This is a genomic window from Paraglaciecola psychrophila 170, assembly GCF_000347635.1.
GTDB classification, from domain to species: Bacteria; Pseudomonadota; Gammaproteobacteria; order Enterobacterales; family Alteromonadaceae; genus Paraglaciecola; species Paraglaciecola psychrophila.
The window spans coordinates 1,787,816-1,845,486 of the sequence record NC_020514.1; the positions used below are offsets into that span (position 1 = coordinate 1,787,816).

A 57,671-nucleotide genomic window follows, 5' to 3' on the forward strand; every position below is an offset into this window, starting at 1 on the left:
TTAGACATATTCACTACTACCAGTTCCCCTGTATATTTGTTGGCAATCTTTCTCTTTTTCGCTGTTGTGACTCAATTTGCATTTTACGTTTTAACAAAAATGCAGGATCGTCTGGCACCCGATTAAGCAGGTTTTGCATACGTTGCATTTGCTCTCGTTGCTCATCGGTCAGCTCTTCTTCGCCTTGCTGCATGGCTTGAGCTTGTTGCTCTTGCTCTGATTTTCGTTTCTCAGCCTCAGCTTGGTCGGCTTGTTGTTGTTCTGCTTCTTGCTTTTCTTGTTCTGCTTGACTTTGTTGTTCAGACTCTTGTGACTCAGACTCACTTTGTTCTGAGTTATCGCCTTGCTGAGGATCTTGAGACTGTTCACCTTTTTGTTGCTGATCGCTTTTTTGTCCATCTTGTTGTTCGTCTTGTTTCTCACCGTCTTGCTGGCCATCTTCCTGATCTTCGGGCTGCTCACCAGACTGGTCTTGCTGTTGTTTCTGTTGTTCTTTAAGCTTTTCCAGCAATGTTTTATTTGCTAACGCTTCTTCATGTTGTGGTTGTTGTTCTAACACTTTGTCATATGCGGCAATCGCTTGATCTATTTCACCCAGTTGTGCCAATGCATTACCTGCATTGTATGTGGCATCGGCATAGTTTTTATCAGTGGGTTCAACATGGGAAAAAGACTCTAAGGCTGCTTGATAGTCTGCATTTTTATAGTGAGCAGTGCCTTGCCATAAATTATCGTTAAACGTGTTGGCAGCTTGCTCATACTGGTTTTTCTTATAAGCTTGCATAGCCTGCTGATCAGGTGTTTTCCACATATCCTGCCACCAATCAGCTCGGGCCTGTGGAGAATACGCGGGCATTAATACACCAATCAATACAAGCGTCACAATACCGCGTCTAAAGCTGTATGCTGCAAAGGGCAATATAAGTAACAACAAATAAGGTCCAATCTCTTGCCACTTATCGCCAAACTTTTCTTGTTTAGCTTCCTCATCTTTAGTTGGGTCTTGTTCAATCAGACTTTGTTCAATTAAATAATTGATATCGCTATCGTCAGATTGCATCGGTGCATAGCGACCACCGCTACTGCGACTAAGTGACTTTAAATTATTAACCGTAAGTTTTGGGACTACAATTGCGCCACGACTATCTTTTAATAACTCACCATTCACTAGCTGAATCGGGGCACCTTCTTCTGTACCCACGGCAAGCACAGATAAGCGGAACATTGAGTCATTGAATATTTCATTGATCTCTTTCATCTGTTGATTGGCAACACCGTCGGTTATCCAAAAAATTTCACCTTGCTGATACCCTGCATTGGTGAGTAATTCTATAGCTGCCTGCAAACCCAAAGCAGGATCACTGCCGACTACGGGCATTATTTCTGGAGTAAGACTTGGGATCAAGGTAGTGAGATTTTGCGCATCTGAACTTAACGGACTGATAGTGAACGCGTCGCCAGCATAAGCCACTAGACCGGTCTCTCCTTCGGTTATCGCATTGACTAAATCGATGGCTTTATACTTGGCACGAGTGAGTCGGTCAGGTTTCACATCAGTCGCGCGCATAGATAATGACATGTCAATCAATACCACTTTGCCTGTATTTAGCTGATAAACCGGTTGCGGTAATCTTTCCCAGGTTGGACCTGCTAGTGCAACAGTGGCTAGCACCCAGCAAAATCCCAATAAAAATAGAGGCGGGCGGACTTTTTTGATACCTGCTGTGGTGATCAAATGTTGATACAAGTGACTCGCAAGTACAGATTGCCATCCCGACCGTTGTTTGTGCACATAGCGTATTAGCGCGACAATTATCAACAGTGGAATTATCGCCCATAACCAATGAGGCCGGATAAAATGGAATGCATTTAAGGCAGAAAAAGACTCAATCATTTTGTTGCCTCCTTTCGCGTTTCTTGTGGTTTTATTTTTTGCTCTTCTTTTTGCACGTCTTTATGTTCTTTTCGTCGTCCACTTAACAAAAACTGTTTAATCAGAGGAAATAACCCCATCAAAATTGTGATCAATAAAGCTAAGCTTAGAGGGTAAAAGTACAGGGCTTGTAAAGGCCGCATTTGTTTACTTTCTCTGGCAATGGGTTCAAGTTCATCGAGTGTGGCATAGATTTGTTTAAGTGACTCAGCATCCCTTGCCCTAAAATATCGCCCGCCAGTTGACGTAGCAATTTCCGTTAACATACCTTCATCCAAGTCCTGCGAGGGATTAACTTGCCTATTACCAAAAAAGCTTTGAACCAACATTTTGTCAGCACCCACACCTATAGTGTAAACAGTCACACCATTGTTGATGGCTAATTCATTTGCCTGTTCAGGGGTGATATTTCCCGCTGTATTTTGACCGTCTGTTAATAACACCAATACTTTATTCGACTCTTTCCGTGCTTCAAAGCGTTTAATCGCTAGTCCAATGGCATCACCAATGGCCGTTTGCTCACCGACTAAACCTATTAAGGATTCGTTTAGTAGTTGTTCTACTGTTTCTCTATCGTAAGTCAACGGTGCTTGCAAATAGGCGGTATCAGCAAACAAGATTAAACCTAATCTGTCGCCCACTCTGCGTTTGATAAAATCACTGAGTACAAACTTAATCATTTTAAGTCGGTCTACTTGACGACCATTAACCTGCATGTCATCAATTTTCATACTGCCAGATAAATCAACCGCTATCATTAAGTCTCGCCCTTCGGCTGGAATACTCACTGGCTCGCCTAACCACTGTGGTCTAGCTGTAGCAGATACGAGGGCAACCCATGCCAAAGTTGCCAATAATAGACTCAGCTTTTTGGTACCTTTGCGTTGACTCTTTGCTTCTATGCCTGTGGTGAGACTTGGCACACGCAATGCTGCTTCTTGACCTTGTTTTTTGCTTGGTAGTAATAATGCCAATAGTGGCAAGGGTAATAGAAAAAATGCCCATATCCATTCAAATTCAAGCATTGTTTTGCTCCAATTGGGAAAAAATATTTTGCTTTGGGGGCAGGGCGTACTTAATCCATGTTTCGACAGATTTATAGTAACTTGAAAATTCAGGGTTTTTCTGAGGTGTGTGGTTGATATAACGCTTGTTGCATCAACTCAAACGTTTCAGAAACACCCTCAGCTTTTTTGCTAGGAAGTGTCTGGATTAAAAATATTGTCCATTGTGCACCGTGCATCTGTTGCACGTTCTGGTTGGGGAAATAGGTCATTGCCAAACGTTTCAATAATTGATTAAGTTGTGGTACCGAGTCTAGATGTGAGGCATCTATCTGTTGCAGTGCTTTCAAAGCTTGGCGTTTAGCCAAGCTTACTTTTCGCATCTTAACTAGCCAAATCGATAGTATGCAAATACCGACTAACAATAAGCATGCGAGTAACCACCATCCATAGGCAGGTGGCCAAATTTCTATTGAAGCAGGTGTGCGAATGTCCTTTAAGTTTTGTAGTGGATTCATCTGTTTTTACTCCCAGAAAAACGATCAAGCTGTAATTCTAGGGGGTGGCCAGCGTCAATTTGAATCACCTGTGCTTTACATTGTTTAAGTGTGTTTTCAATATTATCAAAACGAGCCTGATGTTGGTTGCTGTACTGTATTTCTGTGTCTTTTTCGCCTAACACTATTTGTTGTCTATTGTGTCCATCACTCAACGTTACCCTTTGACTCATTTTAACATGTGGCAACTGATGTTCAAAAGGATCGGTAATAGGGTAAGCAATCACTTCACAATGTTTACTTAGCTGAGCAATATGTTGTTTAGCCAGTTCGTCTAGTTGGCTAAAGTCGCTTAGTATAAAAATTAAACTTCCCGGGTGAGCAAGCCTACGCAACCTCGCACATGCATTTCCAAGCGTAATCTGCTCTTGGTTGTTTGTTTGTGCCTCTTGTTGCGCTCCTTGTTGAACTTTTATCATGCTGTTTAATAATGACAACACCGCTTTTTGACGGGTATAGGGTTTACATTCAAGGTGCTGATGTTGATTAAATACCAAACCACCAATACGATCACCGCGCTTTCTGGCTGACCATGCAATGAGGGCACTTAAGTGAGCCGCCTGCACTGACTTGAATAAAAATTGTGTGCCAAACTGCATACTTGAAGATAAGTCAGTGAGCACAAACACTGGGCGTTCTTTTTCTTCACGGTACAGCTTAGTATGAGTTTTACCGGTACGAGCGGTCACGCGCCAATCTATAGCCCGAATATCGTCACCAGCCTGATAATGGCGGGCTTCGTCAAACTCCATGCCACGGCCTTTGGTTTTTGCTAAATAAGCCCCAGCAAGTTTAGCTTGCACCGTTTTACGTGGTGACAAGTTTAATAACGCCGTTTTACCTTGGTAGTGGATAAGTTCTTTTATCCCCAGGTTCACTCCGTCGCTTTGGCATTTAGTTAACCATTTTGAAATGTCTTGCATACTGTTTCCTTAACCTAAGAAGTCTAAGGAACAGGCACTAGCTGCATAATTTTGTCCAACACTTGATTACTGTTGACCCCTTCTGCTTCTGCTTCATAACTGAGTAATAGCCTGTGGCGTAACACGTTATGAAACACAGCTTGTATGTTGTCAGGCCCAACAAAATCTCTGCCCATTAGCCATGCATGTGCACGAGCACATTTATCTAATGCGATAGTGGCGCGAGGACTGGCTCCAAATTCTATCCAATTTGCTAGGTTAGCGTCGTAGCGCTCTGGTTGGCGTGTGGCAATAATCAACTGAACGATGTATTGTTCTAAAGCCTCATCTAAGTGAATTTTCAGTACGTCCTGGCGAGCATTTAAAATATCGGATTGGCTTAAGCTAGGAGGGCTAACCGCCTTTGCATGCATTGCTTCGTTACGGGTTAAGCGCAATATCTCTAGTTCAGTTTCAGCGCCTGGATAATCAATTTCTAAATGCATTAAAAATCGGTCGAGCTGGGCTTCAGGTAATGGATACGTACCTTCTTGTTCAATAGGGTTTTGTGTGGCCATTACCAAAAATAGTTCTGGCAGAGCATAAGTCGTATTGCCCACGGTGATTTGTCTTTCTGCCATCGCTTCGAGTAAAGCAGACTGAACCTTAGCAGGGGCACGATTGATTTCATCGGCTAATACTAAATTATGAAAAAGAGGCCCTTTTTGAAATACGAAACTACCGTTTTCTGGACGATAAATGTCTGTTCCGGTTAAATCGGCGGGTAGTAAGTCAGGCGTAAACTGAACACGATGGAAATCGCCTTCTAAGCCATTGGCTAGTGCATTAACCGCACGCGTTTTTGCTAAACCAGGAGGGCCTTCCACCAACAGGTGTCCATCCGCTAAAAGCGCCACTAAAATATTTTGCGTCAGTGTTTGTTGACCCACCACTTGACTGTCTAGATATGCTTGTAACTGTTTAAATTGTGCGGCTGCCATAGTGGTAATTTCTTCCTTCTAATTTACGAATGTTCAAACTTTTAAATTAAGTCGAATCAATATTGGAGTGGGCTATGTAAAGAACAAAGTACCACAACCAGAATACTGACTATGTTACCCGATATAAGGTTCCCCTATGGAAAAACAATGTTACAAAGCTTTAATAAATGTTGTCTCGGGATATATTAATATTTTTGCCAACACTGAGCGCTCAATTGTTTACAATGTAATAAGTAAATTTGGGAAATCTAAATATGCCATCTAACCTTTAAGGCGCGCTGATTTCGACACTAAATACACAGAATCTTTAGTTGCATTAAACACAGGATTGAGGGGTGCCTTGAACTCATAATCGTAACTAGGTACAATCAATTAAATTTACAGGTCAGACCACTGGGTTTGAATATTTATAAGGGCATAATATGATAGCTAAGCAGATAGTCAAAACAAGAGAAGGCGATAGGATCGCTATTGTTGCCGGCCTAAGAACGCCGTTTGCCAAAATGGCCACTTACTTTCATGGCGTGCCAGCTGTTGATTTAGGCAAAATGGTGGTCAACGAAATGTTAGTGCGTAATAACGTTGACCCTATGATTATTGAGCAATTGGTCTATGGCCAAGTTGTGCAAATGCCCGAAGCACCCAATATTGCCCGTGAGATAGTATTAGGTACTGGCATGAATGTTCACACCGATGCCTATAGTGTATCTAGAGCCTGTGCTACCAGTTTTCAATCTACCGTGAATATTGCTGAGTCGATGATGGCCGGTAATATCAGTGTTGGTGTGGCAGGGGGGGCTGATTCAACATCTGTCTCACCGATAGGCGTTTCCAAAAAATTAGCCAGAGCCTTAACAGATTTAACAAAAACTAAAACCGTTGGGCAAAAATGGCAAGTGCTTAAAAAATTAGGCCTTAAAGACTTAATGCCTGTACCGCCAGCAGTAGCCGAATACTCCACAGGTTTATCTATGGGACAAACAGCCGAACAAATGGCTAAGTCTCATAATATTAGTCGTCAAGATCAAGATGCTTTGGCTCATCGCTCGCATACCCTAGCTGCAAAAAGCTGGAACGAGGGTAAGTTAGCCAATGAAGTCATGACCGCTTATGCAGAACCTTTTAAAGGTGCATTAGAAAAAGATAATAATATTCGTTTTGATTCTAAGATTGAAGGTTATACCAAACTGCGCCCTGTGTTTGATAAAAAGCATGGCACAGTAACCGCGGCCAATGCGACACCTCTTACCGATGGTGGCTCTGCGATATTGATGATGACAGAAAGTCGTGCTAAAGAATTAGGCTATACCCCGCTCGGATATATTAAAAGTTACGCTTGGGCAGCTATCGATGTGCGTCAAGACATGTTAATGGGACCTTCTTATGCCACACCTATGGCACTAGATAGAGCTGGCATGACCCTTAATGACCTTACATTGATTGAAATGCATGAGGCATTCGCAGCGCAAACCTTAGCCAACATAAAAATGTTCGCTAGCGATAAATTCGCTCAAGAAAAGCTAGGCCGTAGTAAAGCGACGGGTGAAATTGATATGAATAAATTTAATGTCATGGGCAGCTCTCTAGCCTACGGACATCCATTTGCCGCCACTGGCACGCGTATGATTACGCAAATGTTAAATGAATTGAATCGCCGAGGCGGTGGCGCTGGTTTGCTTACGGCTTGTGCTGCAGGTGGTTTAGCTGCAGCTATGATAGTTGAAACGGATTAAGGAGAAGAATGTGGAAAGTTTGGAAAGCGTGGAAAATATGACAACAGATAATCAAGCAACAGATTTAGAAAGTGAAATTAAAACTGCCTTTACTCTCGATGTGCGTGAAGACGGCGTCGCCATTTTAACGATGGATGTGCCCGGCGAAAGTATGAATACCCTCAAAGTGGAGTTCGCCGAACAAATAGAATCCGTGCTGCAGCAAATTAATGCAAACAGTAGCATTAAGGGTGTAGTGGTCATCAGCGGTAAAGACAATTCCTTTGTGGCGGGTGCCGATATCAGTATGTTAGCTGCCTGTGAAACTGCCGAAGACGCAACGAGCATCGCTAAAGGCGGTCAAGATATGTTTCAACGTATCGAAGATATGCCTGTGACTTTTGTTGCTGCTATTCATGGCCCTGCTTTAGGTGGTGGTTTAGAACTAGCGTTGGCCTGTCATTATCGTGTCTGTAGCGACGATGCAAAAACTCAGTTGGGTTTGCCTGAAGTACAGTTAGGACTATTGCCTGGCAGCGGTGGCACGCAACGCTTACCTAAACTGATCAGTGTGCAACAAGCTATGAAAATGATGCTGACAGGTGCTTCAATTCGAGCAAAGCAAGCTAAAAATTACGGCATTGTTGATCACATGGTACCCCAATCTATCCTACTAGATGTGGCCATTGAAATGGCGAAAAAGCCTAAACCTAAACGCAATGGTCCTAAGCTAGATCTAATGGGTAGATTTTTAGAGAATACCTCTGTGGGTCGAAATCTGATGTTTAAGCAAGCGCGCAAACAAACCGCTAGTAAAACACAAGGAAATTACCCTTCACCTGAGCTCATCATCGATTGTATCGAAACAGGATTGAGCAAAGGTTTTAAAAAGGGCTTAGAAGTTGAAGCCAAACATTTTGGCCACTTGGTCATGAGTCCTGAATCTGCTGCCCTTAGAAGCTTATTTTTTGCCACCACCGACATGAAAAAAGAAACCGGTGTTGAAGGTGTAAAACCAGCATCATTAAAGAAAGTGGGGGTATTAGGTGGTGGACTGATGGGCGGCGGCATTGCGTTTGTTACCGCGACTAAAGCGGGATTACCAGCACGTATTAAAGATATTCGCTCTGAAGGTATTGCCAACGCCATTAAGTACAGCTTTGATATTCTGAATAAAAAAGTAAAACGCGGTTTTATGCATAAATCAGACATGCAAAAACAAATGGCGTTATTAACAGGCTCTGTTGACTACGCTGGTTTTAGTGATGCTGATGTAGTGATTGAAGCGGTATTTGAAGACTTAACGTTGAAACAGAATATGGTTGCAGAGATTGAAGCAAACTGTGCCGAGCATACTATTTTCGCCTCCAACACGTCTTCAATCCCAATTACACAAATTGCAGCGAAAGCCAAAAGACCAGAACAAGTGATAGGTCTGCACTACTTCTCTCCAGTGGATAAAATGCCTCTAGCTGAGGTGATTGCTCACGACAAAACGTCTGATCTAACTATTTCAACCACTGTTGAGTTGGCCAAGAAGCAAGGTAAAACCCCGATCGTTGTGAAAGACGGTGCCGGTTTTTACGTAAACCGTATTTTAGCACCTTATATGAACGAGGCTGCAGAAGTGCTCCTCAGTGGAGAGCCTATTGCTCACATCGATAGATCTTTGGTGAAGTTTGGCTTTCCAGTAGGGCCGGTTAAATTGTTAGACGAAGTAGGCATTGATGTGGGTGCTAAGATTGGTCCTATTTTGGAGGCTCAGTTTGGCGACCGTTTTGCATCTAATCCTGGATTCGACAAGATTTTGGCGGATGATCGAAAAGGTAAGAAAAACAAACGTGGATTTTATGATTACTCCGGTAAGAAACTTGGCAAAGAAGTAGACTCGTCGATATATACATTATTAGGTATTACGCCAGCAAGCAAAATGAGTCATGAACAAATAGCTGAACGTTGTGTATTGTTGATGTTGAATGAAGCTGCTATGTGCTTGGATGAAGGCGTGGTGCGCAATGCACGTGATGGAGATATTGGTGCTATATTTGGTATCGGTTTTCCACCTTTCCTGGGTGGGCCTTTCCGTTATATGCATACCCTAGGCATTGCGAATGTAGTTGCTAGGTTAGAGCATTACCAAGGCTTACTTGGGAATAAATTTACGCCAGCAGATAGCTTGAAAAAGATGGCAGAGGAAGGGCGTTCTTTCTACTAATAAAGTCAATCTAAGCAGCAACCCTGTTATACCCAGCCCAACTTTCATATACCAAGGTTGGGCTTTTTTATATGCGTTGTATTTTGATAAAACAGAGTATTAAAATTATCTGGTTTTATTAATTCGTTGGCCAGTTGTATGGTTTTAAATGGTATTAACTTAATGCGGGAATGTCTAAGATGATATTGTTTTTTATAAGTTCGGTGCTTTTTAGTTTGATGTATTATGTGCAGTCTTTTAAAACAGGCCTAGCTGCTAGGAGGTGGGCTTTGGCAGGTTTGTTATTTGGTCCAACTATATATCCGTTATTCAGGTCTAGACAAAGAATAAAATTACTCAGAGCAAGAAGACTCGGTAACACTTTATTCAGGGCATAAACAAAAGAGATCCTTCTCTTTAGGTTTTTAAGTCAATTCAGTTACACATTTCTGAATTAGATGCTTTATCCTAAAGCTATGGCTAGTCATTATTGGCCGACAGCTGTCTTTAACACAAACATTTCCTATTGCCAGATAATGAATTGATATTATCTACTACTATCTACCAATTCTTGCCATTCTTCACACCGTTTTTACTCGTATCTGCAGTTGTTGTAGTGGCAGCCTGACTCTTGACAGGTGCTTGTACAGTTTCCTCTGATTTAAGGGCTACTGGAGTAGTGGTGGCTAATACTAGTGCTACTGCATAAGATTTTAACATCGTTCATTTCCTCGTTATTTTATTGACGTTTTTTGCCGACATTATTTTGTCGGTCACAATCTTATAAGCGAGAAGTGTGCCAAGATTCATAGGTAAAGTATATTTACCGCTAATGTATAGGGTAAGTGGGCGTTCCGAGTGGTTAAATAACCTGCATGCAATATATGGCGGGGTTAGCAAATAATGAATTAAATGAATAATTTGGTTTTAATTTAGTGTTTTTGGTTTTCTTAGATTCAACCTGCAAATTGACGGCAATTAATGGTTTGTTTCACAGGCCTCCCTGCAACATTATGCCTTTTAAGTGTCGATAATTTGACACTTAAAATAAACGAATCATATTAATTACGAATAAAAGGCTGTTCTCTAATGTGAGGTGAGTCAAAATAAATCTATATACTGGAGTTTTGAATGACTTTTTGCAGTTCATGATTTTCTTTGAGTAAACGTTCAAATCTGACAGCGTTTAAAGGTTTACTGTAAAGGTAGCCCTGCAACATTTCACATTTATAACGTCGCAAGATTGATAGTTGATTCTCATGTTCCACCCCTTCAGCCACTACTTTTAAGCCAAGATTATGGGCGATGGTAATAATGGCTTGTGCCATATGTCGGTCTTCGGCGCTAGTGGCTATGTCGTCGATAAAGGCTTTATCAATTTTTAAGGTGTTGATCGGAAAACGTTTCAAATATGCAAGTGATGAGTAGCCTGTGCCAAAGTCATCCAATGCTAAGTGTATGCCACGCTCACGCAGGCGCTGCATCATTCTTAGGGCATTTTCAGGACTTTGCATCAAGGTGCCTTCGGTTATTTCACATTCTAAATGTAGGGCAGACAAGCCCGATTTTTGTAAAATACTCATAATACGTTCATCTAAATCTGGGATTTCAAATTGCCTGGCTGCAATATTCACGGCAACACGTCCAGTAAACAGACCTGCATCAACCCAGCGTTTCGTGTCTTCACAAGCCTTTCTGAGAACTACTTCACCAATTTCAATGATTTGTCCAGTCTGCTCGGCTAAGGGGATAAATTGAGCCGGGCTGACTAAGCCTTTTTCAGGGTGTTCGTAACGTACTAGGGCTTCCATGCTAACTAATTTACCACTGGCGATGTCGACTTTAGGTTGATAAAAAACCGTAAATAAATCTTCTTTTAAGCCATGCCTTATGAGATTTTCTATTTGTAATTGGCGCACTGCATTTTGGTTCATCTCACCGCTGAAGAATTGGTACTTATTGCCCCCTGCATTTTTAGCAAAATACATGGCTGTGTCTGCATTTTTTAGGAGTTCTTGTGGGTTTCTGCCGTCTTCCGGATAGAAGGCAATACCTAAACTGGCGCCCAGTACAAATTCCTGTTTGTTAATAATAAAAGGTCTTGCCATATTATCTAATATGGTTTGCGCAAAGTGAGTGATATGGTGAATGTCTGTGGAATTATCAATCAATATACTGAACTCATCACCACCTAATCGGTAACACGTGGCTTTCGTTCCGGCCATTTTTTGGAGTCGCTTAGCGATTTGTTTAATCAGTACATCGCCTGTTTGGTGGCCCAACGAGTCGTTGATTTTTTTGAAATTGTCCATGTCCATACATATCAATGCATGTTGAGTATCCCTGCGCACAATGTTGCTATGGCTCGCTTGAAAGAATGACCGGTTAGGTAAATCGGTTAAGGGGTCGGTATTTGATAATTTGAGCAGCTCTTTTTCTGTGACTTTACGAGAAGTGATGTCTGAGAAAACCCCCACATAATGACTGATTTTGCCATCCTCATCAGTGATAGCATCAACATTTAAATCCATCTCATATTTTTCGCCGGCTCCACGGCGAGACTCTACTTCACCAGACCAATTGCCTTTTTGCTGCAATGATTTTTTGACTTCTTCGGTGAAAGCGCCGGGATACTGGTGAAAGGTTAAATAACTGGCTAAGGCTTGTTCACGGGTTTCGCCCGTGTATTTACAATAGGAATTATTCACTGAAATAAATTTGAACGAGGTGTCGGTGATAAATACACCATCTGATATGGTTTCGATAGAACGCTTAAATAATTTAAGCTGCTCCTCAGCCTCTTTTAAATGGCTGATATTTTTTAATGTGCCAGTCATCCTTTGTGGTTGATGATTGCTGTCTCGGGCTACTACCTTGCCTCGGTCAAGCACCCACAACCAGTCACCTTTGTATGTTTTAGCGCGATAAGTGATTTCGTAATGTTCCGTTTTTTCGCTGAGATGTTCATTTAAAGACTGTTGTACACGTTGAATATCGTTAGGATGGATATTGGCTTCGTAAGAGCTGTTGACTCTAATATCATCTTGGGGGAAGTCTAAGGTACCCCAAGTGTTAGAACGAAACACTTGTCCCTGATAAATATCCCAATCCCAGAGTTCGTCACCACTGCTCCAAAGCGTCAGCTTTAATCGCTCTTCATTTTCAAGTATGGAGCGGCGTATTGCATTTCTTGAGCGAACTTGTTTAAACCAATAAAGTAAAATCAGAACGCTCAGTATTGCATATAAAATTATGGCGTTTTGTTCTAGCCAGAATGGTGGAGCGATGTTGATTTGCAGCGATTTTGGCTCGGACCAAGGCGCTAATGGATCTTTACTCTGTACAACAAATTCATAACTGCCAAATTCTAAGTATGAAAACTGAGCACGTCGCAACGATTCGATATCAGTCTCTATCCATTGTTCTGACAATCCTAGCATCTTGTAGCGATATTTAACTGCCTCTGGGTTAACTGGGTTCAGTTGTGCAAACTTAATGCTTAACATCGACGATTCATTTGGCAAATCGATACTATTTGATAAATTGATCGGTTTTACAAGTGGTGAATTATCTGAGTGAACAGAGATCGGTAGGTTAAATAAGCGTAGTTGGGTAATAGTAGCCGCTTTACTTTTTTTGACTTGGTTGTCATTTAGTTTCTGTTTTTTAAGTTCAATAGACAATTTTTCTGCCGACAAATTCGATAGGCTTAGCATGACTGCAATAGATAGTTTGTCTGGATCGAACATTAACAAACCATCAGTACCGCCAAAAAATATCTTACCTTCTGTAGAAAGTAACCCCGAATCTTCGTTTAACTCGTTGAATCCCAGCCTTGAAGAAGCAATGTTTTGTAAGACCTCACCTGTTTCAAGTGAGATTTCATCTATTCCACCATATACGTGTGATATCCAAATACTATCTTTAATTTTAATGGACTTGAGGATCTGATTGCTTGCTAAGCCATTTTCGTTACTTAGTCTTTTGGCTACACTGTAGGATGATTTTTCAAGTTTAATGATGCCTTGAGTTAGAGATGACAACCAAAAGCCATTATCGACTTCTATTACAGAATTAAAGCCCCTAACAGATGTCTCCAGTTCTATGATTAGTTGCTTAACCATTGTACTGTCAAGGTTATATAACACCATGCCTAAATTGGTATTGAGCCAAAGATTTTTATCGAGGTCCACATAAAGGGGTTCAATGTAATTTATTTTACTGCCGGCTAAATCAATCTCATTGATTTGTAAGTTAATTGGATCAATCCAATTAACTATGCCATTTTCAGTTCGCAGCCACATACGGCCAAAAAAATAGTTTAACTTATCAATATTTATTTCAGGGAAAAGAATTTTAACTAAGGTTAATTCCGTTTCGCTTGATTGTTTATAAATAAAAAGTCCACCAGAGCTGGCAATCCAAATTTGATCTAATTCATCAACTTTTACAGCCCATATACTGTGTTCAAATTCGCTCAAAAATGTTCGAAAAACATAGTTCTTAGGGTTAAGTTGGCTTAGTCCGTTGGATTGAGTGCCTATCCATATTTTGCCCTTAGTATCTTCAGATATTCCCCAAATTATGTTTCCAGGCAGTCCAGACTGTCCAGACTGTCCAGACCTTCCAGACAGTGACAGTTCAGAAATTTGAGACACGTCAGGAATTTTAGTACGCTCTTCGTTAAAAAGCTTTATTTCTGAGCCATCAGCGTTATATCTATATAATCCCCCTGCAAAGGTGCCTAGCCAAATTGAATCATTTGAATCTTTATATAGACTTAAAATATAGGAGCTTTCTAACCCAAAATTCATACTGTTCTGGGCATCATATGCGATTAAAAGTTCATTTTTAGAGTTTAAAATGTTGATCCCTGTTTCGGTACCAAGCCAAATATTACCATTTTGATTTTGTAGTATACTTCTTATTACGTTACCAATGATGGATGGGGTGCTTTGAGTATTTAAAAGCTGAATGGAAGTAAGCTTAGCATCAACAATATAAGCCCCAATGTCAGTCCCAAGCCAATAGTTATCTTCAATTTTTTTAAAGTCCATTAAGTAGTTAGCATTTATATTAAGATTCCATGGATTCGCTTTTTTCAAACTAAATAATGTATTCGAGGAATGTTCAAGAATAAAAATACCGTTCGCTAAAGTGCCCAACCATGTTTTATCTTGCTCACTAAAGATTACTTTAATGTCTGCAGGCAGGCTTTCACCATTTACTGTGAAAGGCAAAAACGAATCAGCTAGACCATCATAAAGATAAAGATTTTCAGCAGTGGAAACTAATAATTTTCCATCTTGATTAAGGGCAATAGTAAAGATTTCATTGTTCTTTAACTCACTATTATCTTTATTATAATTTGTAAAATTATCTTTTAATGGATTGTATTTAGCCAGTCCATTTTTGGTGGCAACCCATAGATTTTGATTGGAGTCCAAGAGTAGTTTTTTAGTGAAGTTGTCTGGCAATGAATGGGGATCTTTTCTAGAGTGTCTATAATTTTTGAAGTCATAACCATCAAAACGGCTCAAGCCTTCAAAAGTAGAAAACCACATAAACCCGTCAGCATCTTCTAGGCTATTGGTTACGGTGTTTTGTACTAAGCCTTCAGATTTAGAATACTTAACAAATACATTGTTTGCTGCATGGGAATAAGGGACCAAAAAAAGCCCCAGTAACATAGACAATAAAAAACTGCGGAATGTTGATAAATAAAAAATATGCAATTCTCACCCAATGGTAGTGGTCTACCTTATTATATTTAGATTTAATCGTTGGAATTTCCATATCTCAGAGCTTTAAATATGCCTAATTTATAGGCCTGCTACAAGTATTAATCTTGTTAAAATAGGAGTCTTAATAATAAATGTGACTGTTTGCTGTTTTTTTAGCTAATTTACTCAATTATCAAAGATATTGGCTGCTGGATTTAAAACGTTGAATATCCGTTATCACTTCGGTTTTGTAAGAAATTGAGCCGTATTGCCCTGAGCTGTATAAAATGGCTTCTCCAAAACCTTGTCGCGATACGAGTGCAATTAGGTAGGCTTTGAGCTGCGAAAAATCAATATCTAAAATTGTTTGGGTCATTTGAGCGCTATATGTAAATGTCTTGTCTTGATTACCAATAGCCATCCATAATCTTTGACTTTTCATACTTAGGTTAGTGTCTTTCTCCATCAATTGTTTCATTACACCCTTTTTGAGTGAGTCCCATACATGCCTGAACTGGTTAATGTTTTCGATGATTTGCTGCAGAAACAGATGAATGGCTTCAATAAGGTACTCAGCAGGGTGATGCGGTGACTGAATATAAAAGCCTATTCCTGGATGCTGATTGTAGGGAATGTAGCCACTGCCTACTAAGTATCCTAGTTGTTGCTCGGTGCGCAGTTGATTAAAAAATGGGGTCGCAATTAATTGTTCTGCAAGTATGGTAAGTGCCACATTTTTGAGACTAGCGTCTGGGGCTTGAAAGTATATAACAACAGCAGGATCTTTATGTTGGCACTCTACTTGATAGGAAATAGCTTTGCTGTGTCTAATATCTGTTACACCTCTATAGACTTTGTCACATGTGTTATGCTTCATTCTGAATTTTTTGATATCAGCACTGAATTTGTATGCTTCTTCTGCGCTCCAATCACCATACATCAATCCTTCTAAATAAAATTGACTGAGTAACTTTTCTTTGGCAACTCCAATATCATCGGGCGTTAAGTTCTGCATGATGTGAGACATCTCTGATGGCGCGTGGTTCTGTTGCTGCATTAGCACTGAAAGTTTTGAAAAAAGACGGTTGATGGGTTTATTTAATAAAGCGCTAGAGAGCCTCTGATATTGTTTTGCTTTTACTTGTGAAAAGCTACTAGAAAAATCTTTATTGGCCACAATTTGGGTCAAAAGATTGGTGCAAAATTCTAACTGGTTTGCACTAAACCCATTAGTTTGTAGAGAAAAACCACCTTGATGAGGATAGAAGTGAAAATGCATGCCAGCCAGATTGGCCTGATAGTACTTTTGTTTGAGCTTTTCATTTAACAATGCAACCCATAACATTTTAGCTGTTGTGAGCTGAATACCTTCATTCACTGTTTGGCAATCAAAGGTTAAGAAACAATCACCCTTGGGCTGATGAAACTTATCATCTTGTCCATACCAAATGTCTAATCCATTCTCATTAATAATGTGTACGGGTAAAACAAATTCAACTGAAATGGGTTTAACTGGTTTGCAAGGGGGTAAAAACTGATTGGCTTGTGGTAATGCAAAGTTCGACTTCCAATTTCCACTCAGAAAAGAATTCAAGCGTGCTGGTTTAATGGGTTCAGCACTGTAAGGCGTATCATACCACTTGGCTTTATGAGTGGTTTTGACACATGGATTAACCGTTTTAATACGCATATTTTTGGGGTAGAAAAAACCTAACATTTCTAAAACAATATCCACTGCTGGCTTATCCAGTAGGTAGTCACCTGCAATTATGTGCTGTGGCGGGTATTCAAACATTGCCTGGCTATAGTGGCAAGCTTCATCAATCGGCTTGGCCTGATCAGGAAAATCCCACATGAGTTGATTAAGAGTGGCGGTTTCTTCGATTCTCCAAGTTTCAATACTGTTTTCTTTTATTAAATGGATATATGAGAAAAGCGCTGTAATTACTTGGTCGGCATATTGAATACCTTCGTCTGTTAGTTGAAGGTTTATGTTGAAATCTTTAAAAGTACTGCCTTCTATACCGCCACCTGCACTCAAACTTGTGGCCCAGTTTTTCGTTTTATAGAAATGTAATAAACCCCCTTCACCTTCATCACCTAAAATATGGCTTAAAACATTTAAAGGTTTACTTCTGTAATGAGTATGCTGCTGGGGAAGCGCAAAAGTTAAAATCATCCTTCGCGCTTTTTGCAAAGGTAAAATATTAATCTGCACACCTAAATTATGCTCAAGGTAAAGTGAAGGCAGCGGTTCGCTCGTAAACTTACCTTTTGATTGCCAATTGCTAAACTGTTGACGCACAGACTCTTCGATGACAGACAGTGGTTGCTGACTGATTAGGCATAAACAGGCATTTTGAGGTTGGTAAAAACGCTCAAATAGCCGTTGTAATTTTTGTTTGAGTTGCAAAGGTGTGAAAGGCTTGAATGTTTGATGATTACCCACCGAAAACTGGCTAAAAGGATGTGCTGGGTTGCATGTTTCTTTATGTACTTGATAAAGACGCCTCAAATCATCTTTTTGTTTTAATAAAAATTCTGCATCGATAGCATTGATTTCTTTTTCAATAAGCGCCTCACAGAAACTAGGCTTACTGAGCATGGCATATAGATGGGCTAAAGCTTGTTGCTCATATTCAGCTGCAATTTCATAAAAATAGCTGCTGTATTCGGTACCTGTTAACGCATTAATACTGCCTCCGTGGGTGGCAATGAAATCATTAAACGCGTTGACTTCAGCAAACTCTTCATTTCCCAAAAACAGCATGTGCTCCAATAAGTGACTTATGCCGTGGCAATCTTTGTCATCATTGAAATGGCCCACGTTGAAAGTCACAGAACAGGCACTTTTTGCACAATTTGGGTCTTGGATTAATAATATTCGCAGCCCATTAGCCAATTCAATGTGGTTAAATTGACGAATGTCGTAGGCACTTTTTAGCAAAATTCTCTTTCCCTAAGTTGAAAGACATTTTAAGCATAAACTTAATTTTTTAATGGTGCAGTATTTTTAATTATATTTTTGTTATATTAGACACAACAAGCATTAATGTTTTAAATATGAATTCCGCGAGAATTATGAAGTTAATTATCATGCGTCATGGCGAAGCTGAAAGGTTTCGAGTGCAGGACAGCACGCGAAGCTTAACCAGCATAGGTGAAAAACAGGCGAGAACTGCTGGTAAATGGTTAAATAATTACTTAGGCGTGGATAGTCCGGTCGATATTGCCTTAGTAAGTACATATGTTCGTGCACAACAAACGTATCAGCAACTCAGTAAGCAGGTTGTGGTGACAGAGAAACAAGTCTGTGAATACGTTATACCCGAAGGCGACACTAAAAATGCTCATGACTTCGTTAACGTTTTATTTAACGACGAATCACAACCTCGGGTTATTTTGATTGTCAGTCATATGCCATTTGTGAGTTACTTTCTAGAAGAAGTGCACATCGACAAACAGTCCATGCTATTTGATACATCCAGTATGGTGATCGTTGATTACGATCTCGCTGTTGGCGGGGGCAAAATAGAAAGGATTTATCACCCTGTTTAAATATAGATAAATACAAATGATGAGCCTTAAGAAGACTGAATAATTTACTGATATCTTAAATATGATCAGAAAAATTCTGCCCGCTGTTTTGAAATAGGCGTTGGAATACCATGTAAATGAACCGCAACTGATTCACGATGATGAGCTTCATGGTATATACTAGCGCCTGTCAATCTTTAACAATAAATAGAATTTTTAAAAAATAAAATTAAAAGTAACCGAGAAAAAAGCAAGGTTCGAACTAATCTGATGAGCTTTGATCTTCGCTTCGATAAAACTCAGGTATTACGCGCACCGTTTTAACCATATTGTCTTTCATCTCCAGTACTTCGATCGGATAACCTGCAAGACGTACACTGATATTGGCTTCTGGAATATCTTCTAAATACTCTAATATTAACCCGTTCAAGGTTTTAGGCCCTTCTGTAGGAAATTTCCAATCCAATTCCTTGTTGAGCTCACGTATATTGGCACTTCCATCAATTAACACGCTACCGTCTGGTTGAACATTGGCTTCTTTACTGTGATCAGGCAAAAAGCTGGTAGTAAAGTCACCGATAATTTCTTCCAATATATCTTCTAACGTGACTAAGCCTTGAATATCGCCGTATTCATCTACCACTAAACCAATACGTTCTTTTTCCTCTTGAAATTTATACATCAAAGTATGTAATGGAGTGGACTCAGGTGTGAAATAGATTTCGCGAACAGCTCTGAGTAATGTGGCTTTGGTGAACTGATCTTTAGATAACAACCTCAATGCGTCACGCACATGAACAAAACCTACAGCATCATCTATGCTATCTCGATACAACAAAACCCTGGTGTGCTGTGAGTTAACTAATTGTTTTTGGATATCTTTCCATTCGTCATTAATGTCAATAGAGACAATATCGCTGCGCGGCACCATGATATCTTCAGCCGTGACGTTTTCGAGATCGAGAATACCCATTAACATATCTTGGTGCTTCTTCGGGATCATCGCGCCTGCTTCATGCACCACCGTTCGCAGCTCTTCGCGGCTAAGACTATTACCATCGTCACCGTTATGTCGCACTCGAATAAGCGCTAATAAACCGTTACATATACCATTAACCAAATACACTAATGGGTAAAGCAGCGTCAGTAGCGGCAATAAAATAATCGAGCTAGGAAATGATATTCTTTCTGGATATAAAGCTGCGAGCGTTTTTGGCGTGACTTCTGCAAAAATCAAAATGACTAGGGTCAAAGAAAGTGTTGTTATGGCAGTCGCGACACCAAGACCTAGATGACCGAACAAACGCATACAAATAATGGTGGCGATAGATGAGGCAGCAATATTGACAAGATTGTTACCGATTAGAATTAATCCAATCAGCCTATCTGGGCGTTGTAACAGTTTTTGTACTCTGATTGCACCTTTATGACCTTCATTCTCAAGATGTTTGAGACGATATCGATTAATCGACATCATGCCAGTTTCTGAGCTTGAAAAGTATGCAGAGAGTAAAATCAAAACACCGAGAATTATGAATAAGCTGCTGGTGGCGATGTCTTCCAACTATGGAAATCCTATGGTAATAAAGAACTCGCACTTTAAGGGCTATTTAGATGCTATTCAAGCGTTAAGTATCACTTCCCTAACAAAGCGGCTGCCAAAATAGGCCAGAGTGAGTAATACCCCACCAATAATAGTTGACCATATCACCGGTTTACCACGCCATCCAAACAACAAATGGCCTATCACAACAACGCTGTACAGTCCCCATGCTAAAAGAGACAGAATGGTTTTATGGGCCTGTTCTTTGGCAAACATGTTATCCAAAAACATAAATCCACTGATTAATGATAATGTCAGTAAAACTGTGCCCACTAACAATAATTTAAATAGAATATTTTCTACCGCCATCAAAGGAGGTAAAGAGGAATGCAGCATCGATGCGTTCTTTTCCTTTAAGCGAAAATTTATATAAGACAATTGCACTGCATACAAAGAAGCGATGGCTAAGCATGCATAAGCAAACAGAGCTAAACTAATATGGATTAATAAATTAGGCTTCACATTAATTTGTATGAGATGAGCACTGGGAATCAAACCGCTCAAAAGTACGATCAGGCCAGTAAAACTGTACACCACGGGTAGCAAAATCGTATTAGGTAATCTAAACGACGCCACCAGCATAGTAACGCTAATTATCCAACCCACTAATGAGGCTACATTTAGCATACTCATGTTCTGTCCCATCTCAGGCGCAACAAGTATGCCGCTTCTTAAAATAGCGATGTGTAACCCCATAGCTATTAGAACACACATTATAGCGGCAAATTTGTTGGGCCCTTTTTCTTGAAACATACCGGTAACTATGACGCCTGACGCCAGCATATAAAAAACAAAACAAATGGCATCCATTAGCATGATAAATTTCTTGAAATAATATTGGCAAGGTTTGAGATAAACATTTTGTTTACTGAATTTTCCATACACAAAGTGACAACGTAGTAAGCATAAAAATAACACTAATTCTCAATACATTACATAGCTCAACTCAGTTTTAAGCATTAACTTACAAAATCTCTATGTTGATATGCCCTTGAGCATTCTTATCTGCTTGCATCTTCTATATAATAATCTCATAGAAATTTGTAGGTAACACAGTATATGTTTGAAAATCTTAGCGAACGCTTAGGCAAAACCCTTAAAAATCTTAGCGGAAAAGGGCGACTCACCGAAGATAATATCAAAGATACCTTACGTGAAGTGCGTATGGCATTACTTGAAGCTGATGTTGCCTTACCTGTCGTAAGAGATTTTATTGGCCAAGTAAAAGAGCGTGCAGTAGGCACCGAAGTCAGCAAAAGCCTAAATCCTGGTCAGGTTTTTATAAAAATTGTCCAATCCGAGCTAGAGTCGGTAATGGGGCAGGTCAACGAATCACTGAATTTAGCTGCACAACCTCCAGCAGTCGTATTAATGGCTGGTTTGCAAGGAGCGGGTAAAACTACCAGTGTGGGTAAGTTAGCTGCGCTATTGAAGCAGCGCGAAAAGAAAAAAGTACTGGTTGTCAGTGTTGATGTATATCGTCCTGCTGCAATCAAACAGCTAGAAACATTAGCGAAAGAAGTCGATGTTGAGTTTTTTCCTTCATCAGAGGATCAAAAACCGATTGATATTGCTAATGCTGCAATAGATTTTGCTCGTAAACATTTCTTTGACGTATTGCTAGTGGATACCGCTGGTCGCCTACACGTTGATGGTGAAATGATGGGAGAAATCCAAGCATTACACAAAGCTATTAACCCCATTGAAACGTTGTTTGTAGTTGACGCCATGACGGGGCAAGATGCAGCGAATACAGCCAAAGCATTTAACGATTCATTACCTTTAACCGGCGTAATTCTAACCAAAGCCGATGGTGATGCTCGTGGCGGAGCGGCGTTATCGGTCAGGCATATTACTGGAAAACCGATTAAATTTATCGGTATGGGCGAAAAACTTGATGCTCTCGAGGCATTTCATCCAGAGCGTATTGCCTCGCGTATTTTGGGGATGGGTGATGTTCTCACCTTGATTGAAGAAGTTGAGCGCAAAGTTGATAAAGATAAAGCGCAGAAACTAGCTCAAAAGGTACAGAAAGGTAAAGGCTTCGATTTACAGGACTTCAAAGAACAACTGGAGCAAATGCGTAACATGGGCGGCATGATGTCGATGATGGATAAAATGCCAGGTATGGGCAACATGACAGCGCAAATTAAAGAAAAAGCGAACGATAAATCTTTTGTGCAAATGGAATCGATCATCAATTCAATGACGCCTGGCGAACGCACCCGCCCTGACGTAATAAAAGGTGGGCGTAAACGCCGCATAGCAGCCGGATCAGGTACACAAATTCAAGACGTCAACAGATTGCTAAAACAATTTACTCAGATGCAAAAAATGATGAAAAAAATGTCGGGCGGCGGCATGAAAAAAATGATGAGTAATATGAAAGGCATGATGCCACCGGGTGGGCCTGGAGGAATGGGCGGCATGCCTCCTTCTCGTTAGAAACTTAACGTGGTTGTGGAGAACATATACATATCTTTTTGTTGTAATGTTGTCCTAGCAACCACCTTTATATAAATGATACCTAAATAGGTTTTTGAATTGTCGATTAACATTGTCAACCAGCTCTCTCACAGACTCATTAACGTTATTTTTGCCATTGTGCTAGTTTTAGGGATTGTGGTTAGTGGTGTGGTCTTTTATAAGGGCGATTATATCGCCAAAAAAACTGTTGAGCTTATTTCCCAACAAATTCCTGCTTATGATTTGCTGCGTAAATTAAATAATAGTTTGATAGAAAAAGAACGCTTTTTGTACGAATTCTACGCTACTGAGCAGCAGCAAAATTTTGAGCTTGGTTATTCTGAAGCTAATCAACAAGCTCAGCGCGTTTTCGAAGAGTTGGTGGTTAGATTTGGCGATATCCCACCTCTTCAAATCACACAGACAAGCTTGAAAGAGTTAAACCTACTCGCCGATGAGTTTGTGCTAAATATAACGGGGTCCGAAACTGATTGGGCTTTGGCCCGCCAACAATTGCGCATTATTAGTGATGTACGACGAGCAACAAGTCCGCAAATTCAGCAATTAATTAGCCTTACAGCAGATAAAGTAGAACAATCAGAACACGTTATTACAAATGGTCTTGAGTTAGTGCGACTATTTGTTACTTTATATGGTTTAGCCTCCTTAATATTGGCTTATATAGTCGCTAAAGCATTAAAAGCTTATCTTTCCACTGCGGTTAATAACCAAAGGCTTTCACTTTTTTCGACTCGAAATCCCAACCCAGTCATCAGTCTGGATAACCAAAATACCGTGACCTATTGTAATCCGGCCACTGATAACTTACTCAAAAGGTTGAATCTAGGTATAGGCAACGCTAAGTTGTTGTTGGCCAAAGATATTAAAGTGCATCAAAAAGAAATTCTAGTTGAGGGTAAAGCTGATTCTAAACAGTTTGAATATCAAATTGCACAGTTGTACTTTCAATGTGACTTGCATTGGTTGGAAGATCAACGGCAATGGGATATGCACCTAACTGATATTACCGAACGTAAAAAATTCGAACTAGAATTACAATATAGAGCAAGTCATCACTTACAAACGGGCCTTCTCAACCATTATGAGTTAGAAAAAACGGTTACTCAGTTGTGTAAAGCCGAGCAAAAATTCACACTTGGACTCATTGAGATCCGCTCATTTAGTCAGTTGATTTCTGGGCAAGGTGTAACGGTGGCATCGACAGTCGTTAGAGAAGTTGCTACCTCTTTAGAGAATATATTGTCGACCATAGACAACGCTGGTTGTCGAATTTTTTATGTAGGCGAAAAAAGTTTCGCCCTAATCTGCAGCGGTGATTTAAGCAACAAGCAGGTAGACAATTTTGTTGATCAAATAGATCAAAAAATAGCCTCAACGATTTTCCATTGCCAATACCAAGTGCAACTTGATTTCGGATTTGCCAACTACCCCGATCATGGCAGTAATTATTCACAACTACACAAAAATTCACTTGCAGCATTAGATAAATCGGCCAGTAGTGGAGATAAAACTCACGTGTTGTTTAATCTTCAATTAGGCGAAAAGTTATATTATGAACAACAATTAATTGAAGATATGCGTATAGCAATTGAAATGGCTCAGTTTGAGTTATATTTTCAGCCTCAGATGTCACTTTCTAGTGAAAAAATCATTGGGGCTGAGGTTCTTATTCGCTGGCAGAGAAACGGTCAATGGATCTCTCCTAGTGAATTTATCCCTTTGGCTGAACGTGCAGGACTTATTGATAAATTGGGCGATTGGATCTTGTACACTGCATGTCAAAAAGCTAAAAATCTAGTGAGTTTAGGCTGGAATGATTTAGTCATAGCCGTCAATATTTCACCGCTTCAATTTGGCCGCAAAGACTTCTTGAGTAAAGTTACCAAAGTTTTAAAAGATACTGGACTCAAAGCAAAAAATTTAGAATTAGAAGTGACCGAAGGTGTCATTATATATAATGAAAATGAGGCGATTGAAACCTTAGCACAACTCAAAAAACTGGGCGTGCACTTGGCCATTGATGATTTTGGTACAGGTTATTCGTCACTCAGTTATCTTCGTAAATTTAATATAGACAAACTCAAAATTGACCAATCTTTTATACAAGATATTGAACATCAAGCAGCAGACCAGTCGATTGTACGCACTATTATCGAATTAGGACGTAACCTAGAATTAAAGGTGATAGCAGAGGGTGTTGAAGGGCCTGAACAGCTGGAACTTCTCGCCTCAATGGGTTGTGATGAAATACAAGGTTTTTACTTTAGCCATCCACTGCCTGAACAAGATTTTATTGATTTTGTGAAACACCAAAGATCGCCTTAGTACTCCACATTTGAGAGTGCTTTAGAAACCTTATATTTGGGCACGCAAATTTTAGACTTGTCTGTCTTCCAATACTTTAGATGTCGAAAATTGATAAAGCATGTTGCGATAAACACAAATGTCGGTGATATCTTCAGGCGTGTTTTGTGGTATTGCTCTGTAATTGGTGGATAAACGATATTCACCTTTGACAGGTAAAACACGATGCCATGTATGGCCGTGTATCATGACCAAAGTGCCTTTTTGAGGAGCCAATATGACTTGCTCGGAAAAATCTTCATTGACTTCGCCTGCTGGCAATTTACCTAGTCGATGACTGCCCGGCATCACTAATAGCTCGCCACCTACATGAGCATTAATGTCCATGGTGTAAACAAGACGGTTAAGGTTAAATTGTTGAGGATCGTCCGGTAGACAGTCTTGGTGCCAAGCTTGTCCTTTGGTCCCTTTTTTTGAAAACATGGTCATGCAATATAGTGATTTCCAACCCTTTCCTAAGATAGCTTCCGTCAGTGTCTCCATTTGATTGCAATGCTCAATCTCATCAAAACCTTGTTTACCAGACAACTGTGGAAACCAAGGAATTACTTCAGTAGCTGATTTTGATAAGAACGCCGCTTCATGTTCATATTCGGGATTTAAACCATAGTGCCCTAGAATTATACTTTGTAGCTTATCCATGTTTTCTGCTGAAAATAAACCTTCTATAACAAGGTATCCCTGTTGCCAGAAAGTGTTGCTCAATTCTGTCATGTTCATGATGACTATCCCAGCTTACTGCTTGTAAGGTTCAAACGAATAAGAATACTGATAATCCAAATACGGAATAATATAGTCAGCTAATGGTTCAGCTCCCCAAGTATTAGTGCCACCTACACCACGTTGCATATAATCTATATTCACAAAGATCCTTTGTTTTTTTGGTAGTTCATGAGGGTGAATGTTTTTGGCTTTCACTTGTGCGGCTGTGGCGTGATAGTCGGCAGTATCATAATACTGGGCACCAAAACCAATTAGCGGAGCACCTTTAAAGGTAATGCCTTTACCATCTTGATTATGAAATGACACATTACGCACATCGCTGCGATAACCATTTTCTTGGGGGCGCACATACGGAACATACAAATCTGCCACGTTACTTTGATATTGACCGACATGTGCTGATGTTTTTCTGTCCATATAGTTTTCGTGTGGGCCACGACCATACCAGGTAACTTGCGAGTACTGTTTGTCTAACTCAAATAAAGTGCCCAAGCGCGGAATGTCAGATTGTTTTTTGTGTGGTGCGGCATAAAAGTACACCTCCACTTTTACTTTTCCATTTCCAAACACATGATAAGTGGTGAAGTAACGGCTCTCTATTGCACTAATGTAATGTTCAACTTCAACTTTTGCCTGATAATTAGACTCTTTTGTGAGCTTTATCGACACTAGCGCAGTGTCTTTGCCTGCTTTTTGCCATGGGGCAATTTTGTCTCCGTAATCCTTAATAGGTAAGTCATTATCAGTAGGAGCGCGCCAAAAGTCGGGTCTTGGTGACGCCTTTAATAATTCGTCGCCAAAATATTCCATTGAGCTTATTAACCCAGTTGTTTTATCGATACTTAAACTAAAATCTTGACCTTTAAAACGGTATGCCTGTTTTTTATCGCTGACTGCGAGTCTAACTTCGGGTTGTTTATCTGCAGGTATTGAGACTATCGGCAAAGCTAATTGTGACCAAGCGGTAATATGTCCCTGATGGATTACGCCATTAGTTTTATCACTTGTCACTTGCACATCAAGAAAATATTCAACGCCTGGTTGCCGTTGTATCCCATAATCTAATTGAAGTTGCTGGCTTTTCTGTGGCTTGGCACTTAATGGTAAACCTTGTCCTTGTGCAACTTGGTTACCCTCAGCTAAAAGCTGCCAGCTCAAACTTTGGCCCTGCAAATTAACAAAATAATTTTTGTTAATGACATTGAGCACACCTGTCTCAATATCATCGCTGCTAAAACCAATATTTTGCTGAACGTTCTTAACTTCCCAAAGATAAGGGTAGGGTGTGCGATCGGCAAATACTAAGCCGTTGGCTGAAAAACTCAAAGACGAAACGGTAGCATCAGGCTCTAAATCACCACCATAACCCCAATAAGGTGTTCCATCGAGGGTCTTCATAGCAAATGTTTGGTCTACCCAATCCCAAATAAAACCTCCCTGCAAAGAAGGATACTTTTCAAAGTTGTCCCAGTATTCTTTAAAGTTTCCAAGGGAGTTACCCATGGCATGCTCGTATTCAATTAAAATAACTGGACGAGTTGTATCAAACTTGCGCTTAGCATATCGCTCAATATCACTAATAGGGGCATACATTTGGCCATAAGCATCGGTGTGACGGCGCATTTGTGCTTGTTCAGAGATAACAGGGCTATTTGGCTCTTGTTGTTTTAACCAGTCATAGGTGGCTTCTAAATTTGGACCATCACCAGATTCATTGCCTAGTGAACGCATCACCACAGAAGGATTGTTTTTAGTGGCGTGATACATGTTACTTACCCTGTCAATATAGGCTGCGGCCCATTCTGGTTTGTTGACTAGGTGTGTATCAGGGTTGTATGGGCCTTGATTAGCCGCGCCCACTCCATGGGACTCAGTATTGGCCTCGTCCATTACATACAGACCATACAAGTCAGCTAAATAATACATATAGGGGTCGTTGGGATAATGGGCCATGCGCACAGCATTTATGTTGAACTGTTTCATCAACTGCACATCTTTGAGCATTAATTCGCGCGTCACCACGTGGGCGGTGACCGGATCATGCTCATGGCGATTAACCCCTTTAAACAACACGGGTTCACCATTAATCAATATATTGCCATTTTTAAGCTCAGTAGAACGAAAGCCGATGTTATGACCGATATGTTCGATGTCTTTGCCTTGGCTATCTAATAAAGTGAGCTTTAAGTCATATAAATAGGGGGCTTCAGCGCTCCATAGATTAGGTGTGTCGATGCTAGTGATGTATTTAATCACGGCAACTTTATTTTCTGAGAGCTTTTCAATATTTAGATTTTTTTCGAACAGTATTTTTTGCTGGTGGTCAAACAACTGTAGTTTTAACTGATACCCACTGACTGTTCGGTTTAGGTTATTGTCAATCAGAGCACTGAGCTGTAACTCTCCTTTGCTGTAATTGTCGGTGAGGGTAGTGTAAGCATGGAAGTCTTTTATATGTAACTTGGGAGTAGCAAACAAATATACATCACGCTCAATACCACTGACTCGCCACATATCCTGACATTCGAAATAAGAGCCGTCAGAATAACGATATACCTGTAAAGCCAATTGGTTTTCGCCTACTTGCAGGTAAGTACTGATATCAAACTCAGCAGCAGTTTTTGAATCTTGTGAATACCCTACTTTTTGACCATTCACCCATAAATAAAAGGCTGACTTTACTGCACCAAAGTGAACAAATACTTGCTTTTCATTCCAGTCGTCCGGCAGGTTAAATGTTTTTCGATAACTTCCTACAGGATTGTAATGAGCGGGCATTTCGGGTGGCACTACATTGGCTTTAAAACATTGGTGAGAATGATAAAAAGGCGTGCCGTAACCGTTCACTTCCCAGTTAGCAGGCACTGCAATTTGACCCCATTGACTATCGTCAAAATTGGTTTGGTAAAAATCATTGGGTTTTTTCTTAACAGAGTCCACCCAATTAAACTTCCACTGGCCATTGAGCAATATATGATTGGCCTGATCCCAAGGTGTTTTAGAAAACGCGGCTTGCGCATTGTCATAACTATAAAAAAAGCTCCGAGCGGGCTCTTTGTTTATTCTAAACACTTCAGGGTTTTGCCAATCTAAGGATTGTGCAGACACGGCTTGGGCAAACATACTCGTTGTGAAAGCCAACCAAACACTAAAATACTTTTTCATTTTTACCTTATCACTGCCATGTAAACCAATGGGAGTGCACCAAACGCACTATTTAATCAAATTATACGTTTAACTAAAGCACTCCCACTTTTATTATAGATAATTATCGACCGTGTTTTACCACCAAGTAGCGTACAACGCGGCTAGAATAACCACTACTCCTATGCCAAGAATGTTAAACGAGCCAGAAGTATCGAAGTTCACTTTATCCAGCGAAACGACACCTGTGCCTCCAGCCACATAATTTTTGCGGGTTGCCAGAGATGCAAATACTGCTAGAGCGATGCAGGCTAAAAATACTACACCGACTCTGTCCATAAAGGGTAAAGCGGGTAAGGTCACTTTAAATAATATGGATAACGCGGCTGAACCTACCGCCGCAGTAATAGCACCGACTGAATTCATGGTTTTCCAGAACATGCCTAATAAGAAAATAACCACTATACCAGGCGTAAAGAAACCTGTGAATTCTTGTATGTATTGAAACGCTTGTTCAAATTGTCCTAGCAAAGGTCTGGCGCATATCATCGCAATAATTAGCGCTACAATACTCACAATACGACCTACTTTCACATAGTGACTTTGGCTTTTATCCTTTTTGAAGTGGGAGTAAATATCCATAGTAAAAATAGTAGATATACTGTTGCACATAGAGGCTAATGAAGAAACTATTGCTGCGAACAATGCTGCAAACACTAAACCTTTTAATCCAACCGGCATCAGGTTCATTAAACTTGGATAAGCTTCATCAGCTCGGTCCAAATCAGTAAATAACACCGATGCTGCTATGCCTGGAACCACCACAAAGAATGGCACTAAGATTTTCAAGTAGGCTGCAAAAGCGATACCTTTCTGTGCTTCGGCCAAGTCTTTAGCGGCTAATGCACGCTGAATTATGTATTGATTAAAACCCCAATAAGAAATGTTCATCACCCACATGCCACCAATCAAAACAGACAAACCCGGAAGACTAATATAGTGGGGGCTATCAGCAGCAAATATCATGTCAAATTTTTCGGGTGCCAATTCTGTCAATATCGAGAACCCTGCTATTACACCATTACCATCTGAGACTAAATCTAAGCTGATATAAGTTAACACTAGCCCACCAAATACTAACAACACCACTTGGATGATATCGGTGTAGGCAACGGCTTTTAAGCCGCCGTAAGATGAATAAGCAATAGAAAATAAACCAAGAAATATCATACCGTAAGCTAAGTCAACGCCAGTAATGGTAGTAATGGCCAAGCCACCTAACCATAAAACCGCGGTCAAATTAACAAACACATACACCGCTAACCAGAAGACCGCCATAATGGTTTTGACTCGGCCATCAAAACGCTGCTGTAAATACTGGGGCATCGTATAAATTTCATTTTTGAGGAATATAGGCAAAAAGTATTTACCCACTATGATCAAAGTGATCGCCGCCATCCATTCATATGAGGCAATACCTAACCCCAGTATGTAGCCTGAACCGGACATACCAATGATTTGCTCAGCTGAGATGTTCGCTGCAATAAGTGATGCACCTATAGCCCACCAAGGCAGGGATTTACTGGCTAAAAAGTAATCCTTGGTATCTCTTTCGTGATTTTTTTCTGCTCTGGATATATATAAGGCAAGGGCCAAAAGCCCTATTACGTAAACCACAAAAATGGCGATGTCGAGGCTTGCTAAATTCATCTAAAGTCCTAATTTTTATTGTTAGTATTTTGTTATTAGCCTAACTGCTTTACAAAAAAAATGCAGCAAATAGAATGATAGGATCGTCATTTACATTAAGCTAAAAGCAAATTATGTCTATTCATACGAGTTATGCCCAGACTTTTTTATATAACTTAATGATATCGTTTAAAACGGGAGTCTTAGGATTGTTATTTGGAGAGCCCGATGCCAAAGCTTGTTCAGCCATATTTACCAATAAGCCCTCATATTCAGATTTCACAACGCCAAACTCAGCGAGTGTGGGCACCTCTAGGGTCTTATTTATGTGTTTGAGTGCGCTGATAAGTGTTTGATGGGCCAATGTTTCATCTTCAATATTAGCAATCAGTCCCATATGCATCGCACATTCGGCATACTTTAGTGGTGCACCAGGCAGAGAGTATTCAGTAATAGTAGGTAATAACATAGCATTACTCATGCCGTGTGGGACATGAAAATGCACGCCTATAGGTCGGCTCATACCATGAACTAAGCCTACTGAGGCATTCGAAAATGCAATGCCCGCTAACGTAGCACCCAACATCATCTCCTCTTTAGCTGCAAGATTATCAGGTTCTTGACACACCTTAATCAAATTGGGCGCAATCAGTTTCATAGCAGCAATCGCTTGTTGATCGCTAAATAGATTCGCTTTGCGACTCACGTAGGCTTCAATTGCATGGGTGAGTGCGTCAATCCCCGTATCTGCTGCAATTCTACTGGGTAAGCTCAAAGTAAATTGATAGTCGATAATTGCTGCAGCAGGAATTAAACCTGAACCCATACACAGCATTTTTTCATCAGTGGCTGAATCAGATATCACTGTGACTCTAGTTGCTTCAGATCCTGTGCCAGCAGTAGTGGGGATAGCCACTACTGGTAAACTGATTTCGTCCACTTGGTAGGGGACTTTATAGTCACTCATTTTGCCACCGTGAGATGCCAATAAGGCAATTGCTTTTGCACTATCAATTGCACTGCCTCCGCCTAAAGCAATGAGGCAATCATAATGGTTTTTTTTGACCATCTCGACAGCTGCGAGTATCGAAGTATCATTGGGCTCGGGCATCGTTTCGGCAAATAGGCCAAACTGTATGTTTTGTTGGATTAATAGGGTCTCGACTTTGGCCATGTATCCAAGTTCAAGCATGGTCTTATCGGTAATAATACAAGGAAAACAGCAGCCTAAACTGACTAGCGTATCGGGCAACATGTTCAGAGCGTCTGCGCCTATTTGCATGATTTTGGGAAGAATGATGCTATTGACCATATTTTTGCAACCATTGTTGAACCTGAGGGTTATTGGGCATTAAGACTTGTAACTCGTCTAATGAGATTTTCATTGCTGCCTTATCTTTCGTTTTATCAGCATAAAGTGCAAGGGAATACAGCAAGTCTGTTTGTTGTGGCCAGCGTTTATTGGCCGCTGATAACAAGTCAATTGCTTGGCTTGTGCGTTGAATGGAGTCTAAAGCCGTCGCCGCGACATAGGCATAATATGGCTGAGCATCTTCCAGTTCAGTGGCTTTGACCAACCATTCTGTAGCTTTATAATATTCTTTTTTACGTACCCAATACAAACCATATTGATGTAATACGTCGGCAAAATCAGGATGCAAAACCATGGCTTTTTCTAATAGTGCGAGTTCTTTTGTTTGGTTATTGGTTTGCCGCCAAAAATCGGCAAACGACAACATGGCCACAGGTAAGTTTGGAGCGATAATTAGCGCCTGTTCAAAATGTTTTTGGGCTAATATTGCGTCTCCCGTTGCTAAGGCTAACTGAGCAAGACTGAGTTGCGAGCTAGGAAAGTCTGCGGTAAGCAACAAGGAGGTTTTGTATTCGTTTAAGGCAAAGGCTAACTCTGGTAACAAGGTATCTGGCATTTGTGATAACCAAGAGGCCAATAATGACGTGGCATGAAAACGCACTGATTTCACGGGATCTTTCAACATAGGATATAAATACTGGTAACCCTTATTAGGGGGCAAATTGCGTAACACGTCGATTGCAGCGCGCCTTATTAAAGGCTGTTCTGAGCTGAGTTGCTCGATAGCCAATGAGACTGAAGCTTGGCTAGGTTGCCGATTGATGATCTCTAGTAATTTTGCAGCAACCATGGGAGACGTTTCTAGCTGTTTTTGTTTGGCAAAGGACAACCGCTCGGCTTCAGGCAGTAAATGTATGTTTGACCAATGCTCTTTTGTTGCTTGCTGCAGGGTAGGCTTAGCTTTGCCACTACGCCAGGCTGTAAGCTGGGTTGTTATCCATGACAATCCTTCCGTTTGATGGCAGTCTAGACAGGCATTGGGTGAGTTGATGGCAGCAGATACTTCAGCGTTGGGTATCACAAAACTATGGTCACGCCTATCGTCTACTTGCATGTAAGTACGAGCTGGCATGTGACAATTTACACACTGAGCACCCGGGGTATCCATTTTATGTTGATGGTGCTCTGGCAAGTCATAAGTAGTCGCATTATGACACTGAGTACACGTTTGGTTGCCTGAAAATTTTAATTTACCCGTATGGGGATTGTGGCAGTTGGAGCAGGTTACACCTGCTTTGGCCATTTTACTTTGTAAAAATGAGCCCATCACAAACACTTCATCTTTGATTTGGCCATCATCAAAATACAATTCAGATGACATTAGACTCAGTGTATTCAAATCGTGATAGCCAGCTGGACGTTTGCTGACATTTTGAGTTTTATCAGAAATCGGTAAGCGCCGTGAATGGCAGTCGGCGCACTGCTGCATGTATTGGCTGTTCCCATCACTGACTAAATTAGCGATGGGGTCTTTTGGGGAAAACCCCCATACTGGCGGTTTTGCAAGTGATTGTGTAAACCCTTTGTTGCGATCAAATTTATCACTTTTAGCCTGAGTTTGATGCAATGCAGCCGGACCATGGCAACTCTCACAACCTACTGTTGCTTCAGCAAATTGTGTGGCATAACTATTTGTGTCTATCTGATAATTTTTTTCATAACCTGTGGTATGACATTCCGCACAACGGCTATTCCAGTTTTGAAAGTGGCGTTGCCAAAAAAACGGATGTTCACTGGTAATAGGCTCGTTGGGTTGCAGATGAAACCAACGCTGTCCTCCATTGGTTTTTGTTCGAGTATCCCAAGCGATATTAAACGCCTGCATATGGCCATTGCCAGTGTCCAAAATATATTGCTGCAGCGGGTCAAAACCAAACGTGTAGATAACTGGGAAGGTTTGTATTTGTCCTTGTTTATTTAGTGTCTTAATAAAGTACCGTTTGTTTTCAATAAAAAAAGAGTGGTGATGTTATGAAATTCAACGGTTTTGTTACCAAAGTCACCCAAGACTGTTGCATCGTTGGGCAATTGCATTGCTTTATGATGATCAGAAGTTTGCCATTGTTGGTGTTCAGCCTGATGACAACTTTGACAACTATCTGAGCCAATATATTGATTGGATGATGCTCTTGCGCTGCTCCAAAATCCTATAAGTAGGAAAGCTAACAACATAAATAAAAAACTTTTCATTAACTAGACCATACCATTTTGGAGACTTTTAAATTATTTTAAACATCATACCCAATTCAAACAAAGAAAAGTTAATTAACCTTTGCGTGAGAGTTAACTTTTTCTATAAGCTCTTTACAATTAAGGTACTCAAGCAGCAGACTATTCATTGGTTGTGAGCCTGAGTAGTAAAAGGTTTAAATTGAGAATTCGATAGAATAATCTAGAATTCATTTGGGAGGGCACTTTCATTGTTGATTGTTAAACACATCAGTAAAAACTTCGGTTCATTTCAAGCATTAGACAAGGTTTCCTTTGAAATGAACAGAGGGGATATTGTCGGCCTTTTAGGAAAAAATGGTGCTGGTAAAACCACCTTAATGCGTATTTTGACCTCATTTATTACCCCGTCATCTGGCACAGTCACCATTGATGGTGATGATATGAGTAAACATTCATTGACCATTCGGCAGAAAATCGGTTATTTGCCAGAGAAGCCGCCGCTGTATGGCGATATGACAGTGCAGTATTACCTAAAGTTTGCAGCTGAAATAAAAGGTGTACCCAAAAACAAACGATTAATTCAGCTGGCTAAAGTACTCGAAGAATGTGACCTCGAGCAGGTTAAACAAAAAACTATTGCCACATTATCTAAAGGTTATAAACAACGTGTTGGCATCGCTCAAGCTATTATTCACGAGCCTAAGCTGCTGATTTTGGACGAACCTACGAGCGGACTTGATCCGATGCAAATTCAACAAGTCTTGGCCTTGATCAAAAATCAACGAGACCAAAGAACGGTATTGTTAAGCACTCACACCTTGACTGAAATAGAGCAAGTCGCTCAGCGTGTCATCATGATTAAGTCGGGACGAATAGTGCTTGATGATTATCTAAGTAAATTATTGAGAAACAAAGATACCAGCCAATTTCAGCCTTTGACATTAGAGCAGGTTTTTATAAATCACCACCAACCTCAGGTATCAGAGAACACCTCACAAACCCCAGAATCAACAAGACTTAAGGTGTCGGATGAATAAAATTTTCGCTTTAACCAAAAAGGAATTACACAGCTTTTTTAGTTCGCCGATTGCTTATGTTATTTTGATTGTGATGTTGTCTTTGTTTAATATTTTCTTTTTTCTAATCATCGATCAAAATCGTGAAGTGTCGCTACGGGATGTGTTTCAACTAATGGAGTTTATGTTGGTGTTTTTTATCCCGTTGTTAACTATGCGCTTATTTTCTGAAGAAAAATCCAATGGCACAATGGAATTTTTACTGACCTCGCCCTTAACTCACACCATGATTGTGTTGGGTAAATATTTTAGTATGCTTATTTTTTTCACATTGTTAATTTGTCTAACCCTTAGTTACTACTTTATTGTTGAATACTTTGGTGAGCCCGACCCATCCAGCATATTATCGGGTTATCTTGGGATTTGGCTAGAAGGTGCCTTTTTTATCGCCGTTGGTTTACTGGCCTCGTCTTGGACATCGAACCAAATAATTGCGGCTATGGTGTCTTATCTAATTTTATTTTCACTCTACTTTGCTACCAGTTTCACTCAATATGTGGGTGGCTCTGGCGAGCACTTCCTTATCCAGATGAGTACTCATACACACTTAGAAAACTTCGCATTAGGCATTATTACCCCCAGTGATGTGGTTTATTATCTAGCGGGTATTTTATTGTGTTTAGTACTAACACGACTGAGTATCGATAATAGGTTGTGGCAATAATGAATAATCGTAATCTTTTGCCGTTGTTTTGCGGTTTTGCACTCTTAAGTCTTACCCTTGGATTATCGCTTTTTTACGTCGAACAACAATTTAGTTATTTTGCAATTGCACTTACCGCTCTGGGTGGCATTGCATTTTTAGTGTTACTGAGTTTGATAATCAAGCATAGTTTTGGGCAAACTAATTCAGCTAGAAGGATAACGCTTTTTAGCTTCAAACGATGGAAGAAGTTGACCATCGTTTCTTGCATCGTGACAGTCAGTGTGGGGTTTATTAGCGTCAGTCATTATTTGGCCAATAACTCGAACGTGAGATGGGATGTCACTCAAAATAAACAACATACCTTATCTAACAATACCATCGAGTACATCAGCACAATAACCAATGAGGTGCAGTTAACAGCATTTCATGTGGGCATGCCGCCTAAATACTTACTCGACCTTTTCAAAGAATATGAAAGGGTGTCTGCTGGTGTCATTAAGACCGACATTATTGATCCGATTGAACAAATTGCATACGCTGCAAAATTTGGTAATGCAATCAATGCTGATGAGCGAAAAGTGATTGTTCAATCTGGCGATAACCGTAAAGATGTTGATTTTAGCTTGAGTGCGTTGTCTGAAAGAAAAACTAACCAACGCAATAGCCAGTGTCAGCCGCGCCCCAAGAACAGTTTATTTTCTGACGGGGCATGGCGAGTATTCGAGTTCAAGTCAGGAATATGCTGGTTTATCTAAGTTCAAACAATTGTTAAGCGACAACAACATTACCAGTAAAACGCTGATGTTGGGTATCAGTCAGTCAATTCCTGCAGATTGTGATGTGTTGATTATTGCTGGCCCCAAAAATGCCTTAACGCTAAGTGAAGAAACCCTTATTAGTGATTATTTAACCAAGGGTGGTGATGCATTATTTTTAATCGAGCACACTGTGATTACCAGTCCAGACAAGCCGTTGAGCAAAGACCAACTTAATCAAAATCCGAGCTTAAACGCCATTCTTAATCAATGGGGGCTAGATGTTCAGTCTGACATTGTGGTCGATTTTACCAACCATATTGGTGATGATGTCGGCAGCCCTGCGACTAAAAATTATGGGCGGCATAAGGCATTAACTGAAGGTTTGGACTACACCTTTTACGTGCGTCCTCGTTCTATTCGTGTTTTACCCCAGCGTCGTGCAAGCATCAAGCACGCGGTCATAGTTTCAACAGCATCAACAGAAAATAGCTGGGCAGAAACTAACAGAACCTTGGATATTCAATTTGATCCAAACACAGATACAACTGGGCCGGTGCCATTTGCTTACGTAGTGATTGAAGAGAAAAATGCAGCACAACAAGCTAATAAATTATCAGATACCCGATTGATAGTGTTCACCGATACAGACTTTTTAAGCAACGTTTATATCAACCAATACAGTAACGCTCAGATGGGTGTAAACCTAGTTAACTGGTTAGCAGAGTTAGACTACAAAACATTTATCAGCGCAAAAGAGATAAAAGTTGAACGTTTAAATTTAACCAGTAAACAGACAAGGCAAGTTATGGTCATCTTGTTTTTATTACCGTTTATATTTGTTATAGCCGGACTAGTAGTTTGGTTAAGAACTAAGGTAAATAGATAACCTGTTCATTTGAAGTCACCTTTAGTCATATTTTTTCAATGTGTTCTAAAACAGTGCATATTTCATATAAGGCTTACAAACATTGATCTTTTTTGGGTCGAACGCTGTTTTAATTTTATGAAAAATGAATCTTCAGAAATACTAGTTGCCCTCGTTGACAACACAGGCAAAATTACAGGCTACGCAGAAAAAATGTTGGCTCATCTTCGTGGTGATCTGCACTTAGCATTTTCTCTGATGATAATTCGTCGTAACAATCTTCATGTAGAATATCTACTTCAAAGACGTGCTCTGCATAAATATCACAGCGGCGGGCTTTGGGCTAACACCTGTTGTTCACATCCCTTGCCAGACGAAAATATACAAGATGCGGCAAGGCGACGCGTATCCGAAGAACTGGGTATCAGTGCGTTTTTAAGTATGTCGAGCATAGGTCAAATCCAGTATAAGTATCAGCTTGACAATAATATGATTGAGCATGAGTTAGATAAAATACTGGTAACTGAAGTGGACAGTGTTCATTGGCAGCAAAACTCTGATGAAGTCATGGAAGTGCGTTGGTGGAGTGAAAAGGAAGTTTTACAGCAGCTTTTAAAAAAACCCGATATCTTTGCAGCATGGTTTCCAAAGGTATTTGAACATACAATGCATAATCTTCCTCAGTAAATTATTTCAGTCTGCGCCGTGCCATAAGTGAATCAACAACATATGCGACATAGTTAAACCGAACAGTCCAATAAAAATCCAGCGAAGCAAGTCAGCACTTAAATTGCTAGAAGCGAACAATTCATACAAACCTGCCGCTAAGACAATCGTTAGTATTACAAACGGTAGGCTAATAGCGATTGCACGTTTTACGCTCACATGTAGTTTCACCCCAACATCCTGAAGGTGCTTCGGTGAATGTAACAAACAAAAGTAGAGCCCAAAATGAAGTAGCGGATTCAAAATAATACTACTCAAAAGTAGAGTCAGCCACTCAGAGTATTGCCATACACTTAAACTTTTTTTGTGTATCGGTAACTGAATAATGAAATATAAAAAAACACATAGCCCAATATAAAACGTTATCTGCATACCTTGAATTACCCAATTAGCCGCTTGGGTTGTCAATAGTAAGGCAGTGAAGAGATCGGTAAGTGTCGCAGAATATAAAACCGAAGGGCCACATAGTAAAGTGCAAGCCAAGCCCACTCGTGAAAAAAGTGGCATAGTGGCGCGCCAGTCAGCAGAAAAGTGAAACGCCGATATACACAAAAACAACACTAACGCTATATCAGGCACCCAAATCCAAAAACTGATAGATGTTGCTGCTACGACGCTATAAATGGTCACAAATCGAATAGCTGTTGAGACAGACGTCACAAGGTTTAATGATTTTGCAACAGCAAAGTCTAAAGCGCCATGAGGCAGCCCTAAAAAAGTTACAGCTAGTGCTAATACAATGATTAAGTTGTCCGAAGCCATATTTATATTGGCCATTGTGGCAAGGGCCGCTAGGGTGCAAACGCCTATATAAAACTGGGAGTAGTGTAATTTACTCAACTCTGCCACTCCATTTCCCTCGGGAAAATAAAGCGCGCAAGAATGCAAATTTTGGCATAGCCCATATAACACACATGAAATCAATAATAGTCGCTTGTTCTGTCATAAAACGCGCAAAACGTGCTGGTTTAACTTTTTTAAACATCTGCACAAAAATAGTCACACCGATGCCCATGTCATTTCTTAAAACAGTTAACATCAGTCTATCCATCTTTCGGTAAACGCTGCTGATGGGTGTGAATAATGATAGTGGAGTTGATGCAGATAATGACTGTCTAGATTTTAACTCAGAAGCACACTGCTTAGCCCACCTTTGGCATGCTAGAAAACTGTATCCAGTCGAGGCTCTCATTGCGCCACCCGCTATCCCAGCATAGATAATATGTCGGTTTTTGTTATTGGTATTTTCATTAACATTATACATGGGCAACATTGCGCACTCCTTTCGCTCAACCTTATATTTCTGTGAGCCTACTATTTCCTGCATTCTAGTTTTAAGGCGTGCCTGCAAAACTGAGCGCTCTAAGGCAATCGGACTGAAACAGGTAAACTCAACTAAGGCGTGATTGGCACTGAAAGGCAAAATATATATAAATTCTATTCCCAGTTCTGAGCTTGCCAATTGTTGCATTAGTTTGACAGAAGAAGGATTAAACACCTCACCTTCGGTAACAATCTCTTCACCGTAAAAGCACTGAAGGAGTCCATTATGATCTGTTTTTAATGGTGGAGGGCGTGTATCAATAACCCATCGAGCTGTTAAATGGCTGCGCTGAGTTGTCACCAATGCATGGTCATTAACTGAATCCACAGACATAACGTCACTATCAAATTCAATATCAAAGTGGGTTTTTATTTGGATCCGCTCAAGTGCTAATTTCATCAGCGATTCAGACCTAATGGAGCAGTATCGATGATACGTATGGGACATAGAAAAACTACTGTCGTCTGTTGAAATAGCCCATGTTTGCCACTCGCGTGTAATGATTTCTTTGAGGTAATCTGGAACTGAATTGTTATTCCAAAAGCTCCAAATTCGGTCGTTCTGAGGGCCAGAACTACGTTCAATAATTTTGACTGATTGAGTATATTTTGTCTCATCGAGGGCTAAAAGTAGAGACAGACCAGCAGCTCCGGCTCCAATGATGATTAAATCATAGTCATAGGACATTGCGCTGGTTACTTGTTCAAAATGTCATAATGCAGATGACTATGCAATTCGTTTTGATGAGCAGTTTCATTGCGTGCAATAGCGGCTGTACTTAAATGCCAAAGTGCTTGGCATGCTAAGAATATTTTTTTTGGTTTTGATACAACCACTCTACCGTGCCAGTAATCGCAATCATTTTTCAATAATTTTCTACCAATATCCCGATAGACATAGGCGGCCACAGCAATTGCTCGCCTGTTGCGGGGAGGCAGATAGTAGAGTCCCGCCAGTCCGCTTTGATAATATTCTTCAGCCAGCTTCAATAAAACCTTTATAGCATCTTGTATCTGTTCTCTGTGTTCAGTACTTGCCAACGCAATTTGTGATGTTGATAGAGTGTTGACCCATTCACCAGGCAGATATCGACGTCCCATTTGAGCATCTTCTAGTACGTCTCTAGCAATATTAGTGAGTTGCATACCGATCCCTAAATCAACAGCAAAGGCATATCCTACTTTTTTGGCGCCCAATATTGGGGCCATCATCAAACCAACTACACCTGCCACTCGATAAGCATATTGAATTAATGTTTCCAGAGAAGGTAAAGCAACAAGATTGAGATCCTGGCTGACACCATCAATCAGCGTGATGCCATGTTTTCTTTCAATCTGGTGCTCTTCACATAACCTAAGGAAGTCATTCACCACAGGATGTTCAGTCGTGTTCTGTGTTATCGACTCCTTCAGTTCATTAAGCTTTACCTTGGCCATTTCAGGGTCTGGACTTTCATCAGCTATATCGTCGACTATTCGACAAAATCGATACAAACGCGCTGCTGCAAGACCGGTTTCTGAGCCTAAAAACAGGCGTGCAAAGTTGAATGTCTTGCCATGCTTTTTTAATAGCTCTGTTGGGTCATCATTCATTGTTTAGGTTTGAACTTTATCAATAAGTCGATCTATTACTTTTGCTGAAGATAATACGCCTGGTAAGCCTGCTCCTGGATGTGTTCCAGCACCGCACAGATATAAATTTTCAGGGCCTTCGGCTTTATTATGAAATCGAAACCAAGCTGACTGCTGGAAGGTTGGAGCAATCGAAAATCCGCTTCCCTCAACACTGCAGTAGTCTTGCTCGAAGTCTTTTGGTGTTTTAGCAAAACGGTGAACTATATGTGACGAAAGTTCAGGCATGATGGTTTGTTCCAATGCTTTGATAATCTTGTCTCCATAGTCTTTTTCTTGTTTAGGCCAGTCTATTTCTGACAAGTTATTAGGAACGGGTGCCAGTACGTAGAAGGAGTCACATCCTTTGGGTGCCATGTTGGGGTCGGTGGCTGTAGGTCGATGTAGATACAAAGAAAAATCATCGGCCAATACTTTTTTATCAAAAATATCGCTTAAAAGAGCTTTGTAGCGTTTTCCTAACCAAATGGTGTGATGCACTATGTCTGGGTATTGTTTTGAAGTGCCAAAATATAAAACAAAAAGCCCCATCGATAATTTGGCATGTTTGGTTTTAATTTTTGCACTAAGAGTTTGATTATGGCTTGGTACAAGATGTCGATACAGATACTTGGGATCTATGTTTGATACTAATTTGTCGCATGAAAAAGAGTGTGTGTCGGTGTGTACCTCAGTAATACGGTTATTGTCGATACTTAATTTATTTACTGTGGTGTTGAGTTTTATTTCAATACCTTGTTCTTTCATTAGTTTGGCTAAGCCATCAACTAAGGCACCTGTGCCTCCCATTGCAAAGTGAACTCCCCACTTTCGCTCTAAATAGTGAATAAGACTATAAATGCTGGTTGTTGCAAATGGATTACCACCTACTAACAAGGGCTGAATTGAAAAAGCTTGACGCAATTTATCACTTTTTAAGTGTGCGCAAACCATTTGCCAAACAGTGCGATAGCATTTGAGTCGGATGAGTGCCGGCACTTGGGCAATCATAGTAGAAAATTTATGAAAAGGCTTATCCGATAACTGAGTAAATCCAACATCAAATATAGCTTCGGATTGTGCTAACAACGAACGATATCCGGCTTGATCTTCAGGCTCAATTTCAGCTATACGAGCTAGAGTCTCTTCTATTGTGCCACCGTAGTCGAAATGACTACCGTCGGGATAAACAAAACGGTACCAAGGCTCCACGGGCACGAGTTGTATATAATCCTTCATCTGTTTATTAAACAATGAAAATAGCTCTTCAAATAAAAATGGCGCAGTGACTACCGTTGGCCCCGCATCAAAAATAAATCCTTTTATATTAAATTGTTGAGCCCGTCCTCCGAGCTTTTCACGTTGATCAATAATCACAACCTCATAACCTTTAGCTCTTAAGCGAAGTGCAGAGGCTATTCCACCGAATCCAGCTCCGATAACAACGGCTTTATTCATTTAAGTCTACCTTGGCTTTTGCTAATAGGTTGTGAGTAGCGGTAATAACTGATGCTGCGCAGTTAGAGGGGAGTGCGTTAAGTTCTCTTTGACAACGGTTCAATAAATAATGAACACGATTGCGAGCAATAGTTATGGATTCTACTAAAGAATACCGGGATACCAGTAGATTCACTATATTAAGCTGCTCTCTTTGTAGGTCTTGTTGCCAATCATCTAGGTCATCAAGTATCTGATAGGCGATTGAGAACTTGTTAAGTGCCTCATTAACTGTTTTGATATGGTCATCGTAGCCAGCAGCGATGAGTGGCAAAGTTAATGTCAGCTGGATTAACGGACCTGACTTCATTGCGGCTATGTCTTCGTACTCGTGCTCAGTTATTGTTGTCTGAGTATCAAGGTCTCTGGACTGTCCTCTAACTGTTAGCGAAACAGCCTCTTGAATCTGAATCAATAGGGAAGGTAATGAACTATAAGATTCTACATTAGCTAACGAACCAAAAGCCGCGGAAATCATCAGATCACCTGCACAAACTGCGTGAGACTTGCCGAATTTTTTCCATACAGATTGACGTCCTCTACGAGTGATATCAGCATCTTGCAGGTCGTCATGAACGAGTGAGGCATTGTGAAGTAACTCAATGGCACAGGCCAAAGCAACGATCGTTTTTTCAGGTAGCTGAAGTGCTAATCCTGCTTCAATACACAATTTTGCGCGGGTTCTACCTCCACCACTTGCCAAATGAAAACATGAAGGTTCATTGCCTTTTAATCGAAAAAGCATGTCTTCTTCACACTGCTTCAATAAGAATAAAGATTGGCATTGCATATTTACTTCGGTTTGAATCATAAATATTACTCGTGAGTGTAATTGAGTTTGCAACCTCTTAACGAAATTGCAAACCCACAAGTACAATAATTATTATACGTAATTATTCGAGTTTATTTTTCTGTTAACGCTTGGCTTTCGCTAGTTGCAGCGTACCAAATCAACAAACCAAAGGCGATTTTGTTAACTAAATCGGCTAAGTTGTACACTATGTTTAATACTTCTTGATTTGCAGCGCCGTCAGTACTTCCAGTCATATAACCGAAGACATAGCCAATTGGATAAATTGCCCAACCTACAGTTACAATCCAACGCATCGCTTTATAAGCAAACTTCACAGCATCGCTTGCAGTTGCTTCAGCTGCTTTACCGGCTTCTCCAAGAAAGATTTCGTAGAGTATGTAAAACCAACCCAACATACCAATCACGAATCCTACTGTAATATTTAAATACCCTGATTCAGCCATGTAGCCAGGTATCAACATTACCAGTGTACCTATCAATAGACGCCAGAAGATCCCTGAAGATGCTACACCTATAGCACGCAAAATGAGGTAGAACTCGATCATTAGCAACGGTACTGTTAGTAGCCAGTCTATATATCTATATACTGTTGGTGTTGATTGCGTAGCAACCCACACATCACGCATATAAAAGTAATGAACCGCAGCAATAAAGGTTACTAGTGCCGAGACAACTAGTGATGTCTTCCATTTTGCCGTTACACTTTGTGTTTCCCAAAGGAAAAAGACTGTAGACGCCATAAGCGCCATAGATATTAACCAGAATGAGATACCGACAAAATCGTCGGATTTAAGATTAGCTGCAGCATGTGCAAAGGTAGGTAGCAAAAACAAGAACAATAAAGTTAGAACTGTTTTCACTTTAAAACTGGCAAGACTTAACGAAAAGCCTTTCCCTTTATTAAAGATGTTATTAATCATCATGTGATTTCTCTATTTTGTGAATTTAAAATGATGTTTTCTACTTGAAATAATTATCAGTAGCCCTAAGTCTACGCACGAAATTAATAGAGGGTTCACTTTTACTTACAATTATTTTACATAATTTGATATTTGAATTTTTGAGTAATAACAACGTTTTGCGCGCTGATATATATATTATAACTTAAAATGCTTGGGCTCAGCCTTGATTTTTCAGATCTAATCAAAGGGATGAGGTTAATCGTTTAATATTTTTGGTGACATTTATAATTGATTTTATAACGGTAAAATTTATTTTTCGACACTGGGGTAAATATTTATCAAAAATACAGGGCAGACATAAGCAATGCGAAGAATAATATATATATTAATCAATAAACTTTTACTGCAATTAATTTACCCGATTTGCAAAACTAAATTTACAGATAATTTTATTATACAGAGATATAAAAACTCAATACTTAAAAAACTATCCTTTTTTATCGTTGAACCGAATATAAGCTACGACAATCAACAGTAACAATCCAACCGGCACCAAGGCACCCAGAGGGGAGTCAGATAAGGCTAATTTGCCTGCAATGTATACAATAACTGCAATAGTTGCGAACAACCCTACTAAAGCAAATGTTTTTATAGATTTATTCATAAATTATATCCCTAAACTATTTTTTGAATGTCACACACATACGCTGAACAACACATTATGGCTCATTACTATTTACAATAAGATGAGTTTACTTATAGCCAACAACTTGTTAGAAAGTTTCAAAGCAAACCTTGATACATAAATGTATTAATTGTATTCACAGCGTCATTCTTTTTAAAGGTTGTTGAAGTGTTTATTGTCTCTTTAATCGGAGACAATAGGCTGTTAATACATTATCAATAGATGACATAAATTCGTCCAAAATATTTTGCTGTAATCACGGCTTGAATTAATCTGGATGTCACTGTCATTCTGATTTACTTAAAACGCAATGTTTTGGATAAATCGATTTCGGCAATATTAAGGGCGCAGCCTTCACCTTTTTTTCGCTCACTAGCTGCTCAAATGCAGCTTGTTGCAGCATGTTGACTTCATGGCGTGACATGCCAAGCTCGAAACCAGAGCACTCATTTGCACCCAACGAACGTGGATCTAGTCCTGTCAAATTACCAAATACCACCAAAGCCTGAAGATAGTAACCATAGTCGCTGGCATGGTAATAATCCCAAGACCATAAACTAACTTTTCCAAATTCGATACCGTCGTACGGATTAGTATCGGCAATGCCTAATGCCATTGCGCGAGACCATGCCTCACCCACACCATTCACGGCTTTAACAGAGGGAGCTGCTGCTGCGGCTTTGTCGTATCCTGAACGAATGTCTAACGCCATTTTTTCTATGGGTGTGCCTGACCAATGACGGTCTGCCTGATAAACCAAATCTGCACGGGACCAGGTTGCGGTAAGGAATACTTCTACGTTTGGATTCAGCTTCTGCAAGAATGTTGACATTTTTACTGTGGTCTCAACAAGCAATGCTGGATCACCATGCTTGTTGCTGTCCAAGGTACTAAAGCCATGCATCACGACCTGGTCCCAAGGTTTTGTACCAATGACGGCTAACTTATTTTTTAGATGAAAGTCGAGTGCACTGCCGCTCCTAGTTTCTAGGGAAACATCATAATCAAGACCCGCTTGTTCAGTGAAAGACTTAAAAAGAGCAGGTACCCCACCGATACCTTCATTGTTTAGATCGGTTACCGAGTCTGCTTCATAGAACTTGGCGGCAGAGCCGTAGCCATATGTAAAACTATTTCCAATAAATAACACACTCTTTTCGGCGCTAACAAAAGCGCTATTAAGCGTAAGGATAAGTGTGGCAATCGACGTAATTAATGGTTTCATAGTGATGACTCTAAATGTCTTTATTGGACGAGAATAACGAGTAAATCTTGTTAACACAACGTGAGCATTTTTATGTTTGCCTTCATAAGTAACCTAAGCTCGGAATAAGCTATACCGTCCAGTATCACTATTATCGCGCCTATATTCGTTTAGCTTGCTCACAATAGCGGGCAATTCCTCTCAAGTTCGCCTCGATAAACGCGATAATAGCAGCACTGGATGCGTTCAATGTCTTTGTAAACCAATTGGCACCATCTAACATATTGTTTTATTGCAATTACTTCTAAGGTCTCATCACGTCCTAACCCGAGTTCAGGTTAAATATTATAAAGAGGGGGGACAGTCACATTAAATGATTCGTTTATTTATCGGGATAATTGCATAGGGCTGTCGCCTACGTTAAAAGTATTAAAGAAATTGACTATTATAGTCTAGAGTTGTTCCTTTCAGATTGGATTGCTCATTTTAAAGTGCCAACTAAAATTTGGAAAGTTGGGCAAAAAACTACTGGCTTAGGCTGAGTTAAATCGACACGCGAGGGTTAAAAAGCCCACTATCAAAATTTGCTTTAAGCATTTCGTTAATCAGACGGATACAGGACTTTTCATGACAATTACAATGCAAGCACAAAACTTAACGGACTATATTGGCAAAAAAACCGGTGTGTCACGCTGGTTTACTATTACTCAAGAGCAAATCGATATATTTGCCGATGCTACCCACGATCATCAGTTTATTCATATTGACCCCGTTAAGGCAAAGCAGACACCTTTTGGCAGCACTATCGCCCATGGATTTTTATCTCTATCATTGTTGTCTGTTGTGGCCCACGACGCTGGGGTGAATATTGAAAATACCCTGATGGGATTAAATTATGGTTTTGACAAGATTCGGTTTTTACATCCTGTAAACGTCAACTGTAAAATTCGGGGTCATATGGTATTAGCCAATGTACTTGAAAAAAGACCTGGGCAATTTTTGCTGACGTGGGATATTACTATCGAAATTGATTCGATAGACAAGCCTGCACTGACTGCAAAGTGGTTAACTATGACTATCACTAATCCATAAAGTTAGGCTGCAGGACAGGGTGATACGCCAGAGCAATCATTAAAGAAACTGACGGTACTTACTTATCATCAATCAATAAACTCCAGAAAACTTGTTAACCAGCTGAGATGCACTTGAAGACCAAGCTAATGTAGAAGAACTAAAAGCTGGCTGGATGCAAACTAATAAATATGTTGCTAAAGCGGCTGCCTCATTGGGTATTGATTGAAGCCCTGAGTTATAAGTCGTGATACTCAATAGTGTAAATAGATTGATCATTAACATGCTAGAGCCAAAATTTCTGGCATGTTTTACTAGAATATCGAAGAGTATTGAATTTTATAACCGTGTTTATGCAGGGCTAAGTTTTTATCTAAACATAAAGCATGTTGGATAAATAAGCCTCATCCTCATTAAATAGGCATCCTGCAGTTAACTTTTTAACAATTGCCCTAAACTCATTTTTTCCTCTAACCACAGCGTAAAATCCGTCATGCTCTTGATATGTATGGCACCGTAAACGTCTCTATTAATGATAGGGCTGCCAGTGCGAATTATATCCACGCCTTCCACGCACCGCGGCCACCACGGGTTACGTAAAAGCGACCCAGCAACTAACTACAAAGGAAACTACGGCAATATTTTTGTATTGTTTGGCACGGCTAAAATTACTCGCTAGTACTCACAGAGTTATGGCGTGGAGGGTATGCAAAGAGCAGAGTGGGCCGAACAATTATTTTGGCCCCTAGTAAAAAATAAAAAGCCGATTTTTGCTTAGAAAAATGCAAGTGTTGAGCGTTAGCACCCTAAAGTTAAGACACTATACAAAGTGTGAGTGATTGCGAGCTTGAATGAACATTTGAAACTGCATTTACAGAACATAAAGATGAGTCAAAAAGCCATGCAACCTGAGCCGTATTGGATTTCAAAAGAGGTATAAGTGACAGTGATGTGGGTGTTATCTCCAATTAACAAACGGGAAACCGATAGCGACGAGTTCCAAAATTGGCTCTCTAGTTAATGGTTAGCAACTAGGTAAAGTATGGTCTGAGCCCGACGTCAGATTATTAGGGCTTCAGCCATTTTTTTAAAATGTCTAATAGCGCTTCTTCCATTATTGGCTTGCTAAGAAAATCGTCCATACCTGCTTGCTCGCATTTTTTTCGGTTTTCTTGGTATGCATTTGCAGTTAGCGCAACAATAGGGGCGCGCGCTTCACCTGATTGCATATCTCGAATGGTTCTTGACGCCTCATAACCGTCCATTATTGGCATTTCGCAATCCATGAGTATCATATCGAAGGTATGTTTCTGAAATTGCTCTAATGCTTGTTGTCCATTTTCAGCAGTAGCTACGGTGAGCCCGAAACCTTCAAGCATGAATTGGGCAATAATTCGATTTATATCGCTATCGTCTACTACCAGAATGTAGCCTGATAATTTAGCTTCAGGTATTGTAGCTTTGTCTTCATTAACATCAACAACAGATACTTCTTCGTGGTTGTCTTCATCACGCTTTAGGTTCAATGAAACTACAAAAGTGGATCCAATCTGTAGCTCGCTTTGTGCGCTTATATTGCCGCCCATCAGTTCGATAATTTGTTTGCTGATAGCCAAGCCTAACCCTGTGCCACCATATTTTCGTGTTGTCGATTCGTCAGCTTGTTTAAATGAATCAAACAGCGTTTCTAAAACATCGGGTGAAATACCAATACCACTGTCCTTGACTCTTATTTCTATCCCAGTGTGTGTTGGCGTTAAAGTAGTGCCGGTAATTTGAATGGTAACTGCGCCCTGATCAGTAAACTTAATGGCATTATGGGTTAGGTTAAGTAGCACCTGATTAAGGCGGATAGCATCACCAATAAAATATTTGGCTAAATTCGCATCATACTCTAGAGATAGTTCTATCGACTTTTGGCTGGCCTGTGCCCGATAGAGTAATAAGGCACCTTCGGTTAAAGTTTCTAGGTTAAACGATCTTTTTTCTAGGGTCATTTTGCCGGCTTCGACTTTAGATAAATCCAGAATGTCATTGATAATATTCAATAGTAACGCACCGGAGTCATCGACTATTTTCAGGTAACCTTTCTGAAGTTGTGTAAGCTTTGTTTTCGCCAATAGTTGCACAACACCGATTATACCATTCAAAGGTGTACGTATTTCATGGCTCATTTTTGCCAAAAATTGCGACTTGGCAAGGGTTGCGTTTTCAGCTCGATTAACCGAAGCTAATAAGCGTTCTGACTCGTTAAATGCATTGGTGTATCTCATCATGAGAATAAAAGACTGAGAACAAATGAAAACAATATATCCAAGGTCTGAACTAAAGAAAAAATAATAATCGAGTAGACCTTGTTGATAAGTTACGTCGCTAATTATCGACAGAAGAAGAAAAACTCCGCCTATCAAAAGTGTTTTAGCCCCTGGTATTTTTCTTAAAACAGCTATGATGAGAATGTAAGTTGTGTATATACCAAAGATGAGAGTAAGAATTCGAAATGTAGGGATATATTGGGTAAACATATTGACGGGGAAAACAACAACGGTGACAGAGAACAAAATACATATAGCAATGAAGCTATCGAAAAGTTTTTTAGAATATAATTGAGGGAATAGCAGATGGATGAATGTTGCAAAAAATAGAACCCCCAGATAAAAGCTCAGATAATCCAATTGGATCAATAAGCTCCAGCCTATGTTTGGGAAAATAGCAGATAGATAAAGTTCGCTAGTTAAAAGTGAGCGAAATGCCATCAGTAGGCAAAAGATTGAGAACATGAGTGATGATTTTTCTTTCCTGCGATATAAATAAAGACTTAAATAATATATGCCCATAATAAAAATAGCGCCGCATAAAAACAGGTCAACGGAAAGGTGACTCTCTCTTAACTTTGTTACCTGTGGCTCTAATCCTATTTCAATAGGATACCAAGCCCCCCCTATTGTATGGTAAAAATTAGCGACCTGTAACACAACGTCCATTGTATCAACTACAGGGGTGTAGCTGGCAATAAGAGGTAAGTATTGAGGCTTCATAGTTTCGCGCGTTGTTGCCACTATGCCATTGGTTGCAATCAGTTCCCCGTTGACAAATAAATTGTAAGAGGTGCCCATCCAGCTGGTTCTGAACATCAGTTTGTTGTGGAGTTCGTTTATGATGATTCGTAGATGGTAGGTGGCATAACCATCACCGCTGAGTTCTTCATCATTAACTTTGTACCCGTTCCATGAACTCGGTAATGTCACAAAGTCTTGTTGTTTGGTGGTATTTGATAAGGGCAGTTCGTGCGGTGCCAATAACTGCTTCCAATGAAAGTCCCATTCACCGTTAAGTTTAACAACACCGTCTTCTTCAAAACTCCAATGAGAAAGGTCGAGCACGCCATGATGAGCAATGGGGGGAGATTTAAGCTGAAATGAATCGCTGCAAGATGTTAAAAAAAAACACACAAATACAAAAAATAGACATTTATGGAGCAGGTAGGGACGTAAATGTTTTTTTATCAAGAAAATAGTATTTCGCACACTGATAAATACTCTATTCAAAAATTAACTTTACGGACTGTAGAGTATATTGTCACGGCTTTAAAATGTTTGAATTCTTATTTGATGCTAATAACCGTGCATTTCTATTTATTTTGCTTTAAATCTCTGGCCTCGTATGGCTGCAGTTGATGGCCGCCACTGGCGCCAAACGATTTTAATGCCCGCGTAAGCAGGTGAATTTAATTGGCAGAAATATGTACCTACGTAAATCATCACCAGCTGTTTTTTTGTGTTTAAAGCTTTTTTTGCAGTACTTTAATTCACTGGACTATCTTTTGCGATCGCACGTTTTTTTAATGATGCCTAATGATAAAAATACGGTGGATGAAATTAAAAATACGCCTGATCCAAACAAATCTTGTTCAATAATATTGTAGGTTAATCCTAAAAACATAATAAAAGATGCACCTAAATAATACCTAGGTTTAGATGATGAATCGTTTTTCATTAACGCTTTCCTTAAATTGAAATTGAATGTTTGATGGTAACACTAACAGCTCAAATATGAGGCGCGCTGTGTTTGCGTGTTCCCATTATGATTTATTACTTTGCTAGATACAAAAACTTAAAAATATCATCGCAGGCACAAGGTTATTTCCCATTTTATTGCTGCCATTGACTATAGTTGCTGTGACTACTTTGCCGGCTAGGACAACTTGTAGCATTGTGTTCAACGTTGGTATCAGTCATTTTTTTAATGACTGATTCTGTGGCGAACTCTCTAAATGAAGTGTTCAAGTCATGTAAACCTTGGCTAATTCGAATCGTAATTTTGAATTTATTTACCATGAAAGTACAACCATGAAAGTTCTCCAAGGATTGTACCCAATTTAGATACATCCTTATCATCAGATTATTTGAGGGTGAACACTATGCCAATAAAAAAGGAGCTGTTCGGCTAGTCCTTGATGTTGCTACTTTCGCAGGTGGACCTTGGGCAACAACAAGTCCGCCTTCATCACCAGCACCAGGGCCGATGTCAATAACCCAGTCGCTACTGCTGGCAACTTGCATATCGTGTTCGACCATGATGACGGTGTTGCCTGCATCAATTAGTCCATTCAATTGTGACATCAACATTGACACGTCTGCTGGGTGTAAACCGTTGGTTGGTTCATCGAGAACGTAAAGGGTATCGCCGCGTTGTGTCCGCTGAAGTTCGGTTGCGAGTTTGATGCGTTGTGCTTCGCCGCCCGACAATTCAGTTGCTGGTTGTCCGAGTCGCAGATAGCCGAGTCCAACTTGCAGTAACGCGTCTAATGCTCGTAATATTGGAGGTTCATTTTTAAAGAAGTCGTGTGCGGATTCTACGGTTAAGTTGAGCACTTCAGCGATATTTTTATCCCTGAAGGTGATTTCAAGCGTCTTGTCGTTGTAACGCTGACCTCGACACACCGGACAAGGTGAATAAACGCTGGGAAGAAACAGTAACTCTACACTAACAAAACCGACTCCTTCGCAATTCGAGCAGCGGCCCTTTACAACGTTAAATGAAAAACGTCCAACATCGTAACGCCGTGCTTTGGACTGGCGAGTCGAGGCGAACAATTTACGCACATGATCAAACAAACTTGTGTAGGTGGCAAGATTTGAGCGAGGAGTGCGACCAATCGCCTTCTGATCAACTGTGACCAGTCTTCGCAGGTGCTGCATCCCGTCAACAATCAGGCCAACCGTAGATGTCTCTAGCTCCCGTTCCAATAACTCGACCTCACCATTGGGATCCTCGACAGTCTTTTTCTGTCCCAGTGCATCGTAAACGAGTTCTACAAGTGCCTGACTCACAAGGCTCGATTTGCCCGAACCTGACACACCAGTGACAGTCGTCATTACGCCCAGTGGAAATTCAACATTGAGCCCTCGAAGATTATTTCGTTCTATCCCCGCTAACTTCAGCCAACCGGACGGCTGTCGCTGCTCAGGTTTCACTGCAGCATCAGCTGTAAAAAGAAATCGACGGGTGTGTGATTGAGTCACTTTGCGCAAGCCGTCTATCGGACCGCTGTATATCACTTCACCACCGTGGGTTCCTGCGTCTGGTCCTACGTCTACAATCCAGTCAGCATGTCGAATAACGCTAACATCATGCTCAACTACAAATAAGGAATTGCCAGCTAATATGAGTTCATCCAGCGCGCCCAGTAATGCTTGTGTGTCGGCGGGGTGCAAACCTGCTGACGGTTCGTCGAGAACATAGACCACACCGAACAGTTGCGAGCGGATTTGTGTTGCTAGACGCAAACGTTGTAGTTCACCTGGCGACAAAGTGGGCGTGCTGCGTTCCAGTGACAGATAGCCCAATCCAAGTTTAGTGAGTGCTTCGACACGGGCAAGAATATCGCGAGCAATCCGTTGCGCGACGATGGCTTTTTCTGGGTGCAGGTCGCTATCTGTTGGATTTATATTGGTAGCATCGCCCAATAATCGAGCGAGTTCGGTTAGTGTCAATTGCGATAGCTCACCAATATCGAGTCCAGCAAACTTCACCGCAAGCGATGCTTGTTTCAGTTTCTTGCCATTGCAGTCCGAGCACTTGGAAATCTGCATAAACTGGGAAACGCGCTTTTTGGTCCTCGGGCTTTGTGTTGTGGTAAATGATTGCAGGATGAAACGTCTGGCGCTCGAAAACGTACCCATATAATGAGGTGCTTCACCTCTTTCGATTGCCTCGCTAATTTGTGCAAAATTGTATTCTGGGTAAACTGCTACAACAGGTGTCTCGTCGGTAAACAAGATCCAATCCCGGGTTTTTTTCGGCAGCATCTTCCAAGGTTTGTCAATATCGTAACCAAGTGAAACAAGTATGCGGCTAAGATTTTGACCTTGCCATGCGGGTGGCCATGCCGCGATGGCTCGCTCTCGGATTGTTTTTGTATCATCTGGAACCAGCAATTTTTCAGTCACTTCAAACACCCGGCCAATACCATGGCATCGAGGACACGCACCTTGTGGTGTATTGGCAGAGAATGCATCAGCGTAGAGTATGTCCTGACCGCGGGGATATTTCCCAGCACGAGAATAGAGCATGCGTAAGGCATTGGAAATCGTCGTGACACTCCCAACAGAAGAACGTACCGATGGTGTGCCTCGTTGTTGTTGAAGGGCGACTGCTGGTGGTAGGCCCTCTATTGCGTCAACGTCTGGCTCATCAACTTGATCAATCAATCGACGGGCATAAGGCGATACTGAATCCAGATAGCGACGTTGTGATTCGGCAAACAACGTGCCAAAGGCAAGCGACGACTTTCCAGAACCAGATATACCAGTAAAAACTACAAGTGCATTGCGAGGTAAGTCGACGTCAATATTTTTCAAGTTATGAACCCGTGCCCCCCGCACTTGGATACAGTGATCAGGATCAAAGGGGACATTCTTAAAGTTCTTTTGAACGCTTGCTGAATTCTTTTTTTCTATGCTCATAAAACTACTGTTCCTACTGTGTCGTGACTTCCCATTTCTTTATCACTTTGGCGAGGTCCGTTGAATTCTGGACTGCTGCTAAACGTTTATCAAGCCTCTCATAATATATCATGCTGGGTTTTCACAACAATCACTCCTAGCAGCGTATCAAACGTGGTCTATGGAAAAACACATGAAACAACAGAGCTAAGTAGAATAAAAACAGCTGAAATACATTGGGCTTATTTGTAACCATCATCATTGCCTGTGAGCGATGCTTTATAGACATCAATAACGCGTAAACAAGTCTCAACCCAATACAAAACTGCCTTCGGGTCACTCGAAGGCATGCATGTTGTTATTTGTTAAAGTGCTCTGCATGAAAGCGCAGGTGATCTTCAATAAAGCTGCTAATAAAGTAATAGCTATGGTCATAACCATCGTGAAGAGTCAAATCCAGTGGGTAGCCACTGACTTGGGCCGCCGCCGATAACATCTCAGGCTTTAGCTGCTCTATCATAAAATCATCAGAGGCACCTTGGTCAACTTTAGCCGGAACAAACTGCGTCGCCTGTTGCATGAGTGCACTCGCATCATAATTGCGCCAACTTGCTTTATCTTTACCCAAGTAAGCTGAAAAGGTTCTTTGACCCCATGGGCAGTTCATCGGGTTGCTAATGGGACTAAATGCTGAAACCGAGCTGTAGCGCTGTGGGTTTAGCATTGCTATCGTCAGCGCTCCGTGGCCTCCCATCGAATGTCCTGCAATCGCCCGTTTAGCCGACACCGGAAATGTTGATTCAATTAGTTTAGGTAGCTCTTGAACTACATAGTCGTACATCTGGTAGTGACGGTTCCAAGGTGCTTGAGTAGCGTTAACATAAAAGCTCGCACCTTGTCCCAAATCATAGCCTTCGTCATCTGCCACCTCTGCCCCACGGGGACTGGTGTCGGGTGCTACAATGGCTATACCTAATTCTGCAGCTATGCGCAGTGCTCCCGATTTTTGCATGAAGTTTTCATCGGTACAGGTTAAGCCAGAAAGCCAATACAGTACCGGTATTTTGTTCCCGTTCGATGCTTGTGGTGGCAGGTAGATAGCAAATTGCATCTTGCAGTTTAATGTTGTGGAATGATGGCTGTATTGCTTATGCCAACCGCCAAAACTTTTATTTATGGTTAGATTTTCAATTGTCATTCTGAGACCTCAGTATTCTGCCCCTCTTTCCTTGCGGGAAAGGGGCAGCGGTATACGACTTAAGATGGATTGGAATCACTTATCAAAATGAATGACAGTACGGATACTTTCGCCCTTATGCATCAATTCAAATGCGTCGTTGATGTGGTCAAGGCCCATTGTGTGAGTAATGAAGTCACTTAATTTGAACTCACCTTGTAAGTAACGCTCAACGTAATCTGGCAGTTCAGAACGACCTTTAACGCCCCCAAATGCAGAGCCACGCCATACACGACCTGTCACTAATTGAAATGGACGAGTGGATATTTCTTGTCCGGCACCCGCAACGCCAATGATAACTGATTCGCCCCAGCCTTTATGACAACACTCTAAGGCAGAACGCATTAGGTTCACATTACCAATACACTCAAACGAGTAATCAACACCGCCATCCGTCATATCAACAATGACATCTTGGATTGGTTTGTCGTAATCTTTCGGATTAATAAAGTCCGTAGCACCTAATTTTTTTGCCAACTCGAATTTACTTTCGTTAATATCGATAGCAATAATTCGACTGGCTTTAGCCATCGTTGCACCAATCACAGCCGAAAGCCCAATACCGCCTAGACCAAAGATAGCAACCGTGGCACCTTCTTCTACTTTTGCTGTATTCATTACCGCTCCTATACCGGTGGTAACACCGCATCCCAGCAGGCAAACCTCTTCAAGTGGGGCTTCTTTATTCACTTTTGCTAATGAAATTTCGGGTAAAACCGTATACTCAGAGAAAGTTGAACAGCCCATATAGTGAAAAATTGGCTGGCCGTCTTTATAAAAGCGGGTTGTGCCGTCTGGCATTAATCCCTTGCCTTGGGTTTCACGAATTTTCTGGCAAAGATTGGTTTTTCCCGATAAACAGAATTTACATTCGCCACATTCAGGTGTGTATAAAGGGATAACATGATCGCCAACTTGCACACTGGTCACGCCTTCTCCGATTTGCTCCACTATACCGCCACCTTCGTGGCCTAAAATAACCGGGAATATACCTTCGGGATCATCCCCCGATAAAGTAAAGGCATCGGTATGACATACCCCAGAGGCTACAACCTTTACGAGCACTTCACCACGACGAGGCAACATGACATCGACTTCTTCGATAGATAAAGGCTGATTTGGTCCCCAAGCAATGGCGGCTTTTGATTTGATAAATTTATCTGACATTTTATTTCTCACTTTTAGTTAATAATAATTTTAGCGAATGAGACGTTTGCTACATTGATTATATTTTTGACTATGAAACTAGTGACTGTGTCCGTTTGAAAGGTTGATCATGGCGATCCCAATAGCTACCAGCCCCATGCCAATCCATGTCGTTAACTCAAGATGTTGCCGGTAGATAACCGTAGACAACAACGTCACTGTGATGATGGCTAGCCCTGCCCACAACGCATGCACGATGCCAATGGGCATGCCCTTCATTGCTTGCCCTAAAAACATAAACGCGGCTAAGTGTCCTAACAACACAAAAGCACTGGGAAGTGGCTTAGTGAAACCCTCTGTTTCTTTTAATGCCACATGAGACATGGCTTCGGCTGCAACACCTAAAATCAAAAATAACCAACTCATGTTTACTACCTTTAATCTATTCACGCTGTTTTCATTTATTCACAGCATGTTCGTTTCAATGACAGTCATTATATTTGTTTCTCTTACAATGATAATATGCGTTTTTGGTAAATGACTATTACGTGTGGGTAATAAAGATGAGGTGGGAAGGTATTAGCGAGTTTGTTTACGTGGCAGAAAATGAAAGTTTCACCAAAGCCTCAAAGAAAATGGCCATTTCAACAGCGCAGGTGAGCCGTCAAATCAGTGCCTTAGAAAAACGGCTTAATATCAAATTGTTTTATCGCACGACACGTAAAGTCTCGTTAACAGAAGAGGGGCGAGTGTATTATCAGCATTGCCGTAGCGTTCTCGACGGACTTGATGCGGCCGAGCGAGCTATCACTAACTTGCAATCAAAGCCTCAAGGTAAGATCAAACTGACAGCACCGGTAACTTTTGGGGAGCAACAGATATTACCGCTGATAAATGATTTTATGCTGCAACATAACGATGTTGAAGTTGCTGCTTTTTTAAGTAATCAGCAAGTTGGTTTAGTTGAAGAAGGTTATGATTTAGCGATTCGGCTTGGAAAATTAAATGATTCAACGATGATGGCAAAAAAGCTAGGTAAGCGCACA

The 57,671-nt window shown here is 40.6% G+C and carries 43 protein-coding genes (2 of these 43 running past the window's edge); 12 read left to right on the plus strand and 31 right to left on the minus strand.

The window, feature by feature from the left end:
- The 6 genes from C427_RS07755 to C427_RS07780 all read right to left on the minus strand — a co-directional run.
- Positions 1–8, minus strand: partial view of a BatD family protein gene (locus C427_RS07755; RefSeq protein WP_226991127.1) — the 5' end (the start) only. The gene continues 1,705 nt to the left of window position 1, outside the view; the window shows 8 of its 1,713 coding nt (coding positions 1–8); it begins with the start codon at positions 6–8; its stop codon lies off the left edge, out of view.
- An 8-nt stretch (positions 9–16) separates the two neighbouring features.
- Positions 17–1,894: a vWA domain-containing protein gene (locus C427_RS07760; protein WP_015430642.1), complete on the minus strand. Its 1,878-nt coding sequence runs from the start codon at positions 1,892–1,894 to the stop codon at positions 17–19.
- On the minus strand, positions 1,891–2,958 hold the full coding sequence (locus C427_RS07765) for a vWA domain-containing protein (RefSeq protein WP_007636075.1): 1,068 nt from the start codon (positions 2,956–2,958) through the stop codon (positions 1,891–1,893). The genes C427_RS07760 and C427_RS07765 overlap by 4 nt, the downstream gene beginning before the upstream one ends.
- Positions 2,959–3,047: 89 nt before the next feature.
- Positions 3,048–3,455 carry a DUF4381 domain-containing protein gene (locus C427_RS23995; protein WP_015430643.1) on the minus strand — a complete coding sequence of 136 codons (408 nt, stop codon included), beginning with the start codon at positions 3,453–3,455 and terminating at the stop codon, positions 3,048–3,050.
- The gene (locus tag C427_RS07775; protein WP_007636078.1) at positions 3,452–4,417 is read right to left on the minus strand and encodes a DUF58 domain-containing protein; all 966 of its coding nucleotides are present in this window, start codon (positions 4,415–4,417) and stop codon (positions 3,452–3,454) included. The genes C427_RS23995 and C427_RS07775 overlap by 4 nt, the downstream gene beginning before the upstream one ends.
- Positions 4,418–4,440: 23 nt before the next feature.
- Positions 4,441–5,397 (minus strand): AAA family ATPase, encoded by a 957-nt coding sequence (locus C427_RS07780; RefSeq protein WP_007636080.1) that lies wholly within the window; start codon positions 5,395–5,397, stop codon positions 4,441–4,443.
- 422 nt (positions 5,398–5,819) lie between these two features.
- On the opposite strand from C427_RS07780, the gene fadI reads away from it, so the two are divergent.
- Both fadI and fadJ read left to right on the plus strand, forming a co-directional pair.
- Complete coding sequence (gene fadI, locus C427_RS07785) at positions 5,820–7,130, plus strand: acetyl-CoA C-acyltransferase FadI (RefSeq protein ID WP_007636084.1); 1,311 nt, start codon at positions 5,820–5,822, stop codon at positions 7,128–7,130.
- Positions 7,131–7,167: 37 nt separating this feature from the next.
- Positions 7,168–9,324, plus strand: coding sequence for a fatty acid oxidation complex subunit alpha FadJ (gene fadJ, locus C427_RS07790; protein ID WP_034898824.1), 2,157 nt, complete (start codon positions 7,168–7,170; stop codon positions 9,322–9,324).
- Between the two features lie 540 nt (positions 9,325–9,864).
- On the opposite strand, the gene C427_RS26300 is transcribed toward fadJ, so the two are convergent.
- The 3 genes from C427_RS26300 to C427_RS07800 all read right to left on the minus strand — a co-directional run bounded on the left by C427_RS26300 (position 9,865) and on the right by C427_RS07800 (position 17,973).
- Positions 9,865–10,023 (minus strand): hypothetical protein, encoded by a 159-nt coding sequence (locus C427_RS26300; protein WP_007636089.1) that lies wholly within the window; start codon positions 10,021–10,023, stop codon positions 9,865–9,867.
- 392 nt (positions 10,024–10,415) lie between these two features.
- Entirely contained in the window at positions 10,416–15,038 is a 4,623-nt protein-coding gene (locus tag C427_RS07795) for an EAL domain-containing protein (RefSeq protein ID WP_007636091.1), read from the minus strand.
- 181 nt (positions 15,039–15,219) lie between these two features.
- Positions 15,220–17,973 carry an insulinase family protein gene (locus C427_RS07800; protein ID WP_007636093.1) on the minus strand — a complete coding sequence of 918 codons (2,754 nt, stop codon included), beginning with the start codon at positions 17,971–17,973 and terminating at the stop codon, positions 15,220–15,222.
- 134 nt (positions 17,974–18,107) lie between these two features.
- Between C427_RS07800 and sixA the strand changes: the two genes are divergently transcribed.
- Positions 18,108–18,584 carry a phosphohistidine phosphatase SixA gene (gene sixA / locus C427_RS07805; protein ID WP_015430644.1) on the plus strand — a complete coding sequence of 159 codons (477 nt, stop codon included), beginning with the start codon at positions 18,108–18,110 and terminating at the stop codon, positions 18,582–18,584.
- Between the two features lie 241 nt (positions 18,585–18,825).
- Here the strand turns inward: sixA and C427_RS07810 are convergent, their stop codons facing one another.
- On the minus strand, positions 18,826–20,127 hold the full coding sequence (locus C427_RS07810; protein WP_007636097.1) for an HlyC/CorC family transporter: 1,302 nt from the start codon (positions 20,125–20,127) through the stop codon (positions 18,826–18,828).
- 57 nt (positions 20,128–20,184) lie between these two features.
- The gene (locus tag C427_RS07815; RefSeq protein ID WP_007636099.1) at positions 20,185–20,982 is read right to left on the minus strand and encodes a cytochrome C assembly family protein; all 798 of its coding nucleotides are present in this window, start codon (positions 20,980–20,982) and stop codon (positions 20,185–20,187) included.
- 243 nt (positions 20,983–21,225) lie between these two features.
- Here C427_RS07815 and ffh point away from each other — a divergent pair, with 243 nt between their 5' ends.
- Positions 21,226–22,611: a signal recognition particle protein gene (gene ffh / locus C427_RS07820; protein WP_007636101.1), complete on the plus strand. Its 1,386-nt coding sequence runs from the start codon at positions 21,226–21,228 to the stop codon at positions 22,609–22,611.
- Positions 22,612–22,710: 99 nt separating this feature from the next.
- Positions 22,711–24,978, plus strand: coding sequence for a putative bifunctional diguanylate cyclase/phosphodiesterase (locus tag C427_RS07825; protein WP_007636102.1), 2,268 nt, complete (start codon positions 22,711–22,713; stop codon positions 24,976–24,978).
- A 51-nt stretch (positions 24,979–25,029) separates the two neighbouring features.
- On the opposite strand, the gene C427_RS07830 is transcribed toward C427_RS07825, so the two are convergent.
- The 6 genes from C427_RS07830 to C427_RS24000 form a co-directional block, all read right to left on the minus strand.
- Positions 25,030–25,737, minus strand: coding sequence for a phytanoyl-CoA dioxygenase family protein (locus tag C427_RS07830; RefSeq protein WP_007636104.1), 708 nt, complete (start codon positions 25,735–25,737; stop codon positions 25,030–25,032).
- Positions 25,738–25,752: 15 nt separating this feature from the next.
- Positions 25,753–28,905, minus strand: a complete 3,153-nt coding sequence (locus tag C427_RS07835; protein WP_007636106.1) for a glycoside hydrolase family 2 TIM barrel-domain containing protein — start codon at positions 28,903–28,905, stop codon at positions 25,753–25,755.
- A gap of 117 nt (positions 28,906–29,022) precedes the next feature.
- On the minus strand, positions 29,023–30,594 hold the full coding sequence (locus C427_RS07840; RefSeq protein ID WP_007636107.1) for a sodium/sugar symporter: 1,572 nt from the start codon (positions 30,592–30,594) through the stop codon (positions 29,023–29,025).
- A 130-nt stretch (positions 30,595–30,724) separates the two neighbouring features.
- Positions 30,725–31,885 (minus strand): iron-containing alcohol dehydrogenase, encoded by a 1,161-nt coding sequence (locus tag C427_RS07845; protein ID WP_007636109.1) that lies wholly within the window; start codon positions 31,883–31,885, stop codon positions 30,725–30,727.
- The gene (locus C427_RS07850) at positions 31,875–33,791 is read right to left on the minus strand and encodes a multiheme c-type cytochrome (RefSeq protein ID WP_015430647.1); all 1,917 of its coding nucleotides are present in this window, start codon (positions 33,789–33,791) and stop codon (positions 31,875–31,877) included. Before C427_RS07850 ends, C427_RS07845 begins: the two co-directional genes overlap by 11 nt.
- 71 nt (positions 33,792–33,862) lie before the next feature.
- Entirely contained in the window at positions 33,863–34,135 is a 273-nt protein-coding gene (locus C427_RS24000; protein WP_015430648.1) for a multiheme c-type cytochrome, read from the minus strand.
- 230 nt (positions 34,136–34,365) lie between these two features.
- Between C427_RS24000 and C427_RS07855 the strand changes: the two genes are divergently transcribed.
- The 5 genes from C427_RS07855 (at position 34,366) to idi (ending at position 38,149) form a co-directional block, all read left to right on the plus strand.
- The gene (locus C427_RS07855; RefSeq protein ID WP_007636111.1) at positions 34,366–35,154 is read left to right on the plus strand and encodes an ABC transporter ATP-binding protein; all 789 of its coding nucleotides are present in this window, start codon (positions 34,366–34,368) and stop codon (positions 35,152–35,154) included.
- The gene (locus C427_RS07860; RefSeq protein ID WP_007636114.1) at positions 35,147–35,857 is read left to right on the plus strand and encodes an ABC-2 transporter permease; all 711 of its coding nucleotides are present in this window, start codon (positions 35,147–35,149) and stop codon (positions 35,855–35,857) included. Before C427_RS07855 ends, C427_RS07860 begins: the two co-directional genes overlap by 8 nt.
- Positions 35,857–36,594 carry a DUF7088 domain-containing protein gene (locus C427_RS27280; RefSeq protein ID WP_015430649.1) on the plus strand — a complete coding sequence of 246 codons (738 nt, stop codon included), beginning with the start codon at positions 35,857–35,859 and terminating at the stop codon, positions 36,592–36,594. Before C427_RS07860 ends, C427_RS27280 begins: the two co-directional genes overlap by 1 nt.
- A complete protein-coding gene (locus tag C427_RS27285) occupies positions 36,539–37,483 on the plus strand; it encodes a Gldg family protein (RefSeq protein WP_236613771.1) in 945 nt (314 codons plus the stop codon). Before C427_RS27280 ends, C427_RS27285 begins: the two co-directional genes overlap by 56 nt.
- Positions 37,484–37,600: 117 nt before the next feature.
- The gene (idi, locus tag C427_RS07870) at positions 37,601–38,149 is read left to right on the plus strand and encodes an isopentenyl-diphosphate Delta-isomerase (protein WP_007636117.1); all 549 of its coding nucleotides are present in this window, start codon (positions 37,601–37,603) and stop codon (positions 38,147–38,149) included.
- A gap of 6 nt (positions 38,150–38,155) precedes the next feature.
- On the opposite strand, the gene C427_RS07875 is transcribed toward idi, so the two are convergent.
- The 8 genes from C427_RS07875 to C427_RS07905 all read right to left on the minus strand — a co-directional run bounded on the left by C427_RS07875 (position 38,156) and on the right by C427_RS07905 (position 46,245).
- Positions 38,156–39,028 carry a Brp/Blh family beta-carotene 15,15'-dioxygenase gene (locus tag C427_RS07875; protein WP_007636119.1) on the minus strand — a complete coding sequence of 291 codons (873 nt, stop codon included), beginning with the start codon at positions 39,026–39,028 and terminating at the stop codon, positions 38,156–38,158.
- On the minus strand, positions 39,021–40,199 hold the full coding sequence (locus tag C427_RS07880) for a lycopene cyclase family protein (RefSeq protein WP_007636121.1): 1,179 nt from the start codon (positions 40,197–40,199) through the stop codon (positions 39,021–39,023). The genes C427_RS07875 and C427_RS07880 overlap by 8 nt, the downstream gene beginning before the upstream one ends.
- Before the next feature lie 8 nt (positions 40,200–40,207).
- Positions 40,208–41,104: a phytoene/squalene synthase family protein gene (locus C427_RS07885; protein ID WP_007636124.1), complete on the minus strand. Its 897-nt coding sequence runs from the start codon at positions 41,102–41,104 to the stop codon at positions 40,208–40,210.
- A gap of 3 nt (positions 41,105–41,107) precedes the next feature.
- Positions 41,108–42,580, minus strand: a complete 1,473-nt coding sequence (gene crtI, locus C427_RS07890; RefSeq protein WP_007636125.1) for a phytoene desaturase family protein — start codon at positions 42,578–42,580, stop codon at positions 41,108–41,110.
- The gene (locus C427_RS07895; RefSeq protein WP_007636128.1) at positions 42,573–43,430 is read right to left on the minus strand and encodes a polyprenyl synthetase family protein; all 858 of its coding nucleotides are present in this window, start codon (positions 43,428–43,430) and stop codon (positions 42,573–42,575) included. Before C427_RS07895 ends, crtI begins: the two co-directional genes overlap by 8 nt.
- A 92-nt stretch (positions 43,431–43,522) precedes the next feature.
- On the minus strand, positions 43,523–44,356 hold the full coding sequence (locus C427_RS07900; protein WP_187292385.1) for a bacteriorhodopsin-like: 834 nt from the start codon (positions 44,354–44,356) through the stop codon (positions 43,523–43,525).
- 466 nt (positions 44,357–44,822) lie between these two features.
- Positions 44,823–44,999: a hypothetical protein gene (locus C427_RS26305; RefSeq protein ID WP_015430651.1), complete on the minus strand. Its 177-nt coding sequence runs from the start codon at positions 44,997–44,999 to the stop codon at positions 44,823–44,825.
- A gap of 307 nt (positions 45,000–45,306) precedes the next feature.
- The gene (locus tag C427_RS07905) at positions 45,307–46,245 is read right to left on the minus strand and encodes a hypothetical protein (protein ID WP_007636133.1); all 939 of its coding nucleotides are present in this window, start codon (positions 46,243–46,245) and stop codon (positions 45,307–45,309) included.
- 606 nt (positions 46,246–46,851) lie between these two features.
- On the opposite strand from C427_RS07905, the gene C427_RS07910 reads away from it, so the two are divergent.
- Positions 46,852–47,316 (plus strand): MaoC family dehydratase, encoded by a 465-nt coding sequence (locus C427_RS07910; RefSeq protein ID WP_007636136.1) that lies wholly within the window; start codon positions 46,852–46,854, stop codon positions 47,314–47,316.
- 1,046 nt (positions 47,317–48,362) lie between these two features.
- Here C427_RS07910 and C427_RS07915 read toward each other — a convergent pair.
- The 6 genes from C427_RS07915 to C427_RS07945 all read right to left on the minus strand — a co-directional run bounded on the left by C427_RS07915 (position 48,363) and on the right by C427_RS07945 (position 57,051).
- On the minus strand, positions 48,363–50,843 hold the full coding sequence (locus C427_RS07915) for an ATP-binding protein (RefSeq protein WP_007636138.1): 2,481 nt from the start codon (positions 50,841–50,843) through the stop codon (positions 48,363–48,365).
- Between the two features lie 268 nt (positions 50,844–51,111).
- Positions 51,112–51,291 carry a hypothetical protein gene (locus C427_RS07920; protein WP_015430653.1) on the minus strand — a complete coding sequence of 60 codons (180 nt, stop codon included), beginning with the start codon at positions 51,289–51,291 and terminating at the stop codon, positions 51,112–51,114.
- Between the two features lie 422 nt (positions 51,292–51,713).
- Positions 51,714–54,263, minus strand: coding sequence for an excinuclease ABC subunit UvrA (locus C427_RS07930; protein ID WP_007636142.1), 2,550 nt, complete (start codon positions 54,261–54,263; stop codon positions 51,714–51,716).
- A 337-nt stretch (positions 54,264–54,600) separates the two neighbouring features.
- On the minus strand, positions 54,601–55,440 hold the full coding sequence (fghA, locus tag C427_RS07935; protein WP_007636143.1) for an S-formylglutathione hydrolase: 840 nt from the start codon (positions 55,438–55,440) through the stop codon (positions 54,601–54,603).
- A 75-nt stretch (positions 55,441–55,515) separates the two neighbouring features.
- Positions 55,516–56,646, minus strand: coding sequence for an S-(hydroxymethyl)glutathione dehydrogenase/class III alcohol dehydrogenase (locus C427_RS07940; RefSeq protein WP_007636144.1), 1,131 nt, complete (start codon positions 56,644–56,646; stop codon positions 55,516–55,518).
- A 78-nt stretch (positions 56,647–56,724) separates the two neighbouring features.
- Complete coding sequence (locus C427_RS07945; RefSeq protein ID WP_007636145.1) at positions 56,725–57,051, minus strand: DMT family transporter; 327 nt, start codon at positions 57,049–57,051, stop codon at positions 56,725–56,727.
- A 137-nt stretch (positions 57,052–57,188) separates the two neighbouring features.
- On the opposite strand from C427_RS07945, the gene C427_RS07950 reads away from it, so the two are divergent.
- Positions 57,189–57,671 carry the 5' portion of a LysR substrate-binding domain-containing protein gene (locus tag C427_RS07950; RefSeq protein WP_007636146.1) on the plus strand. It continues 384 nt past the right edge of the window, so only the first 483 of its 867 coding nucleotides appear in the window; it begins with the start codon at positions 57,189–57,191; the stop codon falls past the right edge of the window.

Coding starts and splice junctions, on each gene's coding strand:
- C427_RS07760 (WP_015430642.1), bottom strand. CDS start 1,894: ATGATTGAGTCTTTTTCTGCCTTAAATGCATTCCATTTTATCCGGCCT.
- C427_RS07765 (WP_007636075.1), bottom strand. CDS start 2,958: ATGCTTGAATTTGAATGGATATGGGCATTTTTTCTATTACCCTTGCCA.
- C427_RS23995 (WP_015430643.1), bottom strand. CDS start 3,455: ATGAATCCACTACAAAACTTAAAGGACATTCGCACACCTGCTTCAATA.
- C427_RS07775 (WP_007636078.1), bottom strand. CDS start 4,417: ATGCAAGACATTTCAAAATGGTTAACTAAATGCCAAAGCGACGGAGTG.
- C427_RS07780 (WP_007636080.1), bottom strand. CDS start 5,397: ATGGCAGCCGCACAATTTAAACAGTTACAAGCATATCTAGACAGTCAA.
- fadI (WP_007636084.1), top strand. CDS start 5,820: ATGATAGCTAAGCAGATAGTCAAAACAAGAGAAGGCGATAGGATCGCT.
- fadJ (WP_034898824.1), top strand. CDS start 7,168: ATGACAACAGATAATCAAGCAACAGATTTAGAAAGTGAAATTAAAACT.
- C427_RS26300 (WP_007636089.1), bottom strand. CDS start 10,023: ATGTTAAAATCTTATGCAGTAGCACTAGTATTAGCCACCACTACTCCA.
- sixA (WP_015430644.1), top strand. CDS start 18,108: ATGAAGTTAATTATCATGCGTCATGGCGAAGCTGAAAGGTTTCGAGTG.
- C427_RS07815 (WP_007636099.1), bottom strand. CDS start 20,982: ATGCTAATGGATGCCATTTGTTTTGTTTTTTATATGCTGGCGTCAGGC.
- ffh (WP_007636101.1), top strand. CDS start 21,226: ATGTTTGAAAATCTTAGCGAACGCTTAGGCAAAACCCTTAAAAATCTT.
- C427_RS07830 (WP_007636104.1), bottom strand. CDS start 25,737: ATGAACATGACAGAATTGAGCAACACTTTCTGGCAACAGGGATACCTT.
- C427_RS07835 (WP_007636106.1), bottom strand. CDS start 28,905: ATGAAAAAGTATTTTAGTGTTTGGTTGGCTTTCACAACGAGTATGTTT.
- C427_RS07840 (WP_007636107.1), bottom strand. CDS start 30,594: ATGAATTTAGCAAGCCTCGACATCGCCATTTTTGTGGTTTACGTAATA.
- C427_RS07845 (WP_007636109.1), bottom strand. CDS start 31,885: ATGGTCAATAGCATCATTCTTCCCAAAATCATGCAAATAGGCGCAGAC.
- C427_RS24000 (WP_015430648.1), bottom strand. CDS start 34,135: ATGAAAAGTTTTTTATTTATGTTGTTAGCTTTCCTACTTATAGGATTT.
- C427_RS07860 (WP_007636114.1), top strand. CDS start 35,147: ATGAATAAAATTTTCGCTTTAACCAAAAAGGAATTACACAGCTTTTTT.
- C427_RS27280 (WP_015430649.1), top strand. CDS start 35,857: ATGAATAATCGTAATCTTTTGCCGTTGTTTTGCGGTTTTGCACTCTTA.
- idi (WP_007636117.1), top strand. CDS start 37,601: ATGAAAAATGAATCTTCAGAAATACTAGTTGCCCTCGTTGACAACACA.
- C427_RS07880 (WP_007636121.1), bottom strand. CDS start 40,199: ATGTCCTATGACTATGATTTAATCATCATTGGAGCCGGAGCTGCTGGT.
- C427_RS07885 (WP_007636124.1), bottom strand. CDS start 41,104: ATGAATGATGACCCAACAGAGCTATTAAAAAAGCATGGCAAGACATTC.
- crtI (WP_007636125.1), bottom strand. CDS start 42,580: ATGAATAAAGCCGTTGTTATCGGAGCTGGATTCGGTGGAATAGCCTCT.
- C427_RS07895 (WP_007636128.1), bottom strand. CDS start 43,430: ATGATTCAAACCGAAGTAAATATGCAATGCCAATCTTTATTCTTATTG.
- C427_RS07900 (WP_187292385.1), bottom strand. CDS start 44,356: ATGATGATTAATAACATCTTTAATAAAGGGAAAGGCTTTTCGTTAAGT.
- C427_RS26305 (WP_015430651.1), bottom strand. CDS start 44,999: ATGAATAAATCTATAAAAACATTTGCTTTAGTAGGGTTGTTCGCAACT.
- C427_RS07905 (WP_007636133.1), bottom strand. CDS start 46,245: ATGAAACCATTAATTACGTCGATTGCCACACTTATCCTTACGCTTAAT.
- C427_RS07910 (WP_007636136.1), top strand. CDS start 46,852: ATGACAATTACAATGCAAGCACAAAACTTAACGGACTATATTGGCAAA.
- C427_RS07920 (WP_015430653.1), bottom strand. CDS start 51,291: ATGAAAAACGATTCATCATCTAAACCTAGGTATTATTTAGGTGCATCT.
- C427_RS07930 (WP_007636142.1), bottom strand. CDS start 54,263: ATGAGCATAGAAAAAAAGAATTCAGCAAGCGTTCAAAAGAACTTTAAG.
- fghA (WP_007636143.1), bottom strand. CDS start 55,440: ATGACAATTGAAAATCTAACCATAAATAAAAGTTTTGGCGGTTGGCAT.
- C427_RS07940 (WP_007636144.1), bottom strand. CDS start 56,646: ATGTCAGATAAATTTATCAAATCAAAAGCCGCCATTGCTTGGGGACCA.
- C427_RS07945 (WP_007636145.1), bottom strand. CDS start 57,051: ATGAGTTGGTTATTTTTGATTTTAGGTGTTGCAGCCGAAGCCATGTCT.